Below are 55,025 nucleotides of genomic sequence, written 5' to 3'. Positions count from 1 at the left end.
CTCATACTCCACATGCGCAATCGCAATCGTCAAACCCCGCTCCTTCTCCTCCGGCGCCTTGTCAATCTGATCAAACGCCATATACTGCGCCAACCCCCGAGCCGACAACACCTTCGTAATCGCCGACGTCAACGTCGTCTTCCCATGATCCACATGCCCAATCGTCCCCACATTCACATGCGGCTTCGTCCTCTCAAACTTCGGCTTCGACATGGCTCCTCCCTCCTTGAGTTCCTCCAAAGAAGATGATCGAAAGGCCTCGCCTCGTTGGAGCCCACGACCAGGATTGAACTGGTGACCTCATCCTTACCAAGGATGCGCTCTACCGACTGAGCTACGTGGGCATGGGTGATGAGAAAAATAAATAAAAAACCTGTCAGCGAATCGAGACAGGCTTCCTCTTGAATGGAACCTCTATCACCAAGTAAGGTTGTATTCTTTGGAGCGGGAAACGGGGATCGAACCCGCGACCCTCAGCTTGGAAGGCTGATGCTCTACCAACTGAGCTACTCCCGCTTTTCCTCTCAATCGGGGTCGTTTTGTTGGACAACGGTCACTTCTCGGATCCACGGATATCGACGAAACCACACTTCAGCGGGCAAACCGCTCAAAAACCTTTTCCGCCCAGCTTCAGACCTTTTAATATCGAATTAATATCGAACTGGTGGAGAGGGGAGGATTCGAACCTCCGAAGGCATTGCCAACAGATTTACAGTCTGTCCCCTTTGGCCGCTCGGGAACCTCTCCAAGATCTTTTGAATTGCTTTTGAGCAAAATCCTCCGTGCAAACAAAAAGATTGGAAAATCAATGAGTTATATTAGAAGATCCCAGAGCAAAAAGATTTTTAACTTATTATTTTTAACCAAGTATTATTTTTTTGTCAAGTTTTAATTTGTAAATTCCGTACCTTGCCTCCCCCCTCCCTCTTCTCCTCGATGAAGCGGCTGAAATGTTGGATGGCCGGGTTGCCTCTCTCCGCCTTCAGATAGAGCAAAGAGACCTGTAACTGGAATCTTTCTTCCAGGGGGATCCGGACCACCTGTCCCCTTTTCGCCTCCTCCTCAGCGATCCGATCGACGATGACCGAAATCCCTCTTCCTTCGGAGACCCACTGTTTGATGAATTCTGAGCTGCCGGCTTCGATGAAAAGGGAGGGGTGAACTCCCAGCTCTTTGAAGGCCTCCGTCACGATTTTTCTCGTCGTCGATCCTCTGGCCCGGATGATAAAAGGGTATCCCTCCACGGCCCTGAGGGAGACGCTCCGGTGGCTGGCCAGGGGATGCTGGGGGGAGACGATCAGGACGAGTTCTTCCTTAAGAAACGGAACGCATTCGAACTTGGGGGAAATTTTGGTCACGGCGATCAAGGCCACATCGTTCTGGTAGGCCAGCAGGCTCTTCTCTATCTCCTCCGAGCTCCCGACATCGAGGGCGATCTTGATCGAAGGAAAGCGCGTCTGAAATTCCGAGAGAAGTTCGGGCATCAGGCATCGGGAATAGGATTCCGTCGTTCCAATTCTCAGAAAACCATGGTGCTCCTTCCGGAGTTTTCCAAGAAGATGCTCGACCTCCTGAAGGTGTCCTGCGATCCTCTGGGTCGATTTGAAAAGGATCTTTCCCGCTTCCGTCAGGCCGAAACCGGCCTTTCCCCTTTCGATCAAGCGCATCCCGATCTTCTGCTCGAGCCCTTTGATGTGTTTGGTCACCGCGGGCTGGGTGACGTAGAGTTCCTCGGCGGCCTTCGAAAAACTCTTCTGCTTCGCCACCTCGTGGAAAACGAAAAGGGATTGGATCGAATCATAAAGGGGGATCTGCTTGCCCATAACCAGAAGTTATTAAAACATAAAAATAAATGAATTGACAAGCCCCTCCTGTTCAAAAGATAATGAAGGCCAAATCGACTTTTAACCCACGATTGGGGAAGGAGGGTGAAGATGGACCTCAGGGAATTTATCGCTAAATGTGAAGCGGTCGGGGAATTAAAACGGATCAAGGCCGAGGTGGATTGGGACCTCGAGATCTCCCATATCGCCAAGCTCGTGGAAGAGAAAAGCGGACCGGCCCTGCTTTTTGAAAACGTCAAGGGATATACCAGCCCCGTTCTGACCGGCGCTTTCGGAACGACCAAAAGGCTCGCCATCATCCTGGGAAAGGACCCCTCCCTTTCCATGGTCCAGCTCACCAAGGAATGGGTCAATGTGGCCGTCAAGGAAGTGATTAAGGCCAAGGAGCAGAAAGATGGGCCCATCTTCGAAAACGTCCTCGAGGGAGACAAGGTGGATACCTTTGCTTTCCCCTCCCCCAGATTCTATGAGCTCGATGGGGGTCGGTATTTCGGGACCGCGGTCTTCATGGTGTTGCAGGACCCCGAGTCCGGCGATATCAATCTCGGAACCTACCGGATGGGGATCCTCGATGATAAGACGGTGGGCGTCCAGATCCTGAAGGGGAAAAAAGGGGACCGCATCTTGAAAAAGTATGCCAAGGCGGGCAAAAAGATGCCCGCTTGTGCCATCATCGGGGGAGACCCCCTCCACGTCCTGGCCGGTGCGGCCACCACGGTGAAGGCGAAGAGTGGTTACGACGTGGTGAGCTCTTTACGAGGGGAACCCGTCGAGATCGTCAAGGCCCCCCTGACGGGGCTCCCCATCCCTGCGGCCGCGGAGATCGTTCTCGAAGGGGAGATCGATCCGAAAAACCTCCGAAACGAAGGCCCCTTCGGAGAATATACCGGTTATTACACGGAGGAATTGATCAAACCCATCCCGAAGCCCGCTCTCGACGTAAAACGGATCTATCATCGAAACAACCCCATCCTCTGGGAAACGAGCGTGGGCAGGCCCGTCGGAGACCAGCATATCCTCTATGCCTTCACGAGGAACGCCAGCCTCTGGACCGAACTGGCCAAGATGGAGATCCCTGGAATCAAATCGGTCTACACCCTGCCCGAGGCCTCCGGCCGATTTATCGTGGTCGTCTCCGTGGAGCAGATGTATCCAGGTCATGCCGATCAGGTGGCAGCTGCGGTGATCGCGAGCAACACAGGAATGTACGGGGTGAAAATGGTGATCATCGTCGATCACGACATCGAGGCCGACGACCTCCCCCGGGTATGGTGGGCCCTCGGGACGCGTTATAACCCTCAGCGGGGCACCCAGATCATCCACCGCGGACGATCGACCCCCCTCGATCCTTCCCTCGGGCCGGAGGACAATAAATTTATCACCTCCCGGATCATCCTCGACGCCACCATCCCCTTTGAGTGGACGGTCAAGCCGACGGAAATCAAGCTTTCGGAAGCGATGCTGGCCAAGGTGAAGTCCCGATGGAAGGAGTACGGGTTTGAGGATTGAATCGGTTCTGAACGCAGAGAAAGGAGGAAGGGCAAGATGTGGCATTATAGAGATGTAATTTTTGGAGAACTTCCCTGCATCGTCACCTTTGTGAGCGTCGAAGCAGGGGGGAAACATAATCTCATGACGGCTTCGGGGATGTTTGTCTCGGATTCCCCTCCCCTGATCGCCATCAGCATCTCCAAGGAGAGCACCACCCATCGCCTCATCCCCAAGGCCAAGGAATTCGTCGTGAACCTCGCCTCCACCCATCAGGTCGACCTGGCCGAGAAGTTAGGGGCGATCCACGGAGAATCCATCGACAAATTGAAGACATTTAAGATCAACACCGAGCCTGCCTCTACGATCAAAGGAAGCATGATCACCGATTGTTTCGCCAATCTCGAATGTAAACTGGTGAATTCGGTGAAGGAGGGCGACTATATCCTCTACGTCGGGAAGGTCGTCGCCCACAAGATCCGACCCAAGTTGAAACCCTTGATCTGGTTCGAAAATCGCTACTACCAACTGGGGAAAAAGCTGGGCTGAGCCGGTCCCCGAAAGGCTTGAGGGAAAGGAGAAAGGCATGGGATTCGAAAAAGACCTCGCAAAGGCGAGAGAGAAGGCCAAGAGGATCAAATTGTTCGCCCACGATGTCCACGGCGTCCTCACCCCGAACACCTTCTTCTGCGATATCGAAGGCCGACGGAAGTATGCCTTCTGGCACATGGACGGGTTTGGCGATCTCTCCCTGACGGCCAATGGAATCCAGATCGCGTTTTTGGATACGACCTCCATCGATGAGGAGGGGCTCTTCCGCGCCAGGGAATTAAAACTCGATAAATTCTACTTCCGGGTGAAAGATAAAGTGGCAAAACTGGAGGAGTTAAAACGTGAGCTGAACCTCAGCGACCAAGAGGTGGGTTACATCGGTTGCGAAATCACGGACCTCCCCCTCCTGAAAAGGGTCGGATTCGCTGTGGCCACAGCCGATGCCATCGATGAAGTGAAGGAGGTCGCCGACTACATCACCACCGCACCCGGAGGTCGAGGGCCAATCCGGGAGACCTGTGAATTCATCCTCCGTTCGATGGGAAAATGGGAAGAGTGGGTCGAAAAGGTGACCCGCATGGGATACAAATGACCTTCCCCAAGCCTTGGAGAGGAGGATGAGATGACAGGCTATCTCGAAGGCTTCACCCCTTATCCCCAAGAAGATGCTGAGAAATATATTCGCCTTCGCTGGTGGTCCGGTATGACCTTGGGGGATCTCCTGGACAAGGCGGCGGATGTCTTTCCGGACAAAGAGGCCTTTGTGGACGGACAGCACCGGCTCACCTTCAAAGAGGCGAGGGAGAAAACCGACCGCCTCGCGGTGAGCCTTTTGGACCTTGGGGTCGCCCCGAGAGACCGCGTCCTGATTCAACTCCCAAACTGGGTGGAGTTCGTCTTCGCCTACTTTGCAACCCAAAAGGTCGGTGCCATCCCGGTGTTGCTCATCGACCGCTATCGACAGCACGAGATCCAGTACCTGGCCAAACTCTCGGAGGCCACCTTGTGGATCGTGCCGGAAAAATATAAGAAGACCGATTACCTTCCCATCGTCGAGGATGTGGTCAAGGAGACCCCTTTTTTGAGAAACGTCATCCTTGTCCGGAGCGAGGGTCTGGGACTCTATAAAAGCATGGAGAAATTGATGGCAGGGGTGGAGCTCAACGAAGCCAACCTCACCCGGCTTGCCTTGAGAAGACCGGATCCCATGGAGGTCGCCCACATGGGTCCCACGGGTGGGACGACGGGTCTTCCCAAACTGGTCCCCCGAACCCACAACAGCCTCATTTGCACCATGGAATTTGCCGCCTATGCCTGGGAAGTGAGTCACAGAGACACCTGCCTCCTCGCCGGACCGATCGGCCATGACCTCACCTTCACCAAAGGGCTCGGAAGCACCCTTTTTGCCTTTGGCAAGAACGTCTTTCTCGATACGACGGAGATGAAGGAGGTCTGCGAGACGATCCAGAGAGAGAGGGTGACCACGATCGTCTGGACGCCGACGCTTGCAAAAAGGCTACTCGACTACGAAGGCCGGAAAAACTATGATCTCCGTTCCCTGAGGGCAATGCATTGTGGCGGGAGCCTGAGCCTTCCTGAGCTGGTGAAGGGGGTGAGGGAAGATCTCCGCTGTCACTTCTACAATGGGTATGGAGGCACAGAGGGCCAGACCACCCTGACCCGAACCGGGGATCCTCTCGAGACGATCCTCCATACCGTGGGGAAACCCACCTGTCCTTACGACCTTTACAAGGTGGTGGGCCCGGACGGCAGAGAGCTCCCTCCCAACACGCCGGGAGAATTGGTCATCAAAGGGCCGGGAGTCTTCACCGGTTACTACAAAGCGCCCGAGGAGAATGCGAAGGTTTTCACCGAAGATGGGTTTTTCCGGACCGGGGATCTGGCCATCATCGATGAAAGGGGCGTGGTCAGGCTCACCGGCCGGGTCAAAGAGATGATCAATCGAGGAGGCGAAAGCATCAGCGCCACGGAGATCGAATCCCTGATCAGCACCCATCCCGATGTCGCCCTGGTTGCGGTCGTGCCCATGCCCGACCCGGACCTCGGAGAACGGGTCTGCGCATACATTCAACCCAGGCCGGGGGCGGATTTAAGCTTTGAAAAGATCATCGCCCACCTCAAAGAGAAGAAGGCCTCGGTCCTCCAGCTTCCGGAGAGGATCGAGTTCGTCGATCGGATGCCCTTGACCAAAGCGGAAAAGATCGACAAGAAGGCCCTCAAAGAGGATATCGAGAGAAAACTGAAAGGAGATTTCGAAAGGGGAGGTTTCCGATGAAAGACAGGGAGCAGGCCGTTGAGAAAGCCAAAAAGGTAAAGTTTGTGATCCTCGACATTCACGGGATCCTGACGGATAACACCCTATATTATACGGATGATGGGAAGAAGTCGGAATGCTTCTCCCTTCGCGACCGTCTGGGATGCCTGGCCCTCCAGGAAGGGGGGATCGGCGTGGCCTTCCTGACCAGTAAAATCACGAGGACGGATGAACAGGTGGGGAAGATCTACGGGGTCCCGCTGGAGAAATTATGGGGGACCTCGGCCAAGATCGGAAAGCTCGATGAATTTGAAAAAGACTCTGGCCTCAAGGACGAGGAGATCTGCTACGTCGGGGACGAGATGATCGACCTGGGCGTCATGAAGCGGGTCGGTTTTTCGGTCGCCCCCTCAGACGGCTCGGTCGAGGCCAAAGAGGTGGCGGATTATGTGACCCTGGCAGGGGGTGGAAGGGGGGTGGTCAGGGAGGTGGCCGAATTCATCCTCAGGGCCCAGGGGAAGTGGACCGACGTGATCGAAAAACTCTCGAAAGGGGATTAAAACCATTCCGAAAGGAGGATGTGATGGCTTATACGTTTTACAAAGATAATCGGGAATTCATCAAGGCCCTGGAGACCCATGACGACCTCGTCACCATCCACCAGGAGGTGGACTGGGACCTTGAGATGGGCGCGATCGTCCGCAGGGTCTGCGAACGGAAATCACCTGCCCCCTACTTTAAAAAGATTCGGGACTATCCGGGATTCGAAGCCTTCGGGGCCCCTTTGGCCACCTACAAACGGCTCGCCATCGCCATGGGCATGCAACCAGATGCCTCCGTGCCTGAAATCTCCGATGAGTATGTGAAGCGAACGACCGGAGAGCCGATCAAACCGGTCGTCGTCGACAAGAAAAAGGCTCCCTGTAAAGAGAACATCTGGCTGGACAAGGATGCTGACCTCTTCAAGTTGCCGGCCCCGATGGTTCACGGAGGAGATGGAGGGAGGTATCTGGCCACATGGCATTTCGTCGTCTCCAAAGATCCTGACAACGGATTCGTCAACTGGGGGATGTACCGACAGTCGGTCTTCGACGAAAAGACCATGGTCGGCCCGGTCCTTCCCTTTTCCGACATGGGAAAGATGTTTTATGGAAAATACGTCCCCAAAAACAAACCCATGCCCTTTGCTACGGTCATCGGCTGCGATCCCCTGGCTGGGGTGGCCGCCTGCGCCCCTTCCCCCATCCCCGAAGACGAGTTCACGGGCATGTTGATGGGCGCTCCCGTGGAGCTGGTCCCGTGCGAAACGAACGACCTCCTCGTCCCGGCCCATGCCGAGATCATCATCGAGGGAGACGTCATTCCCAACGTCTTGATCGAGGAGGCGCCCTTCGGAGAGTATACGGGCTATCGGACCTCCCCGAGAGAACCGAGGACCGTTTACCGGATCAAGGCCATCACCTTCCGCAACAACCCCATCTTGACGGTCTCCAATATGGGCGTCCCCACCGACGAGGGGCAATTGCTGCGATCTTTTTCATTAGGCCTTGAAATGAGAAAGCTCCTCGAAAGCCAGGGCATTCCCATCACCGGGGTCTTCATGTGGCCCGAATCGACCCACCATCTTGTCGTCGTCGGAACCAAGGTCGCCTACAGCGGGATCGCCACCCAGATTGCCAATCTCGTCTTCGGATCGAAATTGAGCCCTTGGTTCCACATGGTCGTCGTGGTCGATGATAAAACCGATATCTACAACAAGGACGAGGTGATTCACGATCTCTGCACCAAATGCCATCCCATCCGGGGCATTCGAAAATATGAACAGGCCCCCGGAACGCCGCTCTATCCCTTCGCCGACCCCGCCGATCGAAAGTGGAGCCGGGGCGCTCAGGTCCTCTTCGACTGCACCTTCCCCCTCGATTGGCCGAAGGGGATGGTTCCGATCAAGGTCAATTTCAGCAACCCCGATATCTACCCCAAGGCGATTCAGGAAAAGGTTTTGACCAACTGGAAAGCCTATGGATTCAAGGATTGAGGAGGGAGAGCATGGCCAGAAAAGAGTACGACACCTTCATTCTGACAGACCCCGACACCTTCCCAGAAGACCAGGAGATGGAGATGATCGTCCGAGACCTCACCCCTGAGGATCGCCGCTATAAATACAGAAGTACCTACGCCATTGCCATGGTCTCCAAATCGGAGACCAAATACCCAGACCTTCTGTGGGTCCGCCTGGGAAGGGGTCAACTCCAGGAGAGGCCCTGGTCGATCAAGATCCTCAAAGAGGTCAACAAATTTCAATGATCTCTTCCGGAGCCTCCTTGAGGCCAATCTCAGGGCTGGGTGACTTTCTGGACGCCTTGAGATCCCAAGGCGACCTCCTTTCCATCAAGCTTCCGCTGGACCCTCGATATGAAATCTCGGCGGTCCTGTCGGAGCTGGGGAAGCGGGACTCACCAGCGATCCTTTTTGAGCGGGTCAAAGGCCATCGGGTGCCCGTGGTCGGTAACCTTCTCGGAACGAAAAGACGCCTGGCCCTGGCCCTCCGGGCGGAGCCCGAAACGCTCTTTGAGGAATTTCTTAAGCGCCTCGGACAAGAAATCCCACCTGTCCTCGTCCGCGAGGAGACCCCCAAGGAGGTCATCAAAAGGGGAAAGGGCCTCGACCTGAGGAGGCTGTTGCCCATCCTCACCCACTATGAGGACGACTCCGGTCCTTACATCACCTCGGGGGTCTCTTCCGCCCGGGATCCCGAAACCGGCGCGATGGGACGGGGGCTTCACCGAATGGAACTCAGAGGCAAAGACCGCCTCGGGATCTCCCTGCTCAACCCTCCCCTTTCGGAAATCTACGAGAAGTACAAAAAGAGACGGAGAAAGATGGAGATCGCCACGGCCATCGGCCTGGATCCCCTGATCTTCATCGCGCCCATACTCAAAGCCCCTCCGGGAATGGACAAGCTCGCCCTGGTGGGAGGTCTCATCGGAAGGGCGATCGAGACGGTCAAGGCGGAGACCGTCGATCTCGAAATCCCCGCCCGCGCCGAGATCGTGATCGAAGGCGTGATCGATCCCATGGGTAAGGAAGAGGACGGGGTCCTCGGAGAATCGAGCGGCTATTACATGGGCTTCTCCAGGAGCCCCTCCATCGAGGTGACGGCCCTTACCCTGAAAAAGGGGGCCTTCTATCACGCCATCGTGCCCTGGAGCCTCGAGGTGGACAACCTCCTCTACCTCGTCCATGGCCTCGACTTTGTGCCAAAGATGAAAAGGGAGGTCCCCGCCATCCGGGAGATACGCTTCGTCCCCGGAACCTTCGGCTCCCATGCGGTCATAAGCATAGAGACCGATAGCCGGGCGGAGGTCCGAAGGGCCCTGGCCTTGGCCCTCTCCTTTCCCCATATCAAAAAGGCAGTGGCGGTCAATCCGGACATCGACCTTCACAGCAATCAGGAGATCGAATGGGCCCTGGCCACCCGTTTCCAGGCCGACCGAGACCTCATGGTATTGACCGAGATGAGGGGACAACCTATCGATCCTTCAGCGGGAGAGGGGTTCTTCACCGCCAAGATGGGGTTGGATGCCACGCGGCCGAGGCCCGAGGGGTTCAAAAAGGTCGATGTCCCGGAGGAGGTAAAACGAAGGCTCTCCCCTCTTCTCCACGACCTCAAGGCGAAAGGAATGAGATGAAACGGTTGATCGTGGGAATCTCGGGAGCCACCGGGGCCATCTACGGAATCCGATTGCTCGAGGTCCTCTCGAGATCCAAGGTGGAGACGCACCTGGTGATCACGGAGGCGGGCGAGAAGACCATCCGGATGGAGACCGATTGGAGGGTCGAGGAGGTCCGGGCCCTGGCCAAGGTGGTCTACGACATCAAGGATGTGGGGGCCGATATCGCCAGCGGTTCCTTCCAGACCGACGGGATGGTCGTCATGCCCTGTTCGATTAAGAGCCTTTCGGCCATCGCCAACTCTTTCAACCTCAACCTCCTGATCCGGGCCGCCGATGTCACGATCAAGGAACGACGAAAGCTGGTCCTCGTCGTCCGGGAAACCCCGCTCCACAAAGGCCATCTCAACCTGATGATGAACCTGGCCGACCTCGGGGTGATCATCCTTCCGCCTGCCCCGGCCTTCTATTTCCACCCCAAGACGATGGATGACCTCATCAACCACACCGTCGGAAAGGTCCTCGACCTCTTCCATATCGAACACAACCTCTTCGCCCGCTGGGGGAGCCAAACGGTCAAAAATCATCTGAAAAAGAGAGGGTTGAACCATTAAGATTCGAGGAAAAATTGTGGGGGGGTTGAAAGAGGCGAATCAATTTACCCAGATCCCCTGGGTGCGAAGACAGTTCATCGAGAAACTTTCCATCGATCCCTATCCCGGCACCCTCAACCTCCAGATCCACGACCTCGATTCGCTTCGGGCCTACCAAGATCTCAAAAAGAGGGAGGGGATCGAAATCGTCCCGGAAGACCCCTCCTTCTGCAGGGCTCGTTGTTACCCGGTCCTCATCCATCAGCGCCTGAGGGGGGCCATCGTTCTTCCCCTCGTGGAACATTATCCCGAAAACAAGGTGGAGCTCATCGCCTCCCAAAAGATCCAGACCTCCCTCTCTTTAAAAGAAGGCGATGAGATCGAGATCGAGGTCCTCCTCTACCCGTCTTTCTCCCAGTAAAGCAATTTCTTGATCCGCTCGATCAATGCGGAACGGACCGCCGCATTCCTGATACGGGTCACCTCTTTCCACTCTCTCCAATCCCCCAGGAGTTCATAGTAGAGGTTGGCACAGGCCTTCTGACAGAAGACCTTTCCCTCCGGATTCACCCTCTTCACGCACTCCTTCAGCTCCTTCAGAAGCCGGTCTTTCTCCCCCTCGTCCTCGGTATGGAACATCAAGACCTTGGTGGGCTTTTCCGGTTGGCTCGAGCCGAACTTCCCTCGGACCGGGCGATCCCCGAGGAACCGTTCCTCGTACTCCTTGAGGACCTCCAGGCACTCCTCTTGATCGTTCAGAACCGCCACCACCTTCCAGCAGTGGAAGGCCTCCTTCAACTCGATTTCGTCCCGGCCGGCCTGTAACTGCTCGTAGAGATGGGTGATGCAGGGGACACAGCGCCCATAAATACTCCACTTCGTCATTCGAAGGTTCGGATCGCTCTCGAAGCTCACCCAGCTCTCTTTCGACTCCTGCCAGACCCTCCGGTCCAGATAGATCCGCTTCATCTTGATCCCCTGATCAAATTATCATACCATAATTTCCATTCGAACCCAACGAAGGAAGGGGCTGAGGTGAAAAGCCGCAGGGGCAGCACCTATCAGAAGATCTTTGAGCTGGCCAGGCCCTTTCTTCAGATCCGGTGTAATCTGGTCCACACCCGGATCGCCCGCCGCTACGCCTTGAAACTCATCGAGAGGGAAGGGGGCGACGAAGAGGTCATCATCCCAGCGATCCTGCTTCACGATGTCGGGTGGATGGCCATTCCGGCATCCCTCCACCTCCAGGCCTTTGGACCCAAGGCCACCAACCCTAAATTGATGAAGATCCATGAACGGGAAGGGGCGAAGATCGCCAAGGCGATACTCGAGACGATGGGTTATCCGAAAGAGAAAACGGAGGAGATCTGTCGGATCATCCGTGGCCACGATTCGAGAAAGAGGCCCCTCTCCCTCAACGATCGGATCGTGAAAGATGCGGACAAACTCTGGCGTTACTCGGCCAGGGGGGTGGCGATCGATGCCAACCGGTTTAACCTCTCCCAGCCCGCTTGGCTCGCCTACCTCGAACAGGCCATCGGCCGATGGTTCTTGACCGATTCGGCAAAGGAGATGGCCAGACGGGAGATCGCCCGTCGGAAAAAGGGGCTCTCGGGGGCCCGTCCCAGGGCCTTGGACCGACCCTGTTTGAAGGGAGGTGACCCTCGCTGAAACGATTCCTCTTTGGGTCGTTCTTTTTGATCGCGCTGGCCGGCCTTGGTCTCTTCTCCCCGACTCCTTCTTCGATCTCCTCCGGGACTTCCCCTCATCCGAAGATCGTATTGAGGGACCACGAGGGAACTCCCCTCACGATGGGGAGCCAGTCTCCCTACAGCCCCAAAAAGACCTGCGGTGCCTGCCACGACTACGACCAGATCACAAAGGGGTACCACTTCCAACAGGGCCGCCTGGATGGGTCGGGGAAGATCGCGGTGAGCGACACCTTCGATCCCCAAACGCCCGGGAGTCTCTCCTCCGGGCTCTATGGAAAATACTCTCCCCTCTCACCCGATGCGAGCCTCCTCTCCCGAAAAACGAATCGGACCTTTTCCGAAATGGATCGATCCACCTTCTTCTACGTCCGGAATTGCGGCCCCTGCCATCCAGGAGGAGGATGGGCCGAGTTCGATCGAAGGGGAAACCCTTACTACGATCCCTCGAAACGGAAGTTTGGCTATGAATTTTTTGGCGAGCCTCCTCACCTCGACGGGGATTATACCCCTTTCAGCGGAGGCCATGAGAATTACGGCGCCCCTTGGGACCGAAGCGGGGTGAACGAAGCGGACTGTCTCATCTGCCACCTCCCGGGATATCGATGGAAAGAACGCGCGGCCTTTCTGAGGGCGGGGCTGTTTCGCTACGGACCTGCGGCAGGAGCGGGCTGGGCCACCTTCAAACCTCCTTCTCCACAAACCCCTGAGGCCCAGACCGGCTCCCCGCGGATCGATTACACCAACAAGGAGGTGGCCGATTTCGAAAACCTCCATGTTCAGATCGTCCGAAGGCCTCCTTCCGAGAATTGCTGGTCCTGCCATGCCCCCTATGGAGAAAAGAAGAGGGGATACGAGTGGAGCCCCGAGACGGATGTCCACCGGGCCAGAGGGATGGAGTGCGTCTCCTGCCATCCGGGGAACAAGGAACACCAGATCGCCAAGGGAGATTCCCTCTCGTTGACGGTCCGAGACGACCTGGACCAGACGATGCCTTCCTGCGAGGACTGCCACTACAAAAGAAGGGATCGCAAAGCGCCCCGCCCCCGCCACCCCTTCTCGCCCCGCCACCTGCGGAGGATCGCCTGCCAGACCTGCCACCTTCCTTACCGGTCCCTTTCCGCGGAGCTCGTCTATGATCACACCACCGGAGAGACACGGATCTATGAGACCTCGGACTTCATCCCCTCCGCCGGAGCGAGGTCCCCTCTCTGGTACCCTGGTCTCAGGAATTTCAAGGGAAAGATCGTACCGGTGAAGCCCGCCCTTCCGATCTACTGGGGAGATCTGGACGAAAAGAGGAATGTCGTCAGACCCATCCCGCTCTGGAAGATCCGGGAGATGAAGAAACCGCCCCTCCGAGATGACAACGGGGACGGCGTTCCAGAGGTGAACAGCCTCGAGGAGATTCGATCCTTCCTCCTCGCCCTCAAAGGAAGAGACCGCTTCGGAAATCCCATCGCCGAGCTGCCCGTCCTCCTCAAGGGAGGATTTCTCTATCGATTGGATAAAAAAGGGGCGGTGGAGAAGATTCCCCACGATAGGGCCCGACCGACGGACCTCTCCCTCAACCACAACGTCCGGCCCGGGTCCCTCGCTCTCGGGGCCAAAGGCTGCAAAGAATGTCATGTCAGGAATTCTCCTTTCTTTCTGAGGAAGATCCTTGTCGACCCTTACGACGAGAAAGGGAAAGCGGTATACGTCGAGGCGTGGGAATGGATGGGGATCGAGCGGGAGAGGCTCGGTCGCCTGCTCCTCGAGCAGTAGTCCTCAGGGCGAAGACACGGAATGACCTAAAAGGAGCCCCCGGAAAACCTCCGAGTGGTGCCGCAGCATATTTCCTGCCCGGCTTCGCCAGAACTGGTAATTATGCTGGGAAGTTCCGTTGAAAGCCTGGGCCGAGATCCGGCGGCTCGCCGCGGCCAAGGCCTTCTCGAAATTCCGGTTCCCTTCGACGATCCAAGGATATCCCTCTTGTTCTCCATAGTCGAAATAGATCCAGGGGGGCAATCGCTTGATCCCCCTTTTTGCCAGCAGGCGGAGGGGATTGTTGGAAGCGATGTAAAAAAGGTCGAGACGAGAACCCGGAGGGAGGCTCTTCGGGTCGAGGCGTCCGAAGACCTCCAAAAATTCCGGGAGGACCATCTTCAGGGTCCATCGATTCCTGAGGAGCTCGAGGTCCAGCAGCCCGCTCTGACTGCTGATGGAATGGAAGAGGTCGGGATACTTCAGCCCCAATTTCATGGCCCCGAACCCGCCCATCGACATCCCTCCGATCCCTCTGACGGGCAGAAGCCTCTCTCTGTAAGGGGATCGGGTCTCCAAATGTCTGACCAGTTCGAGGAAATAGGTCTCGTATTGCCCTAAGGCGCCCGGTTGCATCCAAAGGAAAGGGAAGAGCGAATAGTTCCAAGACTCCCTCGGGTGGAACCCATCGCAGGGCCCTCGATTTTCTGTTTCGGGAAAGAGCCTCCTTCCTTCGTTTTCATCGGTATAGAATCCGTTGTCTCCGTCCGGCAGAACGAGGACCATCTTAAGGATAGGCTGGAAGGGGTCATCCAAATTTCCCCCTGGGTGGAGATTATGGAGGACAAGGGATTGGGCAATCTCCCTCGGATGGTAGTCCTCCTTCAGGAGACCCCCGTGGATTGAAAGCTCATAAAACCGATCCTCCAGGGAACGTTGCAACTCCCGATAGGTCCGATTTTTTGAATCCATCATCGCATAGGCAATCACCGCGATGTCTTCATGGAGAAGCCAATGGTATTCCTCCTCCTTGGCTTCGCAGAGATGCTTCCGCACCTCTTCGGGAGATTTGGCTTTCCAACGCCATCCCCTCCGATGGAAATTGTACCCGTGAAGAAGATAAAGGTGGGGATACCGCATTTTGGGATTTTGGTAAAAATCGATGGGAAGGATGACGAAAAACCCCTTCTCCTTCCCCAACACCGTGGAGAAAAAGGTTTCGTACCGGACCAGGTAGGAATAGCTCTGGGTGGGTTTGGGATGGAGGAGATAAGAAAGCTCCCGATCTTCAGGACAACAGGGATGGCCTCCGCCCAGGGCCTCGGTCGTCCCGTGGATCGAGGAGAGGATGAGCAGAAGGAGCAACGCAAGGAAGGCAGGCCGATCCATCCTTCACCTTCGATAGGGATCCGAATACGCTTCCTGCCTACATTCTACAACAAAGGAGGGGCTTCCCTCCATTTCAAAAACAGTGTATATTCAAGTTTACCCAGAACCCCTTACCCTCCAGGGTCGGACGGAGAGGACCTCGGAGGGCCTTCCTCGAAAGGGGATTCAAAGGAGCGAAAGACCCGAGGGAACCGGAAAGGAAGAGCCATGAGCCAAGACCGAGAGGCACTTCACGCCATCTTCGAACCCGAGGCGGTGGCGGTTATCGGCGCCTCGGATAACCCAAACAAGCTCGGATCCCATGTGATGAGGAGCTTGACCGAGGGGAATTATCCCGGCCGGATCTATCCGGTCAACCCGGGAAAGGCCGAGATCTTCGGGATTCGGACCTCCCCTTCCCTTCTCGAGATTCCTGACAGGGTGGAACTCGCCATCATCGTTCTTCCGGCCGAACAGGTGCCCAAGACCCTTCAGGTCTGCCGCGAAAAGGGGGTGAGGGGCGTCGTCCTCATCACGGCGGGGTTCAAGGAGATCGAGGACCGAAGGGGCGAACTGTTGCAACGGGAGATCACCGAACTGGCCAACCGGTCTGGAATAAAGATCATTGGCCCCAATACCTTCGGCATCGTCAATCTCCACCTCCCCCTGAACGCCACCTTCACCCCCGAATTCTCGAGGGTCAGAAGAGGAAACATCGCCTTTGTGAGCCAGAGCGGCGGGATGTCCCACCTCTTCGGTTTCTTAACGATGCGCCACTCCGTTGGATTGAGCAAGATCGTGGGGCTTGGGAACCGTTGTAATGTCGATTTCTGGGACATGGTGGACTATCTCGATCGGGACCCCCATACCGGAGTGATGGCCCTTTATCTCGAAGGACTGGACCAGCCGAGACGATTGCTCGAGGCGGCCAAGGCAGGAGCAGCCGGAAAACCGATCGTCGCCTACAAAACAGGCCGTTCCTCGACCGGAGACAAGGCCTCCCAGTTCCATACAGGGTCCCTCGCCGGCAGGCATGAAATCTACGAGGCGGCCTTCAAGCAATCCGGTATCCTCACCGTCAACAGCTCGGAGGAACTTCTCGATGCGGCGAAGGCCCTGGCCCTCGCTCATCTCCCAAAAGGAAACCGGGTGGCGGTCCTTTCGGGACAGGCCGGGCCTGGAATGGCCGCTTGCGACGTGTGTGAGCGGGAGGGACTGCTTGTCCCCCCCTTCTCCCCCACCACCCAGGAGAAGATCAACCGCCTTCTGCCCCCTCTGGCCATACGCACCAACCCCGTAGACATGGGACCCGCCTGGTACGATTCCGAGGCCATTCGCGGAACGGTGGAGGCCGTCTTAAAGGACGAGCGAATCGACGCCCTCCTCTTCTGCATCATGTTCGCTTCGGCCAACCGCTCGGCCGTAGGGACCCTGGCCGACGCCCTGGTCCGGATGGAGATCGACAAACCGATCCTCTGCTGTATGTCGGCCCCGGAGGGGATCTGGGACGAAGAGATCGGACGCCTTGAGGCAGCGGGGATGCCCAACTATCCCACACCGGAGCGGGCGGCCAAGGCCCTTTCGAACCTTGTGAGATACCGAAGATTGAATCGTTGACCTCATGGGCTTCTTCAATGCGTTGACGGTCAGGATATCGTTGGGGATCATCGGAGGGGGGCTCTATGGCCTGCTGGCCTATGGGCTCGTCCGGCTCCTCGGGGCCCCCTCCGGGGCGGCCCTTTCCGTCGGATTCCTGACGTTTGCCTTTTATGTCGGCTCGAGGCTGCTCCTCCTCTTTTCCGGGGTGGACACGCCCTACTACTCCAAGCCAGGAAGGGATTCGGAGCCCGAAAAGACCCCCTTCCATCAGGCAGCCCAGAGGATCGGCCGTTTCTACCACTATCACGACCTCCTCCTCTTCGCCTTTTTGACCCTGGTGGCCCTCGGGTTTCTCCTCTCCCTTGCGGTAGATGGCTTCCAAGGCAAGCCCTTCGGACAGACCTTCTTCGACTTCGTACACCCATTTTTCGAGGAGTTCTAAGAGCGTCCAACCCTTCCTTGTCAAAACGGAAAGGATTTGTTAAAAAATTTTCACCCTTAGGGAAAGGGAAACTTTGAAGAGGAGGTCAAAGATGTTTAGAAAGATGCTTTTCGCTACCGTCGTCTTTGGTCTTGTCCTGTTCGGGATCGGCGAAACCGGGGCCACCATGTACAAACCGGAATACAAGTTGAGCCTCGTCATCGGACCCCAAACGCCTTGGGGCCAGGCGGCACAGAAATTCGCCGATTTGGTCAAGGAGCGTTCCGGAGGGAAAATCAATATCAAATGCTACTTCGCCGGGCAGCTCTTTGCGGGGATGCAGACCAACGAATTCCTCATCCTCCGGCAGGGAGTGGCCGATTTTGCCGTCGGCTCCACCATCAACTGGTCGCCAGCCGTCAAAGAGCTCAACCTCTTCTCCCTTCCCTTCTTCTTCCCCGACTACAAACATCTCGATGCGGTCAAGGCAGGGGAACCCGGCAAGAAACTCTTCAAGATCATCGAGGAACGGGGGGTGGTCGGCCTCGCCTGGGGAGAAAATGGGTACAGGGAGTTGACCAACTCCAAACGGCCCGTTCGTAAACCGGAAGACCTGGAAGGGCTGAAAATCCGCGTGGTGGGTTCCCCGATCTTCGTCGACACCTTCAGGGCCATGGGAGGAAATCCCGTCTCGATCAACTGGTCCGAGGCCCTGACCGCGCTCCAGCAGGGGACGGTCGATGGCCAAGAGAACCCCGTCGTCTCCATCATCATCCCGTACAAATTGTGGGAGATGAACAAACATATCACCATCTGGCACTACACGATCGACCCCCTGATCTTCGGGGTGAGCAAAGCCACCTGGGAGGGCTTCGACCCGAAGGATCGGGAGATGATCGCCAAAGCCGCCCAGGAGGCCGCCGCCTGGAATCTCAAGGAGGCGAGAAAAGGCCTGGAGGGCAGCACGGAGGCCATTGACCTTCTGAAAGGGAAAGGCATGGAGGTCGTCGTCTTCACGGCAAAGGACATGGAAGTCTTCAAGGCCAAGACCAAATCGGTCTATGATAAGTGGGTACCGGAGATCGGGGCCGATTTGGTCAGTGCGGCGGATAAGGTGATCAAAGGCGTCAAATAATCCAATCCCTTCCGGCCCCCTCTGGCCTTGGGAAAGGATTTCGTTCCGATCTCGGGTCGAGAGGGGGCAAGTCGGGGTCGAATCATGATGCTCAAAAGAGGGAAGTGGCTGGCCTCCCATCTGGAAGAAGTCCTCTGTGTCTTCCTCTTTGGCCTCATGGGCCTCATCCTGTTCGTCAACATCGTCTCTCGCTACCTGCTAAAATTTTCCCTCGCCTTCACCGAGGAGCTGGTCGTCAGCCTCTTCGTCTGGGTCACGCTCCTGGGGTCAGCCATCGCCTTCCGTCAGGGGACCCATCTCAGTTTCACCTTTCTCACGGACCGGCTTCCCCTCAAGGCCCGGAAACTCCTTCTCTGGATCAGTGCCCTTTTAGGAGCGATCCTCTTCGCCCTTCTGATTTACTTCTCGATCCTCCAGATCAAAGAAGAGGTGGCCTTGAAAATTACCTCGAGCGGCATCGGGGTCCCCCAATGGTGGTACACCATCGGGATGCCGATCTGGAGCCTCCTGGTTATCTTTCGAATCTTTCAAGGCGCCTACCTGGCCTGTCAAAGAGCTGGAAAAACCTGATGGAACCGGGAATCCTCTTCTTCGGGCTCTTCTTCCTCCTCCTTTTCCTCGGGGTTCCGATTGCCATCAGCGTCGGGATCACGGCGATCGTCTTCCTCTATCAGTACCATCTGGGCATCATGGTCATCTCGACGAACTTCTTCGCCAACATCGCCAAATTTCCGCTCCTGGCCATCCCCTTCTTCATCCTTGCCGGATTCCTCATGGACCGGGTTGGGCTCTCGAGGCGGTTGGTCAACCTTCTGAACCTTCTCATCGGCCCGATTCCGGGAGGCCTGGGGTTGGTGGCGGTGGCGGGCTGCGTCTTCTTCGGAGCCATCTCTGGGACCGGCCCTGCGGATACGGCGGCCATCGGCGCGGTCATGATCCCGGCCATGGTGAAACGGGGTTACGACAAGGGGTTTGCATCGGCCCTCGTCGCCTCCGCGGCCACGACCGACGTCCTCATCCCGCCCAGTGTCGCCTTCGTGGTCTATGGGGTGATCACGGAAACGTCCATAAGCGGCCTCTTCGCCGCAGGGGTCGTCCCTGGGCTCATCATGGGGCTGGCCCTGGTCATCCCGGTCTACCTCATCTCGAAAAGAAAGGGATGGGGCGGAGAGCGATGGGGAACCAAATCCGAAATAAGGAAGGCCTTCAAGGAGGCGATCTTCGGTCTGCTCGCTCCCGTGATCATCCTGGGGGGGATTTACGGGGGCATCTTCACGCCGACGGAGGCGGCCGTCGTCGCCGTCTTTTATGGCCTCGTGGTCGGGATCTTCATTTATCGAAATCTGAAGATGAAGATCCTTTACGAGGTGCTGAGGGATGCTGCGGTGGCCACCTCCGTGGTCATGATCGTGGTCGCCTTCGCCGGGCTCTTCGCCTGGACGGGCTCCACCCTCGGCGTCATGGATCGAGCCGCCAAGGCCCTGCTCTCCTTCTCGCAGAATCCCATCGCCCTCCTCTTGCTCTTAAACCTCCTGCTCCTGATCGCGGGGATGATCATGGATGCCATCTCCATCTTCTATGTCTTCCTCCCCATTCTCCTGCCGGTGATCAGGCATTTCGGGTGGGACCCGATGTGGTTTGGCGTGATGATGGCCGTCAACCTCTCCATCGGCACCGTGACACCGCCGGTGGCCTTAAATCTCTATGTGGCCGCCAATCTGGCCGAGATCTCGATGGAGCGCATCTCCCGGGCCGCCCTTCCCTTTGTGGCTGCCCTGATCGTTGCCCTTTTAATCATCACCTACCTCCCCGGCCTCTCCCTCTGGCTTCCTGACCTCTTTGGTCTCCATTAGTGCGAGGGGCCTTTTGCTTTCCATGGGGGTTTTCCCCTATAATGGAAGAGAAGGGCAGGCTGAAATCAGGAGGCTCTCCATGAAAGAGAAGATCAAAGCCTTCCTCTTGGGGCTGGGGGTGGACGATGTCGGCATCGCATCCGTCAGGGACTATAGGAGCCCCAGGTCTCCCGACATTCAATCGATCTTTCCAGGGGTCCGATCGATCGTGGTCCTCGCCCACAAGGCCCTCTCCAATTGTGAGAGCGGCAATATGCAGATCGCCATGGGCGGTCGGCTCGACGAGATCGAGTTTGCCCGATCCACCAATTATCGTCTGGCCCGCTTCTTAGAAAAAGAGCTGAAGGCCAAGGCCATGACCGTTCCCCCTTCTTACCCCCTCTACATGAGTGACGAAACCAAGGGAACCATCGGCGATGTCTCCCTGCGCCATGCCGCGATTGCAGCCGGATTGGGCCATCTCGGCAGGCATAACCTCGTCATCCATCCCAGGCTCGGATCCCGGGTCCTTTTCACCGCCGTTCTCACCAACCTCGATCTGCCCTCGGATCCTCCGGTCACGGAAACGCTCTGCACGGGCTGCCACCTCTGCGTCACGAGTTGTCCCGTCGGAGCCCTCGACGAAGAGGGTAAAACCGACGACATGAAGTGCCTTAAAAACAGTCAGCCCTATGGCATCGGCAGCGCCATCCGCTTCTGGACGAAATTCGCCGAAAGCCCGATCGAAGACCAGAAGAGGATGATCAAGGACGTCCACTTCTGGCGTCTCTATCAGGCCGGCTTCATCGGCTTTCAATACTTCTGTTTCAACTGCTTTAAATCGTGTCCTGTGGGGCAAAATGGTGAAACCTGACCGGATCCTTCCCCTGGCCTCTTTCCTTCTGATTTGGGGGACCTTCATGACCGCCCAACCTTTCGCCTTTTCAGCCGAGAAAGAGGGGAGGAGGGGGGAGATGAGGAGATTGCTCCCCTCCCAGCTGGAGGACTATAAGGCGGAGGGAAAGGAGGAGTTTTACGACCGCCAGACCGCCTTCAAATATATGGACGGTGCAGCCGAGCTTTACCGTGCCTACGCCTTTAGCCTCCTGATGGTCCGAAAATATGTCAAAGAGGGCCACCCCGCCATCGTGGTGGAGCTCTACGATATGGGCGCCTCCGAAGATGCCTTCGGGATCTTTTCCTACCAGACGCCGGAAGAAGAGGTGGGAATTGGTCAGGGGTCAGATTACGGAGGCGGCCTTCTCAGGTTCTGGAAAGGAAGGTATTTCGTCTCCCTCTTTGCTGAGAAGGAGACCGCCACCACCAAGGTCGAACTCCTGAAGATCGGCAGGGCCATCGCAAAAAAGATCAAGGAGGAGGGGACGCTTCCGACATTGATCCAATACCTCCCCGAAGGAGGGCTGACGAAAAATGCCATCCGTTACTTTCGCCATCCCCAGATTCTCAACCATCACTACTTCCTCGCTCACGAAAACCTTTTGGGTTTAGGAGAGAAAACCCCTGCGGTCCTGGCCCCCTATCTCCTGGGGGGCGAGAAAGACAGGGCCTTCCTTCTCCTGATCCAGTATCCCGGACGGAGGCAGGCGGAAAACGCTCTGAAGAGGTTTATGAAGGCCTATATGCCTGAGGCCCCGCCCACCCAAACCGTAAAAACGGAAAATGGAAAATGGACCTCCGCCACATTAACGGAGAGGTATCTCCTTATCGTCTTCGACGCACCTTCGCAAGAAAAGGCCGAAACCCTGATCGAATCGGCTCAGAACCGCTTGAAACGAGGTCGCCCATGACATTCCGCAAGATCATCACCCGGAGGGATTTCCTCCGAAGCACGGCCTATGCCACGTTGGGTGCGGCCATAGGTTCCTCGCTCACGGGAGGATCGGAGGGAGGGGACAGGGTCAAAGTGGTTCTCGTCCGTGACGAGAACGCCATCGACCCTCAGGGCCACCTCAACGCAAAGGTCGTGCAGAGGATGCTGGATGAAGGCGTCTGTGCCCTTTTAGAGGAGACCGATCCCGTTCAGGCCTGGAAGAGGCTGATCAAACCCCATGACATCGTGGGCGTCAAGAGCAATGTCTGGCCTTATCTTCCCACCCCTCCGGAGCTCGAAGAGGCCATCGTCAGGAGGGTGATGGATGCGGGCGTTTCGCGGAAAAATATCGCGATCGACGACCGGGGGGTTTTGAACAATCCCATTTTCAAATCCTCCACCGCCTTGATCAATGTCCGCCCCTTGAGGACCCACCATTGGTCAGGCATCGGGGGCTGTATCAAGAATTACGTGATGTTCGTCCCGACGCCATGGCTCTACCATGGAGAGGCCTGTTCCCCACTGGCCTCGATTTGGAACAAACCGATCGTCAGGGGAAAAACGAGGCTCAACATCCTCAGCCTCCTCCGAACCCAGTTCTATAATCGTGGCCCCCACCACTTTGACCCGAGATTCGTCTCCGACTACAAGGGCCTTCTCCTCGGAAAGGACCCGGTGGCCCTCGACGCCGTGGGGGCGCGATTGCTCCAGCTCCAGCGGATCGCCTACTTCAAAGAGGATAAACCCCTCGAAACACCGCCCACCCATATCTTCGCCGCCGACGAGAAGTATCGCCTCGGCGTCAGCGATCTTGGCCGCATCGACATCGTCAAATTAGGTTGGACGGAAGGGACGTTGATCTGAGGAAAAAGAGGCCCCTTCGGTGCAAAGGGATATCCCTTCCGAGACGGCTCACCTCTCGGTCTCGGAAAGATTCGACTGGGGGAGTCGGGGGATTCGGATCGGGTGATGGCAGGGGTTAACTCTTCCTCGAGGTCTTGGCCTGGAAGAGACTGATTTGCTGTTCAACCTTTTTATTGCCACATTTGGGGCATTTGGCTTTCCCCTCATCGTGATCCTTGATGCTCATCACGAGAGAGAATTTCTTCTTGCATTTCGGGCAATGATAGTCGTAGGTGGGCATCCGCTCTTCCTCCCTCCTTCTCGAGGTCGTGGACCTCTACCATTTCCCTTTGCCCCGATAATATAAAAATTCGATCCCTACCTGTCAAGGGGTTTTTGCTTCAAAGGCCAGAGAAGGAAAGGGCCGATCATCGCTCCCAATCCCAGGACCATGAAGGCCCACCCCCAGTTGGCGACATATCCCGTTCGAACCGCCGCTTCCGCGGGGTTGGTCAGATCCAGCACGAACCCAAAGGCAATCGGAGACAGGGAGGCCGCTGTCCATCCGAGGAAGGATTGTAGGGCCAGGGTTCTTCCCAACCCTCCCCGGGGGGCCAGTTCCGTGATTCCGGTGGAGAGCACCGAAGATTCTCCCGTCACCAGGAATCCATACAGGATCGAGAGGCCCACGATCCAGGGCAAAGGGGCGCCTCTCATCCATCCGATCGACAGGGAGAGGAGGCTGCTCCCCACCATCACGACGATGATCGTGGGGACCCTTCCAAAGCGATCGGAGAGGGCTCCGCCTATGGCATTGGAGAGGGCTCCTGCCAGCGTCACGAAGGAGGCGATCACCGCGCTGAGGCTCGTGGCCTTCTCGATGCCCCCCTGGTCGGTGAGGAGGCAGGCGGTCAGAAAGGCGACGATCCACCCTCTCATCCCAAACATCTCCCACATATGGGCCGCATATCCCCCGATCATGCGCAAGGCCGGCCGGTGGTTCAAAATCTCTCGAAGGGGCATCCTCCTTCCCTCCTCTCCCTTTGCTGCAGCCCCCTTGCCGAAGGTGAAGAGGGCAAGAAACCCTCCCAGCATCGGCCCAAGGGAGGTCAGGAAGAAGGCCCATCTCCAGGAGTAAAGGGAATAGAGCGTGCCGGTGACGAAGAGGGAGATGGCCGCTCCCAGGGTGAACGTCCCCACATAGATCCCGACGGCCCGGCCTCTCTCGAACGGCCCGAATCGCTCGGAGACCATCCGCAATCCGGGCATATAGGTCCCGGCAAACCCGATGCCCATGAGCGTCCTCAGGATGAGGGCGGAGTTAAACCCCTCTGCCCAGAACGCAAAGAGCATCCCGGCCCCCCCCGCCCAGAAGGAGGAGAGGATATAGATATATGGGGTCGGGACGTAATCGGTGAGCGAGGTCAGGAGGACGACGGCGAGGAGGTAACCGATCTGATAGGAGGAGTAGATCCACCCCGCCTGGCTGTTGGTCAAGGACCACTCTTTCTGAAGGATGGGGAGGAGGGCGGCGTAATTGTTGAAGACGAGCATCGTGCCGATCTCGGCAAGGGAGAGCCAGAGCAACCACCGATACCGCTCAGGGAGTCGCATTGCGGGACTTCTTCGCCAATCGGCCCTTCCTCAGGAGGAGGCTTTCGATCTCCCTCCCTTGGTGGGAAGGGGTCAGGGCCAAGGCCCGGTCCACATAGTCCATGGCCTTTTTAAAGTCCTTCAGCCGATGCTCATGAAATTTGGCCAGCTCGAGGTAGGGATGGGCATCCTTGGGGTGGGGGAAGCTCAACATCTCCTCCCAGACCGACCTCGCCTGTTCGATCCTCCCCGTCCGCTTCAATGCCATGGAAAGCCATTTCATCACCTCCCAGGCCAGTTCATCGTCACACCGTTTCAGGGCGGCCTCGAAGCAGGGGATGGCCTTCTCCCGTTCCCCATGATCCCAGAAGAGCCGACCCAGCGAGAAGTGCTCGATCCCTTTCTTCGGACGGGCGGCCTGAGGATCGTGATAGATGAGATGGATCCTCGCCGTGAGCGCCACCATCGCCAGGATGTCCATCCGGTTGTGGTAGAAGACCCGGTGGATCTTTCTCGCATCCCGGGTCTGAAGGTACTCGAAATAGAGGGAAGGAATCCATTCCGAGGGCACATCCTCCTCTCGCTCCATTCCCAGGAGCCTGGCCTCGAGCGTCACCAGCCTGCAGTTCTCATAGGCCCCTCGCCAGATCTTCCGCGATGGATAGAGGAGGTCGAAGTTGGGAATCTCCCGGATCCGGGTGCGTATCCTCGATAGGATCATCCGGGTCTCAAGAAGGGGGACGTCATAATGGCGGCCGTTGAAGGTGACGAGAAACCCGAAGGAGGTGAGCGTCTCTTCGAGAAGGGAGAGGGCGGCCCTCTCTTCAGAGAAATCTCTCACGAAGAGCTGTCGGATGATAAAACCCTCCCCGCGAAAGAATCCCAAGCCGATCAGAAAGGCCAGGGTCCCTGTCCCGCCTGAAAGGCCCGTGGTCTCGGTATCGAGGAAGAGGGTCTTTTGAAGGTCGAGCGATTTGAGGCGATCATCCCTGACCAGGAGGTGGGCCGGATAGGTGGGAATGGTATGGATCTCGGCCAGGGTCATCGCCCCATATCGAAATTGGGGAGGGTAATATGTCTCGGTCCGAAAGGTAGTGCCCTCGGGGGTGTTGACGACCTCTCCTTCGATCAGCCTCTCGATGGGGATGGGCTCTCGATGCCAAGGGGGGCGTCCTTCCGGCAATCCTTCTTCAAAAGGGCGCCTCAGGTCTCCTTCCCGCCCGCCCTCGGGAGGGAGACCGGGGGCCTTCCATAACGAGGTCAGCTGACGAAGTCGCTCTTTCAATTCCATCGATTGAAAACTTCCAAGCCCTTGGAAGGGGACTGGACCTTTTCTCGATCTTCCCTACCCCCTCTGGACTCCGAGCCTCAAAATTTCTTTCAACAAGGCCTGGGCCACCCTTTTCGACTTCTCTCCCACCTCTTTCACCGGTCCCACACAGGAGGGGCATCCGTGGGCGCAATCGCATTTGGAAATCAGCCTCTCCGCTTTCTCGAGAAGCACCGGTGTGTCGTCGAAGAGCTGTGGACTGAACCCAATCCCTCCGGGATAGTTCTCGTAGAGGAAGAGGGTGGGCTCGAAGGGGCCGAGGGTCTCCTTCGAGACCTCCTCTGGTTCGCAGAAGGAATACCACCCTTGGGCATCTCTCGAGAGCCGCAGGAACCATCGGGCTCCCCGGTCTCCCACACAGCGGTTGAGGTCATGGGGATCGCACATGAGATGGAGGGAAGCGACGGAATGGAGGGCATAACTCAGGCCCAACACCCCTTCGATCAACTCCAGTCTGGAATAGGGCAACCGATCCAGCCATTCCTTACGAAAGGTCATCCAGTAAGCGGCGGTGTGAAATTGGAGGTCCGGCAGTTCGATCTTCCCGTACCCCAAGTTCTCGAGGGTATAGAATTTGATCTTTTTGTAGCCCACCAGGCGCGTCAGGACCCTCACCTCGCCATGCTCATAGACGATCCCCTCCCCCTGTCTCGCCGCAAATCCTTCCAGGATGGCGACATCGGTATAGTCGATGGCCTCGGTGTAATAATCCCCTTCGGCCTTTTTGACATAGGCCCTCCGGTTGGGGTAATCCAGCCTCTCCACCGAATAGATCTCGGATTCACAGAGGTAGACCGCGCCCTCATAGAGGGTGGTATGGGCGGCGACGAAGTCGACCTCGGCGATGACCTCCTCCTTCTTCTTCGTCGTATCGACGACGACGAAGTTCTCCTCGGAGGAGGACCGAAGGCTCACCTTCTCCGCGGGATAGGCCTCCCGGGCCCAGTACCAGTGTCGGTTCGCCTGATGGAGGATCCCCTTCTCTTCAAGAAATTGGAGCATCTCCTTCAGGTCCTCTTTTCCGAAACGTTCCCCTTCCCGAAAGGGGAGCTCGAAGGCCGCGCACTGAAGGTGGCTGAGCAAGATGAGGAGGTTGTCGGGATTGATCAATCCATATTCCGGCGACCTTCCGAAGAAGTAGTCCGGATTTTCCACGATGAACTGGTCCAGGGGCAGGCTTCTCGCGATGAGCACCACCAGCGATCTCTCCCCCCGCCTCCCCACCCTGCCGGCCTGTTGGTAGGTGCTGGCGATGGTCCCGGGGTAGCCCACGATGAGGCAGACGTCGAGGTCGCCGATGTCGATCCCGAGTTCGAGGGCATTGGTGGAGACGACCGCCTTCACCGCTCCTTCTCGCAACCCCCTTTCGATCTCCCGCCGAACCTCCGGGAGATAACCGCCCCGATAGCCCCTCACCTTCCCCCTGTCTCCGATCTCCTTCTCAAATCGGTCCTTGAGATATTTGGTCAGCACCTCGACCTGTAGCCGGCTCGTGGCAAAAAGGATGGTCTGGATGCCCTTCTGGAGGAAAGGGGTGGCCAGTCGCCTCGCCGCATGGAGAGGGTTCCCCCGGATCCCGAGCTCCTTGTTGACGAGAGGGGGGTTGTAGAAGAGAAAGATCTTCTCGGAGGAGGGAGCGCCGTTTCGGTCAATCAAAACGGTGGGCCGTTCCAGAAGCCTCTCTGCCAAATCTTTCGGATTGGCGATCGTGGCGGAGCAACAGATGAACTGGGGCGAGGCCCCGTAAAATTCGCAGATCCGCTTCAACCGTCTCAAGACATTGGTCATATGGGAGCCGAAGACGCCTCGGTAGGTGTGGAGTTCATCGATCACCACGAACCTCAGTCCCTGGAAGAAGGACGCCCACTTGGTATGGTGGGGAAGGATGCCCGTATGGAGCATATCCGGATTGGTGATGACGACATCGCCCTGGCTTCGGATCGCCTGCCGGGCCTCGGCCGGGGTGTCCCCATCATAGGTGAACGCCCGGATGGGTCTCCCCACCCTCTCGATCAGATCCTGAAGCTCAACCCTCTGATCCTGAGACAGGGCCTTCGTAGGAAAGAGATAGAAGGCTTTGGTGGAGGGGTCGGAAAGCTTCTGATTCAAGACCGGAAGGTTGTAACAGAGGGTCTTCCCTGACGCGGTGGGGGTCACGATGACCACATCGCGGCCTTCCTGAATGGACCGCAGGGCTTCGGCCTGGTGGGAGTAGAGCGTGGCAATCCCTTTCGACTTCAGGGCCTCTCTCAAGAGGGGGTGGAGGAAGTCCGGAACGGGCCGGTATTCTCCCTCCCTCTTCTCAAACACCCGCAGGGCCGTGATACAGGAGGAGATCCCTTTCGTCCGCTTCCACGTCTGAAGGACCTCTTCGATGGACAGGCCAGAGGTCTCCCTGCCGAGGGACCTCCTTGCCCCTTCCGAACCCCCTGCGGTCAACTCAGGGTCTTCACACCTCTCCCGCCTCATAGGCTTTGATAAAGGCCTGAACCACGGCCTCGTCGAACTGGGTTCCCGAACACCTCTTCAATTCTCTGAAGGCCACCTCTTTGCTCATTCCTTTCCGATAGGGCCGATCCGTGGTCATGGCATCATAGGTATCGGCCACGGCGATGATCTTGGCCACCTCCGGGATCTCCGCTCCCCTTAAACCCTCTGGATACCCCTTGCCATCCAGCTGCTCATGATGATGTCGGATCCCCGGGACGATCCGCTTGAGCTGCTTGATGTGGTCGATGATCTCCGCCCCTAACGCGGCATGGCGCTTAATCGCTTGGTATTCTTCCGGGGCCAGTCGGTCCGGCTTCCGTAGAATCTGATCGTCGATCCCGATCTTGCCGATATCGTGGAGTGCCGCCGAGATCTTCAGCCACTTCATCTCCTCGGGTTTCCATCGAAGCTGCCTCGCAATGGCCAGGCTGTATTGGGTCACCCTCTTCGTATGCCCGCCGGTATAGGGGTCCCGCTTCTCGATCGCATCGGCAAGAGATTCGGCCGTCTCAAAAAACATCTCCTCCAATTCCTGGTAGAGTCGGGCGTTGTCCAGGGCGATGGCCACCTGGTCGGAGAGGGATTGGAGAAGAAGGAGGTCCTCCTCGTCGAAGGCCCCTCCATCCCTCTTGTTGATCGCCTCCAACACACCGATCGTCCTTCCTTTGATCTTGACGGGAACGCAGATGAGATTCCTCGTCTCAAAATCGGTCCGCTCATCCACCCCTTTATAAAAGCGCAGGTCCTGTCCGGGGGTGTTGACGATCAATGGCTCCCCCTGCTCTGCCACCCATCCCGCTATCCCCTCGCCGAGGTTAAGGGCGATCTCCTTCACCGCCTCCCCTTTCTCGCCCAAGGCGACTTCAAAATAAAGCCGATGCTTCGCCTCGTCGATGAGGAGGAGTGAGCCCACTTCGGCCTTCATGAGCTGGGTGGCCGCCTCCATCGCCCTCTTCCTGACCTCCCTGGGATCGAGGGTGGAATTCAGAATCTGTCCCAGATGAGACAGCAGACGAAGCCTCTCGGCCCTCTCTTCGATCCGTTCGAGCGTCTCCAACCCTTTCACATCCCCCTCAGGCATTGAAATCTCCTCAGCCCAGAGGCTTCTTTTCTTCCCCCCGGGAGGGCTCCTCCGCCTTTTCGCCCCTCTTAAACCACTTTCTCAATTTTCCCCTCCACTTCTCCATATGCTCATGATAATGAGGATGACGTTCTTCAAAACGTCTCACCCACCCCTTGACCCTGGTGCTATGGGTGGAAAGAATGAGAAGGCCGATCATGAGGAAGAGAATCCCTTGAAGGAAGGGGAGAAAGAGACCCAGGAGACCCAACCCGATGAAGAACCACCCGATGAGGAGGAAGAGGATGCGCTTGAGGCCTTCCATTTGCCCAGCCTGTTGGGAAGTTTTACACTAATGGGGTCCCAAAATCAAGGCAGATGAATAATTCCCATCCCCTTTCGTCTAAAGAGGTAAGGTCGATTGGATGAGAAAGAAGCCGAGCTGATTAAGCGCTGCCAACAAGGCGATCAGACCGCGATGAGGGAAATCTTTGAGCAGCACCATCGGAGGGTCTACCGGATCGCTTACGGCGTGGTTCGAAGGAGGGAGGACGCCCTCGATGTGGTGCAGGAAGTTTTTATCAAGCTTTTCCGTTCCTTAAAAGGTTTCAAAGGGAAATCGACCCTCTCGACCTACCTCTATCGTCTGACCCTGAATGCGGCGATCGATCATTGTCGGCGGTCGAAGAAGACTCCGGGGGTCAGCCTCGAAGCAACGGGAGACATCCGGGCCGTCGAGGCGGAGGAGGGACGGCCGGACCAGCTGGCGGCTCGAAAGGAACTCGAAGCCATCATGAAATGGGCGATCGATCAACTCCCCCGTGAGCAGCGATCGGCCCTCCTGCTCCGGGAGATCGAGGAACTCTCCTATGCCGAGATTGCCGAGACGATGGGCTGTTCCATCGGCACCGTGATGTCCCGTCTCCATTATGGGAGGAAGAGACTTCTGGAACTTTTGAAAGACCACCTTAAAGGGGAAGGAAACCGATGAAAGGTCCTTGCCAATCCATCACGAGACTCCTCGAGAGATATTTCGACCATCAGGCCACGGAGGAGGAGAAGGCCCTCGTCGAACATCACCTCCGCACCTGCAAACCCTGCACCGAAACCCTTCAAGGTCTCGAACGATTGAGGGCAGCCCTGAAAGCCCCTGTCGAAGAGGCCTTGAAGGACGAAACCTTCCCTTGGATATGGGAGAAAATCGAAAGGGGCCTCCGAGAACAAAAGGAGCCCTCTTGGTGGGAAGGGTTCCGCTCCTCTCTCGATCTGGCGCACCTGATGAGAAAGAAGATCTGGGTTCCTGCGGTGGTCACGGCGGCAACCCTCCTCCTGTTTGTCCTTCCTCTCCTCTTTAAGAAGACCCCTTCCGATTTGGATCGACCTGTTGTAGAATTTATCGAAAGCGGGGTTTATAATGTCATGGTCTACGAATCCGAAAAGGAGAAGGTGACCGTCATATGGCTATTCGAGGGCAACGCCAATGGATTTCCGTTATCGTGATCCCTATCCTCTCCCTCCTGGGGATGGGGATTCTTTTCGGTTCCCTTCCCAACCCCGTCGGGGCTCAGGTCCAAACCCGATTGAGGGTGATCGAAGCCTCCAACGTGGGAAGCACCATCGATCCCGCTTTGAAGGACCTCCATGGTCAATTGGGCTCCCTCTTTCGCTATACCTCCTATCGGCTCCTAAGGGATGAGCGGTTGAACCTCGTACCGAACCAGCCCACGTCCATTCCGATGCAAGAGGGCCGAACCATCGAATTGACCCAATTGGGATCTCAACCCCACATAGCCGAATTACGGGTGAGGATCAAGAAGGACGGGACCGACCTCCTCAATACCCAAGTAAGGCTCTCCCCGAACAGGACGGTTCTCATCGGAGGTCCGACGCTGGGCCAAGGCGTGGCCATCTTGGCCCTCTCGGCCAATTTTTAATGAGGGACCTATGAAACGCCCCTCCCTCCCATCCCCGCCAATTCCCTTAGGCCCCATTGAATAAACCCCATTCCTCGGCCGTCTAAAGAGTCAAAAACGAAGACAGAGGGTTTGAAAGGAGGGAGGTTTATGGGAAAGAAATTTCTGAGATCGGTCCTGATCCTCTTCTTTATCACCCTACTTACCATCCCATCTGCCGAGGCGGGCTCAAAGGCAAGATATCGCTGGCAAGGGGCAGCCATGGCCCTTGGAGCTGTGGCCTTAGGAGGCTTGATTGCCCACCAGATTCACGCCCATGTGCCACCTCCTCCTGCTCCGGTGGTCCTGGTTCCCCCTCGAGAGCCCTCCTATTGCCCCCCTCGGACCGAATATGTCCCAGGCCGCTGGGAAGTGGTTCGGGAATGGGTCCCTGGTACCTGTGAAAGGGTTTGGGTCCCGGGCCACTACGATCGGTGTGGAAACTGGGTACCGGGCCATTATGAATACCGAGAGACCCCTGGCTATTATGTGGAGAGAAGGGTCTGGGTCGAAGGGCATTGGCGCCACTATTGAGAGGTGAGGCACTGGCCTACGGGTGTGGAAGAAACTTCTGATAGATGCCTCTATCCGGTAGAACCGGAACAAAGAGGGTAGGAAAGGTAAGGGGCAGGGATTCCTCCTTTCCGATCACCAGATACCCTTCCTCGCTGAGACTGGAGGCGATCTTTTTTAAAACGGCCACTTGGAGGGGTTTGATAAAATAGGTGAAGGCCACATTCCGGCAGAAGACCAGGTGCATCCCGGAATAGGGATCACGTTGAAGGATATTTTCCCGCCGGAACGTGACGGATTCCCTGAGGCTTCGATCGAGCAGGTAAGAGCCGTTGATATCCGTAAAATAGGATGTCAAAAAAGGGCTGGGAATTTCCTTGAGGCTGCTCTTCTTGTAGATCCCCGCCGTTGCTCTCTCAAGCAGGGATTCGCGGATGTCTGTGGCCAAGACGGTGAGGCGAACCTCCGGATAATGCTTCTCAAACCTCTCTCTCCATAAAATCGAAAGGCTATAGGGCTCTTCGCCGGATGCACACCCGATGGACCAGACCTTCATTTCCCTCCGTTCCTTATTCTTCAGGATCGATGGAAGCACCGTCTTTTCGAGGGCTTCAAAGACCTCCCGGTCCCTGAAAAATCTCGAAATGGTGACGGTGAGGATTTGGGAGAGACGATCCCTCTCTTCGGGATCGTTTCGGACCTTGAAGAGATAATCCCCCAAATGGGTCAAACCAAGTTCGAGGAGCCTCCGCTCGACTTTTCGTTTGACCCCTCTCCTCTGGAAAGGTCGCCATTGAAGTCCGAGAAGCGGTCCGACCTCTTTGAGAAACTCTTCAAAGGACATGGGCCTTTTCGAATTCTAACAGTTTCCTTTTGACCTCCAGGCCGTGGCCGAAACCGCCCAAACCGCCGTCGCTTTCGATGACCCGATGGCAGGGGATGATCAGGGGGACGGGGTTCTGGCCGTTGGCGTTCCCTACCGCCCGGAAGGCCCTGGGATGGCCAATCCTCTGGGCGATCTCCCGATAGGATCGGGTCTGTCCATAGGGGATCTTCCTCAGGGCGGTCCAGACCTTCATTTGAAAAGGTGTGCCTCTCAGATCCAACGGACAATGGAACCGTCTCCGTGTCCCTTCTAAATATTGTTTCAATTGCAGGAGGACGTCTCTGTTTCTCCTTTCATCCTTGATCGCCCCGCCGGGAAAGCGATCCTTAAGTCTTCTTAAAAACATCCTCTCCGAGGTCAAAAAATCGACCCTGCAGACCCCTCTCTCAGTAGAGGCCACAAACACCTCTCCCAACCATGAGGTGTCAAAGGAGGCGTAAAAGACCTTCTCCTTTTTGGGCCCTTCCGTTTCTAATCCTCCTTAATCCCGTTCGGAGAGGAAAATAGGAACGAATCCTCTCTTCAATGAATGCCGAATCGATTTTGGGCGGCTTTGATCAGGCCCAGGGGGCCGGTCATCATGGTATTGCCGCCTGGGGCGGCAAAGGTATAGCGAAAGGAGGTCTCTTTGAAAAGATTTCGGTTGGGACCGGTCACCCAGATGCGAACCTCTTCATGATGAGGCGTTAGGGTGATCACCCCATGGCCCTCGTCTTCGAAGACTTCCTGTTGGGTCAACTCTCCTCGAAGGAAGCGGCGAAGATGATCTTCCAATTTCTTGGGGGTCAACCGGTGCGTGTGGTGCTCATATAGGCCCTCAATCTTTCCTTCGATCAACAGGGCGGCCATCGTATGGCCATTTCCGACGTTCACCACGAGACAGGGGTCTTCGGCCTCATTCAAACAGCCTAAGATGGCAGAAAAGGCGGTGTCCATGACGATCACGGGAGAGGGGGAAGCCCTCTTGACCGCCTTGGCGGCCGATCTCATCCGGAGGTATTGGGAGGGGATGGAATCCTCCGTGAAGTGGATGGATTCGGGCCGATTATCCTCCCTTAGCCTCGCCTCCATCTGTTCAAACCGGAAGGCCCGGTCAGAAACCCCTTTAGGGGCGACCCCGTGGTCTTGGACAGCCACGGCAATTACATCGAAGTCAAAATCCTCTCCGAATTGGGTGAGAAATCGTTGAAGGAGGGGGAGGTCAATCTCTTTGATCTCCAGTTCCTGAAACTTCCCGGGTGACGGGTTCTCCCCAACTTCGATCCCCATGGACCTGACCTCTTCGAGGTCGTTGCGGATCGAGTAGGCGGCAGATTCTGACATCACCACCCGATATCCCTTTTTCAGGTGGCCCTGGACCGCCCGTCCGATCGATCCACCGCCGATCGTATCCCCATAAATGTAGAGATCACCCGCCATCTTTCTCACCCTCGCGGCGAAGACCCTGGAGGGGGTCGGCAGGACGAGGGTGGAGCAATTCTCGATCGTCCTGTCGGAATCGAAAAGCAGGATGTCCTGGGTCCCTGCCCCGATATCGATGGCAAGGATCTTCACCCCTTGATCACTCCCATGGGAACCAGCTTGACCACCTTGAGGCTGATCCCGGCCTGGTGGACGACGTTGACCACGTTGCTCACGTCTTTGTAGGCCTCGGGGATCTCTTCCTCGATCGTCCCTTTGCTCGCCCCTTTGACGATGATCCCCCGATCCTCCAACTCCCTCACAAGGGCCCTACCCTTGGCCGCCTTGATCGCCTGATGGCGGCTCAACACCCGGCCTGCCCCGTGACAGGTCGAGCCGAAGGTCTCCTTCATCGCCCTCTCCGTTCCCACCAGGACGTAGGAACATCGGCCCATGTCGCCCGGGATGAGGACGGGCTGACCCACGGACTGGTAATCCCCTGGGATCTCCGGATGGCCCGGCGGAAAGGCCCGGGTGGCCCCTTTTCGATGGACGCAGACCTTCTTCTTCTCTCCGTGGACGGTATGGGTCTCGATCTTTGCGATATTGTGGCACACATCATAGACCAGACCGAGCTGGAGATCCCTCGGGCTTCTTCGGAAGACCTGCTCAAACGTCTCCCTCACCCAGTGGGTGATGATCTGTCGGTTGGCAAAGGCGTAATTGGCCGCGCAGGCCATGGCCCTGAGATAATCCTCTCCCTCCGGGGAAGAGACCGGGGCGCAGCAGAGCTGGGGATCGGGAAGTTCGATCCCATACTTTTTGGCGGCATTCATCATCACCCGGATGAAATCATCGCAGACCTGGTGGCCCAACCCCCTCGAGCCGGTGTGGACGAGGATCGTCACCTGATCTTTCCACAGGCCGAAGGACCGGGCGACCTCCTCATCGAAGACCTCAGCGACATAGCCCACCTCGGCGAAATGATTACCCGAGCCAAGGGTCCCCAGCTGAGCCCTCCCCCTCTCCATCGCCTTTTCGGAGACCAGATCCGGATCCGCCCCGCCGATGCAACCCTGGGCTTCGATGTGTTCGAGATCCTCCGAGGTGCCAAAGCCCTTTTCGATCGCCCACCGTGCCCCTTTTAAAAAGACCTGCTTCTGCTCCTCTTTGCTGAGCTTCAAATCCTTCCGATGGGAACCCACCCCCGAGGGAATGTTCATGAAAAGGGCCCCTACCAGCTCCTTCATCCGGCCTTCGATCTCGTTGCGGCTCAGACCTGAGCGCATCAGCCGGACCCCTCAGTTGATGTCATAACCGACCCCCCCGGGCGACACGATGCCATCGTTCAGATCGAAGGCGGCCACCCCACCGATGGGAAAGCCGTAACCCCAGTGGATGTCCGGCATGGCCAGAGAGGAACCGACGATCCCCGGAAGCCAGGCCACATTGGCCACCTGAGAAAGGCTCTGGTCTTTCCGGATGTCCTCCAGCATCGCCTCGTCGGCATAGATGATCCCGTCGGTTCTCATCTTCCCTTCCCTCGGGATCCTCCAACGATAATCGTCTACTTTCTGGATTTTGATCTTCTCATCCCCCATCGTTTCCTGATCCCTCCTTCGGTTAGAGGTCCAAGATGACTTTTGCCCTCCACCCTCCGTTTTCTCTCTTCACTTCGATCTGATGATAGGTGACGGCCTTCACAGCGGCCTTGATCTCGTGGATGCCCTCCTGAAAGGGTTCGCCTTGGACGGTCGCTTTGAGGCCCTCTGGGCCGACCGATTCGATGAGAAATCGGTTGAAGAGAAGGCCCTCGACCTCGTGAAGATAGAGAAGCTCGTGTAACCAGTCGACCATCAATCGTTCGAGGGGCTCGGCCGAAAGTTCGATGCGCCGGGCCTCCCTAGGTCGAACCCTCGCCACATCGGTGATCAACTCGAAGAAGGCCTCCCCTGCATGCTGAAAAAGGGCCTTGAGATCCTTCCCGTAGATGACCAGTCCGATATCGGCGGTATGATCGAGAATTTCATATCGCCCCGGGCTCCCTAACATGCCGACCCTCAACCCGTGGAAGCGCCCCTCGGGGACCTGGCTCGCTTCTGGTCCACCTTTTGACCGAAAGAATCTTTGGAGACCAAAACCCTTTCATGTTCTCCTTCGGCCACCTTCTCCTCCTCATCATAGGCCTCTACCTGGAAAAGGAGCCGATTCTTCTGGATCTCTTTGAGAAGGGCATAACTGACCACCCTCATCCCGAGAGGGGTGGGGGCCAGATGCCTCATCCGGATCTGGGTTCCGAGGCTGATCCGGTCCGGAGGCAGGTTCGCCTCAATGGCCTGAATCGCCGCCTCCTCCATGAGCTGAATCAACCGCGGTGTGGAGAGGACATGGATCTGAAACGGCCCGATATGGCTGACCAAATCCTCCTCTTGGACGACCATCTCGGCCTTTCCGGTCAATCCCGGAAGCATGAGGACCTCCTCGGCTTCTCCTTCCGATCAGAATTCGGTCAGGATTTCGCTGTCGTAGATCTTTTCGAGTCTCTCCTTATGCATCGATTCTTCGTGGGCCAGGAGCAACAACAACTTCTTCAGGTCAGCGTCCGCGACCAGTTGGGCGGTGGACTCGTAAAGCCGCTGGGACCGCTCCTCATTCTTGATCGCCGCCCGGAGGAGTTCTCCATAGGTCAATTCTGGACCGAAGGGGATATCCTCGATGGTTTCGCTGAGCCCCAGGCCCTTCCTCTCCTTCACTTCCACCTGGCCGATCTGCTTCAGATCGAACCCTTCGAGCCTCCGGCGGTGGCCCAACTCTTCTTCAGCCAGTTCTTCGAAGAACTTTTTGACCCCGGGCCGCGCCCGGTCCGCTGCGATCCGATAGGTGGTGGCTGCATCGGCCTCTTTCCGAATGGCAAACCGCAAGATCTCCTCGACACTATCCAGTCTCATCGTCTCCCTCCTTCTGAAAAGATCGTTTCACCTCCACAACCACTTTTTCTGCCTCTTCGGACCATGCCTCCGGGACCAACACCCTCGCCCATCCTTTCTGGGGGACATAGAGGCCGTCATAAGCGGTGTCGAGACAGGACCTGAGGACATGGGGGATCGCCGCGTCCTTTAAAGCTTGAACGAGCCGGTCCCCTTCAAAACGGTGATCGATGACGCCGACCTCTTTCCACCGCATTCTCTCAACTCCTTTTCTTATATTATAATGGACGAAGAGGCAATAGAAAAATCTCCGGGCTTGTGAGCAAACAAGGGGACCTTCTCTGCCCCTTTCCAAACAGCTTTCGATGGGCGCTCCGTAACCCCATGGGGATCTGGCTGTTTTTAATGTCCTAAAATGGGAAAGCGCCTTTCTCCCTCCCTTTCCCCCTTGTTCGGGAAAGAGGCCGAAGGAGGATCGGTTTTTCGACCTTTTGAAAGGAGGCTAATCCTCAAGGTCTTCGGATTTCGAAGCCCTCTCTTCTTCCATCGCCTCTTCGACCAGCTGGTCGACATCCTCTCCCATCTCATCGCCCAGCTCTTTCCCCATCTTCTTCATCCACCGGGCCATGCTCGTCGGGTCCTTTTCATCGAGGTCGCCCCATTTCGCGGGGTCGGCCAGGCTCTCCAGCCGGCTCTCCTCCGAACGGATCACCCTCACCCTGGAGAGGACCCTCTTCATCCTTTGGCTCTTGCATTTTTTGCATTGGGGGACGAAAGGCTCCCCCGGACGGAGGACGAGAAATTCCGAGATCTTTTTACAGTCTTCACAACGGTACTCGTAGATAGGCATCGTTCAACCTCCCCTCGCTTTCACAAATGAGTAAAAATAGAAAAGGTCGATAAGCCCTACCAACGCCAGACATAGAAACATGACCGTGAAGTTGGTCGCTTGGAGGACGATCCCCATGACCAAGGAGCCGACGCCTATTCCGGAATCGGAGAGGGTCATATAGGTTCCGATGGCTGGCCCCCGCGAGGAGCCTGCGAGGTCGATGGAGTAGGCCACCAGCGTGGGATAATAAAAGGCGTTGCCCACGCCCCAGATTACGGCCACCAGAAGGAAGAGCGGAAGAGAGGATGAAAACGCTAAAACGGCCATTCCCACAATCTGAGCGAGGATGCAGGGGAGGATGACCTTCTCTCTCGAATAGAGATCGAGGATCTTTCCGCCCAGGCTCCTGGCAAGCATGAGGGTGATGGCCAGGGCGGCGAAAAAGATCCCTGGATTGGTCACCCCATGTTGGAGGGCATAGAGGGAAAAGAAGGCCGTCACCGCGCCCCAGATGAAACTCCCCATGAAGGCCATGATCCCGGCGGGAAGGGCTTCTCGACTGAGGAGGGGTTGTTTGCGAAGGGACATCTCTGAGGGACCTGATCCCGACCTCTTCAATTGGCCAGAGATGACCAGGGCTATCATCGAGAGCCCTGCGCAGGCTAAAAAGAGGATCGAAAAACTGAAGTGGTTGACGAGGTCCATTCCCAGGGAGGGGGCGAGGGCGAAGGCCACGTTGATGGCCAGGTAGAAGAAGCTGAGACCTTGGCCTCGCTTCGATTTCGGCGTGATCCGGACCACCAGGGTGAAAGAGGCCGTCGCAAAGAGGGCCAGTCCGATGCCGTGGATGACTCGGACGATCAAAAAGGGCCAGAAGGGTTTGGCAAAGAGATAGGCGGTCGAAGAGAGAACGAAAAGGGCTGCTCCGGCGATCATGAAGGCCCTCTCCTCGACTTTGAGCAGGGCCCTTCCCACAAAGGGTCTGAGAACGAGGGAAGAAAGGCTGAAGGCGCCGATGAGGAGGCCGATCTCCGCCTCGGTCATGTTCGATGTCGAGAGGTAGATGGGCAGGGTCGGGATGAGAGAAAAGAAGGCAGAGGAAAAGGCGATCTGGGCCAAGAAACTGAGAAGAAAATCACGGGACCATATCTTTTGGGCGGACATACCGACTCATGCGAGAACGACCTGAAGCCAAGGACCCTTTGGTTTATAATGAAAAATCGGCAGGGATGCAAGCACCGGTTGGCCTCGAGGAAGGAAAGGGGGGAGCCATCCGAGGGTCCATCACCAGGCCGGGGGCTCATCCCAACCTATTGACAGGGGCTGGGTTTCTATTGATAATCGATGGAGCCGGTCTCGAGGAAAGGAGGGTTCGCCATGGCCAACCCTGAGAAGGTGGTCGTCAAAATCATCTCGGTCAAGGGGACCTGTGCCGCTGGACATCGGGTGGGGCAGGAATTCGATTTGAGCCAGGATTTCACGCTGGGCCTGTCCGGACGGGAACAGACGTTGTGCCCATCGGCCTTTTACGCCCTCTTCCCGTCCTGGCGGGTGTTGCGCCACGGAGGGACCTATCCTTGGGAGGAGGACCCCGACAGGGCCACGGTCGCCTGTCCCGATCCGGTCAATCCCGTCGTGATGGAACTCCGAAGGGTGAAGACCTAAGGAGTGGGGATCTCACTTTTTTGAAGGACGAGGAGGGTCTTTCGAGATGACCTATACGACCTTACTGTTCGACGTCAAAGATCATGTGGCCCATATCACTTTGAACCGACCGGAGGCGCTCAACGCGATCAACCTCGAATGGTCCAGGGACCTGATGCACGCCATCCTCCGCTGCGACGAGGACCCGGAAATCAAGGCCGTCCTCATCAGCGCCGCGGGCAGCCATTTTTGCGCCGGAGGCGATCTCAAGGCCTTCCTCGCCCATATTGACCATTTGCCTTCCCACATCAAAGAGGTGACGACCTACTTCCATGCGGCCATCTCCCGGATGGTGCGCATGGACCCCCCGGTGATCGCGGCAGTCCACGGTTACGCCGTGGGCGCGGGCATGAGCCTCGCCCTCGCCTGCGATATCCTCCTGGCCGCCCCCTCCGCCCGGTTCAGCGTGGCCTATACCCGCGTGGGTCTGACTCCGGACGGGAGCATGTCCTACTTTCTCCCCCGAACGGTCGGCCTCAAGAGGGCCCTCGAACTCACCCTGACGAACCGGATGCTCACCGCGGAGGAGGCCTCCGCCCTGGGCATCGTCACCCGTGTGATTCCTGAAGAGGAGCTTCTGGCCAAGGCCAGAGAGCTGGCCCTTCAGCTCGCCCAAGGTCCTCTGAAGTCCTTTGGGGCGGCCAAGAGGCTGATGCGAACCGGTGGGAACGAGACCCTCGAAACGCAGATGGAGGAAGAGAGCCAGACCATCGCGGCCATCACCCGCACCCGCGATACCCGGGAAGGCATCGCGGCCTTCGTCGAAAAGCGGAAGCCATCTTACCGGGGCGAGTGACCCTTCCCTTGAACTCTCCAGGGAGAAGTTTTAGAATGACGCCTATCGAATCCCCGAGTGAGGTCCCGAGATGCAAAAAGAGGTGATCAAGGCCAACATCGTCGTCTTCATCGCCAGCTTCTGCACGCTGGTGATCGAGCTGGTGGCAGGAAGGATCATGGCCCCCTACGTGGGCGTTTCCCTCTACACCTGGACGAGCATCATCGGTGTGGTCCTGGCAGGCATCAGCATCGGTGCCTACCTGGGCGGCCTGATCGCGGATCGTTTTCCCCGCACCTCGACCCTCGGCTGGCTCCTCATCCTCTCCGGCGTCGGCGCCTTCTCGATTGCACCCTTGACGAACTTGGTGGGCGGGGCCCACTTCCAAACGAGCCTCATGGTTCGGATCCTCCTCATCACCACCATCATCTTCTTCGGCCCAGCCTGCGTGCTCGGGATGATCTCGCCGGTCGTCGTCAAACTCACGTTGAATAACCTCGCCAAAACAGGGAATGTCGTTGGCAAAATCTACGCCTTCTCGACCCTCGGCTCCATCCTCGGGACCTTCGCCACCGGTTTCTTCCTCGTCTCCTGGATGGGGACTCGGAACATCCTTCTCACGATGGGGATCATCCTCATCCTCTCGGGGCTGATCTTCGGAGGATTTCTGGAAAGGAAGAGGAAGGTCGTCTTCTTCTCCCTGCTTCTCGTCCTCCTCTTCCTCGTCTTGCCCCTGGCGGTCTTTTATGGATATGCGGCCCTCCGGCCAGAGGAGGTGCCCCTCTGGACTCCCCCGGCCGAGGCCCTCCAGAAGGCCTATGGCTATGCCTTCAAACCGCCCCTGGACGAGGACACCTACTTTTTCAAGGAGAGCGACTACTACACCATCAAACTGAAACGGAGCACCCGGGGGAACCACGGCAACCCCCTCGAGTCCCTGGTCCTCGATCACCTGGTCCACTCCTACACGGACCTGAAGGACCCCTTCTATCTCGAATACGAATACATTCGGGTCTACGAGGAGTTCGTCCGGTGGCAGGCCAAGAAACGAAAAGCCTTCAAGGCCCTCTTCATCGGCGGAGGAGGCTATACCATTCCCCGCTATATCGAGGCGAAGTATCCGACGGCCGAGATGGACGTGGTCGAGATCGACCCGGAGGTCACCCGGGTGGTCCACCAGTATTTGGGGGTCTCGGAAAAGACGAGGATTCGCTCCCATAACATGGACGGCCGCTGGTTTGTGATGAACTGCAAGGAGAAAGGCCGTTACGATTTCATCTTCGGCGATGCCTTCAATGACCTCTCCATCCCCTACCACCTGACGACCAAAGAGTTCGCCGCCCAATTGAAGGCCCTCCTCAAACCGGACGGATTGTTATTGGCCAACGTGATCGATAATATGCGAAAAGGGAGGTTTATGCCCTCCTATATCCGAACGCTGGAGGAGGTCTTCGGAAAGGGTCATGTCCACCTCGTCACCCTCAGTCCCGACTTTGACAGCATCGGCATCAGCACCCACGTGGTCGTCGCCAGTCCTTCCAAGCTCGACCTCGAGGATTTCGTTAAAGTCGTGAAGAAGGAGAAGGGTGAGGAGATGGTCTCCTATGTGATGCCTCAGGAGATGTTACAGAATTATCTGAACCAACGGAAGTGGATCATCCTCACCGACGACTATGTGCCTGTGGACAACCTGATCGCCCCCATCTTCGAGGAGCGCTTCGGGTACCAACGATGAGGGGGATCTGAACGGTTCCATGGAGGAGAGGAAAGATTTCGTCCTGGTCACCGTCTCCGGGCCGGATCGACCGGGCATCACCGCGGCCTTCAGCCAGATCCTGGTGGAGAATCAGGTGGAGATCGTCGACATCGAACAGGCCTCGCTCCAGGACTTTCTGGGGCTCTCCTTCCTCCTCGACACGAGCGGTGCCAAACAGTCCAAAGACGGGGTGTTGAAAGACCTGCTCTTCGAGGCGAGCCGCCTCGGCCTGACGCTCAATTTCCGCCTCTACTCGGAAAGCGAGGTGAGGGCCCGAAATAGCAAGAACCTCTTCGTCCTCACCTATTTCGGCGACACCCGGGCCCTCGCGGAGATCTCCCGGATCCTCGCCGAGGAAAACGCCAACATCGAGACGATCGCCAACCTGACCCGACACTGTGCCAGTTGTGTGGAGCTGACGGTCAACGTGAATGGCGTGCCGAACCTCTCCCGCCTCAAAGAGAGGGTGATCGCCAAGAGCCATGAGCTCGATATCGATCTGGCCCTCCAGAAGATGGAGGCCTATCGAAAGAATAAGCGGATCGTCTTCTTCGATATGGACAGCACCTTGATCGACATGGAGCTCATCGATGTGATGGCGGAGCGGGCCGGGGTCTTCAAGGAGGTCTCCAGGATCACGGAGAAGGTGCGAAGAGGAGACCTCGACTTCGAAGAGGCTCTCGCCCAACGGGTGGGCCTTCTCAAGGGATTAAAGGTCAAAGAACTCGAAAAGATCAAGACGGAGATCCGCCTCTCGGAAGGGGCGGAGGAGCTCGTCTCCATTCTCAAACGGTACGGATTTAAATTGGGCGTGGTCAGCGGAGGGTTCCGCTACTTCGCCGACCACCTGAAGGAGAGATTGGGACTCGATTTCGCCTACGCCAACGAGCTCGAGATCAAGCAGGGAAAATTGACCGGTAGGGTGATCGGCCGGATCGTCGATAACGCCTACAAGGCAAAGATCGTCCATCAGGTCTCCGAGGCCGAGGGAATCCACCTCGATCAAACTGTCGCCGTGGGCGATGGGGCCAATGATGTCCTCATGCTGGGCCAGGCGGGCCTGGGAATCGCCTACAATGCCATGGGGAAACTCGATCGGGCCGCCAGCATGAGCCTTGGAAAGGCCCGCCTCAGGAACATCCTCTACCTCCTCGGAATCTCCGAGGCCGAGATGGGTCCTTGGAACGCCTGCAAAACGTGAGGGAGGGTCGCCCGGCCAGAAAAGGAAAGCCAGATGGTCGCAGAAAAAAAACCGAAAACCGCCCGAACGAAAAAAATGGCAGAGGGGCCTCGATGCGGACTATGCGGCAAGAGGAAGAAATTGAAAAAGACGGAATGCTGTGGCAACTGGATCTGCGACGATGCGGACCGATATGTCCCCTTCTCTTATGCCCGAAATAGCTGTGCCAGGAACCACGACCGATACACCCTCTGCGGATACCATTATCATGAGGGACACGAAGGATCTTGGAAGGATTGCGAGCTCTGCCGAAACGCCTTCGTCACGGAGATGTACGTCTATTACGGAACCAACGAATATAATTTTGAGAAACTCGAAAATCCCCCCGCCTATCTGCCCACCCGTTGTGCCATCTGCGGGGTCATCATCCTTCTGGGCTATGAGACCTATTCCACCCGAGGCGATCAATATTACTGCGAGAAATGCGCCCTCAAAGACTTTGAAAGGCGATATCCTCGAAAAAAAGATTGAACGGGGTCTTTCCCGGCGGCCGCGGTCAAGGGGGATGGCGGTCGGCCGGCCCTCCATCGAATCCCTTTTTTACTGCCCGAGGGAGACCTCTTTTCCTCCTTCGGTCCCCTTTCAAAGGCCCCAGAGTCTCGATTGACAAACCCAAACAGAGCGGATAACTTCTCGTCCATGACGAAGCAGATCGTCGAAGTGGCGGTCGGGCTCCCCGTGTTCAAGACCTTTCATTACCTCATCCCGGAAAGGATGAGGGGATTCCTCCAGGTCGGGATGCGGGTCCTGGTGCCTTTCAAGGGACGAAGGGTGACCGGATTCTGCCTCGACCTCCTCGATCGACCGCCCGAAGGGATCGAGGAGAAGCTCCGGGAGGTGGAGGAGCTCCTCGACACCGCCCCCTTGATCGATCCCTCGATGCTCCGCCTTCACCGGTGGATCTCCGAGTACTACCTCTATCCTCTTGGAGAAGTGATCAAGACCGGACTCCCGCCCGGACTCCACCTGAAGAGCGAATGGGTCCTCCGTCTCACCGAGGAGGGAAGAAGGGCCTTGAGGATGGGCACCTTGGAGGAGGACGACGAGAGAATCCTCCGCGAATTAGAAAGAAGAGGGAGGGCCTCCCTAAAAAGTATCCTCAAGGCTCACTTTGGAGAGGAGGGGAGGTCCAGGATCCTCCTGTTGAAAAAGAAAGGACTGGTTTTAATCGAGACGGGATGGGAAGGCAAGCCCGTCAAACCCAAGCTCGAAAGGATCGTTCGGGTTGCGGGGGAACCCATCAAAATCCACCTGACCCCGAAGGAGAAGGCGATTCTGGCATGGCTCAACGAAAGGGGAGAGGCGTCCTCGTCGGAGTTGAAAAGCCAATTCCCGTCCTCTTCTCGAACGGTGCGGTCCCTCCAGAAGAAAGGGGCCATCTCCATTGCCCTTCGGGAGGTTTTTCGACAGCCCGCCCCGGCATGGGGGTTTCGCCCCTATCCCAAACTCCGGCTTACGCCCGCCCAGGAGGCTGCCTTTGCCGAGATCAAGCAGGGGATCGAAGCGATGCAGTTCAGCCCCTTTCTCCTCTACGGGGTGACCGGGAGTGGAAAGACGGAGATCTACCTCCAGGCCATCGCAGCCACCCTTCAACAGGGGAGAGAGGCCATCGTCCTCGTCCCGGAGATCTCCCTGACCCCGCAGCTCCTCTCCCGATTCAAAGATCGTTTCGGTGGAAGTTTTGCCCTCCTCCACAGCGGGTTGGGAAGAGGGGAACGATACGACGAGTGGCGGAGGATTTGGAAGGGAGAGGTCAAGATCGCCCTGGGCGCCCGTTCGGCCATCTTCGCCCCTTTCAAAAGACTCGGCCTGATCATCGTCGACGAGGAGCACGACCCCTCCTACAAGCAGGAGGAGAAGTTGAAATATCACGCGAGGGATATCGCCATCGTCCGGGCCAGGCAGTCCGGGGCCACGCTCGTTTTGGGCTCGGCCACCCCCTCCCTCGAATCCTTCTATCACGCGGAAAAGGGCAGGTTCCGTCTCCTCACCCTTCGGGAGAGGGTCGAGCAGAAACCCCTCCCCAGCGTGGACGTGGTCGATATGAGAAAGGAGAGAGGGCTCCTCTCGGAAAGATTGAAATCGGCCCTCCAGAAAACGATCGAGGAGGGGGGACAGAGCCTTCTCTTTCTCAATCGGAGGGGCTTTGCGAACTTCGTCCTCTGTCCGGAATGCGGTTTTACGTTCAAATGTCCCAATTGTAGCGTCACCCTCACCTTCCACCTGAGGGATCGGTCCCTCCGGTGCCATTACTGCGATTACCAAACGAAATCACCCGGAGATTGTCCTCACTGTGGAGGACACCGGATGAGGGGGATGGGCATCGGGACCGAACGTCTGGAGCAGGAGATCAAAGCCCTCTTCCCGAATCAGAAGGTTCAGAGAATGGATCGGGATACGACGGCTCGGAAATATGCCCATCACCAAATCCTAAGGGAGGTGGAATCTGGCGAGACGGACATCCTGGTGGGGACCCAAATGATCGTCAAAGGCCACGATTTTCCCAAGGTGACCCTGGTGGGCGTCATCTCGGCCGATACCTCCCTCCACTTCCCCGACTTCCGATCGAGCGAACGAACCTTCCAGCTCCTCACTCAAGTGGCGGGGAGGGCAGGAAGGGGGGACCTGCCCGGAGAAGTGGTGATCCAGACCTTCAATCCAGATCATTTCGCCATCCGGTGGGCGAGGGATCACGATTTCGACAGGTTTTATCGGGAGGAACTCGAATGCCGAAGGGCCCTGGGCTACCCTCCCTTCTCAAGGCTGATCAACTTCAGGCTGACCGGGAATCACGAGGCCAGGACCCAGGCCATGGCCGAAGAGATGGGAAGGGAGGGAAGGGCCCTCTTGAAAAGGGGATTTGAAAAGGGGATCGAACTGCTGGGTCCCTGCCCGGCACCTTTTACGAGATTGAGGGGAAAATTCCGATATCAGATGTTGGCCAAGGGGACCAATGTCCGGCTCCTCCACCAATTTGCCCGACAACTCCTCCCACGGATTGAGGGGAGGCTCAAGGGAAGGGGGGTGCAGCTGGAGGTTGATGTAGATCCGGTCTTTATCCTATAATGGACACGCAGGGAGGGCTCCGGGGCAGAGATGGGATCCAACCCAGAGGGCAGTCATGTCCCTTGAAAGGGGGGCGAGATGGTCGACCGAAGACACGGCTTTTTTCTCCAAGAGATGGAAACGATGACCAAAGAAGAGCGGGAGGCCTACCAGCGGACCAAGCTCTCTGAAATCCTCAACCACGGCTATCTCCACTCCAAGGCGATCCGTACGGGTTTCGAAAAGGTCGGCCTCACCCCCGGCGAGATAAGGGAGGTGAAAGACCTGGAAAAGCTCCCCGTCACCAAGAAGTCCGACCTGGTCAACGCCCAGAAGGAGGCCCCACCTTTCGGAGGCTTCGTCGTCCCATCGGAAAAGGCCCTGAGGAGGATCTACATCTCACCCGGCCCGGTTTACGAACCCGGCGAATGGGATTATGAAGACCGGCGCTGGGCCCAGGCGCTCTATGCGGGCGGGATCCGCCGGGGAGATATCGTCCTCAACACCTTTAATTACCACCTCACCCCTCTGGCCTTCATGTTGGACGAATCGCTCCATATGCTCCAAGCCACGGTTGTGCCCGTCGGCCCCGGCAATATCTCCATGCAGATCAACCTGATGAGACAGTTGAAGGTCACCGGATACATCGGCACGCCGAGCTTCCTCATGGCGATCTTGGAGGCCGCCGAGGGCATGCACCTCGATCTCAAAAGGGATATCCACCTGGAGGCGGTCTTCGTGGGGGCCGAGATGTTGCCCGAATCCCTCCGCCACAAGTTAGAGACGAAGCTCGACCTCATGGTCCGGCAGGGCTATGGCACGGTCGATGTGGGCTGTCTCGGCTACGAGTGCCCTGAAAGAAAGGGAATGCACATCCCTGAAGACGTGATCGTCGAGATCGTCGATACGGAGACGGGCAAGCAGATGGAGGCCGGGGCGACCGGGGAGATCGTCGCCACCAACTTCAGCAAGGTCTTTCCCATGCTCCGTTTCGCCACCGGAGACCTCTCCTACCTGATCGACGAGCCCTGTCCCTGTGGAAGAACGTCGGTGCGCCTTGGGAAGATCATGGGCCGGACCGACCAGGTGACCAAGGTCTGGGGGATCTTCATCCATCCCTGGCAGGTCGACGAGCTGATGGCCAAGTTTCCCATCGTGGCCAATTATCAGGTGGTCGTGACGAGAAAGGACTACCGCGATGAAATGATCCTCTACGTGGAGTTGAAGGAGGAGATCTCCGACAAGATGGGGTTGAAGAAGAGGCTGGAGCGGGAAATCCTGGAGACCCTCAAGGTCCCCTCGGAGGTGGTCCTGACGGAGAGAGGTGGGATTCCGGACCGGGCCAAGAAGATCGACGACCGGAGGATCTGGGAGTAGATCGGGATGGGAATCGAAGGAAAGGTGAAGGTGGGCGGGATCATGGCCGCAAGCGGTCTGGCCACCGTGAGCATCCTCTCCCTCCCTGACCGACCCGATGTCCCCGGAACGATCCTCCATGCCTTGGGAAATCGAAACATCAACATCGAATTTGTCGTCCATAACCTCGACATCGAGGGAAACGGCAATATGACCTTCTGCATCGATCAAAAGAACCTCGAGGCGGCCCTGGCGGTCCTCGAAAACGTCAAATCCCTGATCGAAGCCCGGGGCATCTCCTACCATCCCGACGTGGCCACCATCAGCGTCTTCGGGCCCCATTTCAGGGAGAGGCCGATGATCTCGGGTCTGATGTTCAATGCCCTGGGAACGGCCGGGATCAACGTGATGGCGATCAGCACCTCGATCTCCAGTTGCTCCTGTGTGATCGAGGCCAGCCAGGTCGAAGAGGCGATGAGGGCCCTGCACGACACCTTCGAGGCGCCCCATCAGATCACGAAGTTCGCACCCTAAAAAAGAAGGGCGGGAATGTGAATGGAAAAGGCACTGGAGCGATTGGCGGAGCAGATCCTCGCCTTTGATGAGGCCTCCTTGGTCGGGCTGAGGGAGAAATACCGTTCCCGGATTGACCATTTCGACGGGACCCGGGAATGGGAGAAAGCGGTCATCATCTACTCCATCATCAACGCCGTCAGCCTCAAGAATAACCTCTTCAACGAGAACGTCTTGAAGCGGAAAAAGGAAACGGAAAAGCCAACGCCTCCAAGGCCGCCCTTAAAAAGGATTAAGTAGCCACTCTCTTCCCCCTCCGTCTCTTTGTGCGGAACGGCCCTGGATAAATCGAGCCCGATGGGATAGAATTTCTCAAGAGGGACGGATGAAAAAAGAGACAGCCCTTTTAGCCATTTTCATCGCCTTCCTGGTCGGGTTTATCACGGGCGCGGTGGCGGCCATCCTCAGAGGGACGAAGGGGCTGGAAAAGTTGGCCGCTCCCCCATCCCCCCAACAGTCCCTACCGGCCTCGCCCGAACCGGACCTTACGGCGATGAATCTCAGGATCAAGGCCCTCCAAAACCTCCTGGAGAAAGACCCCAAAAATTTAGAGGCCCTCGAAGAGCTGGGCAACCTCTACTTCGATACTGGGCAACCCAGAGAGGCCATCGACGCCTACAGCCGGTATCTGGCCATCCAACCGGATAATCCCAACGTCCGGACGGACATGGGGATTATGTACCGGGCCTTGGGGGACTTCGACCGGGCCATCTCGGAATTTAGACGGGCTGCGCAATCCGACCCCAAACACCTCAACAGCCGATACAATATTGGGATCGTCCTCCTCCACGACAAGAATGACGTTTCGGGAGCGATCCGCGCCTGGGAGGAGTATCTCAAGGTCGATCCGAACAGCGAAAGGGCGAACCGCCTGAAAGCCCAGATTGAAAAAATGAAGCGGATGGGAAAAGACGTTCCTAAGGTTTCCAAGTAAACCCCAGGGATCGATGGGTTGAGGCCACCAAGGCCCCTTTCCGAGATGATCAATGAAAAGAGAGGAGAAGGACCCGGAACTGGAAGAGGCCAAGGAACTTTTTAAAGAAGGCCTGAAGAAACTCTTTGAGGCCACCAAAAAGGTTTCAGAGAAGGTCGTCGAGGGCTTCCGGGAAGGCTACGCCGAGGACGTCACCAAAAAAGAAGGGTGAGCCCAAGAGGGGCATCCCTCCCGATTCCCCTTTATTTCATCACCCCCACCTGGACATTCCTGAACCGAGCCGGTGAGGCCCCGTGGCCCACATGGGCCACCTGCCCAGGCTCTCCCTTTCCGCAGTTGGGGGTCCCCCACATCTGCCAGTGATCCCGGTTGGCAATGGCATCGCAGGAGCCCCAGAACTTTGGGGTGATGCCAGTATAGGTCGGATTTTTGATCATCTCCCCCAGCTTCCCGCCCTTGATCTCCCAGCCGATCTCCGTCCCGAACTGAAAGTTGATCCTCTTGTCGTCGATCGACCAGCTCCGGTTGGTGGAGAGAAACACTCCCTCTTCGGTATCGGCGATCATCCCCTCCAAGGTCCACTCCCCTGGCTCGAGGTTGATGTTGGTCATCCGGATCAAGGGGATGCGATTCCAGCCGTCTGCCCTCATCGTGCCGTTGCTCTCCTTGCCCAGCACAGGGGAGGTCTCCCTGGAGGTGAGGAGGTTGACCAGAATGCCTTGGGAGATGATCGGAACCCTCTGGGCCGGGATCCCTTCGTCGTCGTAACCGAAAGTGCCCAGGCCCCCGGGATAGGTGGCATCGGCAACGACATGGACGATCTCCGACCCATATCGAAAAGATCCCACCATCTGGGGCGAAATAAAACTGGTCCCCGCATAACTCGCCTCGGTCCCTAACACCCGATCCAACTCGATCGGATGGCCGATCGATTCGTGAATCTGAAGGGCGAGCTGGGATCCGTCGAGGATCAGGGTTGTGACCTTCGAAGGGCAGGGTTTGGCCGAGAGAAGCCGAACCGCCTCCTCGGCGATCCTTTCCGCGTGAGCCTGCAGGGCCAGCGATTCGACCCATTCGAACCCCCGGGTGGCGAAGTTTCCCCTGAAGGAGTTGGGATAGGACCTCACCTGGACCTCTCCGCCCTCGATCGCCGTGGCCGAGATTCCAGCGCCACACTCGATGATCTCCTGTTCAATATAGGAGCCTTCGGTGGAGGCGAAAATCTTCTCGGTCCGGTAGGCTCCCATAAAGGCCTCCGAGATCTTCACCCCTGGATTTCTCCTTAAAATTCCATCGCTGGAGAAGAGGAGGCTCAACTTCTCTTCGAGGGGAACTTCGAAGGGATCTTTTGAAATGGGCGTCCGATACCGGTCCACCCGGCCGGGCAAGGAGGGGTAAAACACCTCACCCCCCCCGGCCTTCGAGCTGGCCTTGGCAATCTTTAAGGCTTTCGTCAAGGCCTTCTCCATCTCGACCTTCGTCATTTTGGAGCTGCAGGCGAAACCCCATGCCCCCCGGTAAAGGACCCGGATGCCGAATCCCGAATCCTCGTCGTAGGAATAGGCTTCAATCCGACCGTTCTTGACGCCGATCTCCTCGGTCCATCGGTGCACCACGCGAAGGTCGGCGTAATCCACCTTTTTGAGGTCGGCGAGGTCAAGAACGCTTGCGATAAGCTCCTTCATCAAAATCCTCTCCCCTTCGAAAGGACCTACAGGGTGGAGACTCCTGAAAAATAAAACCCGTCCACCTTGATCGCAGGGGCCACCACGCCGGTGACGAAGCGCCGAGAATAGACCGTCCCCTCCGAGCAGACCCTCCGCTCTTTTGAAACGGCGCTCACCCTCGAGAGGGCTCGGAGGATCGATTCGGTGAACCGGAGGTTCTTCAGGGGGGCCTTGATCTCGCCCTCCTCGATCAGAAAGGTGCCATCCCGGGTCATGCCCGTCACCACAGCCCTCATCGGCTCCACCACGTTGGTGTAGTGAAACCGGGTCACGTAGATCCCCTTTCGGACCGACCGAATCATCTCCTCCAGAGAGGAGGTCCCTTCCTTCATCAACAAGTTAATGGGGATCGGGCCTTCGGGGTTGGGGGCCACGAGGGCATGGCCCGTCGACTTCTTCCCCTCCCGGTTGGCGGTGAAAGAGTCGTAAGTCACCGCCTTGGCGACCCCCTCCTCGAAAAAGACCACCCTCTGTTTGGGAACGCCCTCGAAATCGAAGGGGACCTGCAGTCCCAGGGGATCAAGGCCGTCATCATAGATCGTCACTTTCTCGTCCACCATCTTCTGCCCCAACTGGTTGCAAAAGAAGCTTCGTCCCTCCTGAAAAGCCAGGGCGTGGAACCCGAGATATCCGAGAAAGGAGAGAAGCTCGCTCACCGCATAGGGCTCCAGGACCACTTCATATTCCCCCGGTTCAATCGGAAGGGGCGGCCTCCCGTGGATCTTTCGGACCGCCTCTTGGACGAGGGAGGGGAGATCGAGCTCGTCGGGATCCCTCGAGACGAAACTGGCGTAACCCGATCCCTCCTGGTTCTGGACGATGAGATGGACGAAGAGATCCGAGTACTTCTGGTAGGCCTCCACCCCGAGGGAGTTGACGATGGCGACCTCGACCTTCCCGTTGGAAAAGGCCCCGGAGACCTCAAGCCCCCTCTCCTTGATGCTTTTGAAGACCTCCTGGATCAGGGCCGCCTTCCTGTTCGGGGTGAGCCGCTCGATCTCATGGCAAAACGTCTCGATCTCCGGGATCGTCTGCGGCGTGGGAAGAGAGACGAACTCCTCGTTGGGGGGCTGGGCCTCGGCGACGCCGATGGCCCTCTGAAGGAGGTCTTTTAAAGAGGAACGGCCGAGGCGGTTGGTGGTCAAAACGGCGATCCTTTTTCCTTGGATGACCCGGAGGATCAACGTGGCATTCCTCTCGGCGACGTGCTGATGGATGCGGTTGCGGGCAAATCGTGTTAGAGAGGAGTCCTCCGTGAGGAGCACGGCTTCGGTCTGGTCCGCCGGAGAACGCTGAACCAGATCGTTTAATAACCGGAGGCTTGCTTCTTTTCCGACCATGGATTCAGTTCCCGGCCCTTCTTTTTCGGTAATCCTCCACCGCTGCCCGAATCGCCATCTCCGCGAGGACGGAGCAGTGGATCTTGGACTCGGGAAGGCCTCCAAGGGCCTTGACGATATCCTCGTCCTTGATCTGCAGGGCCTCCTCGATCGTCTTTCCCTTGATCATCTCGGTGGCAAGGCTGGAAGAGGCGATCGCCGCCCCGCAGCCGAAGGTGAGGAATTTGACATCGACGATCCGGCCCGACTCCACCTTAAGGTAGAGCCTCATCGAATCTCCGCAGACAGGATTCTTCGCCTCTCCCACTCCATCCGGATTCTCCATCTCGCCCATATTCCTCGGATGGGTGAAATGGTCGATCACCACCGGACCATAGACTGGATGTTCCATCAGGCACCCCCCACGTGGCTGAAAGGGACATGGGCTGATCGGCCCCGTCTCACGAGCTTAACCTCTTCGCGAATTCCTTCCCAAATTCGATGGCCCTCTTGATCTCGTCGGGATCGGGGATGTACTGGGCAGCCAGCTCCTTCTCCCAGACCTCGAACCTCTCCTCTTCGAGGCTCTTGCGCATCTCCTTGATCGCCCCCCCGCCCCAGCCATAGGAGCCGAAGAGGCCGAATCGTTTCCCCGTCGGCTTCAATCCTTTCATGTAGGTGAGGAAATCGCCCATGGTGGGAAACATCCCGTTATTCAGCGTAGGAGACCCTAACAGGACGCCCTTGGCTTCGAGCATCTCCTCGATGATATCGCTTCGATGATTCGACCGGAGGTGGAGGAGTTTGGCATCGACCCCCTCCTCGACCAACCCCTTTAAGATCGCCTTGGCCAGCAATTCCGTGCTTCCCCACATCGTGTCATAGACGACGAGGACCTTCTGGGAAGTCTTCCCCTGGCTCCAGTCGACATAGGCCTGAAGGATTCGCTGGGGGTCTTTCCTCCAGATGAGGCCATGGCTTGGGGCGATCACATCAATGGGAATCCCCATCTTCACCACCTCGTCGATCTTTTTGAGAATCAAGGGCGCCAGGGGCCAGAGGATGTTCGCAAAATACTTGGCGGCGTGTTTCATCACGTCCGTGCAGACCTCGTCCTCGAATCTCTGGCAGGTGGCGATGTGCTGACCGAAGGCGTCGTTCGGAAACAAAACCCGCTCTTCCGGGATATAGGTGAACATGCTGTCCGGCCAGTGAAGCATGGGGGCCTCGACGAACGTGAGGGTCCTTCGGCCGATGGGAAAGGTCTCGCCTGTCTTCACCACCTTGAAATTCATCGACCTCTGGTAATGCTTCGCCAGTCCCTTCTGGCCTCTCTCGGAGGTCAGGATCAAAGGATTCCCGATCCGCTCAACCAGTTGAGGGAGGGAGCTTGAGTGATCCATCTCCACATGGTTGGAGACGATGACGTCGATCTTGGAGGGATCCAGAATTTCTGAAATCCGGCCCACCATCTCGAGGTAAAAAGGCGTTTTGACGACGTCGATGAGGACATTCTTCTCATCTAAGACGAGATAGGCATTGTAAGTCGTCCCCGTAGGGGTCGAATAGCCGTGAAAATCCCTTACATTCCAGTCGATCGCCCCGACCCAGTAAATCCCCTTTTTCAGTTCCACAATCTCCATGGTGTCCCCCTTTTGATTCGAAATTCCCTCGATGCTCGGAACAAAAAACCTAAATAAACTTAATCAATCTCCCGACAAAATTCAACCGGAGAGAGTCTGGCTCCCTCATGGCCGGAGCCACCCCAGGAAAACAAAAAGCCCATCAACCCTTCGGATTGATGGGCTGGGAGAATCCCGAAGCCAAAGCCCCCCGGTAGGGAAACCCTCCTATTTCCCGATCTCAACCGGTTTACACAAGTCCTCCTGAAAGACGGCCACACGGCCACAGGCCTCGCAAACGTAGTTCAACTTGGCGGCCTTGGGTTTGCAAACATGCCGGGGGTTGGATACCGTAACCCCGCAATATTCGCAGGTATAAGCCTTTTTAATCTCCTGGGGATCACAGAGATGTCCCTTCTCCGTCGTCACCATCCCGCAGGTTTTACATTTGTAAACCTTCCCTTCTCCTTTTTCGGCCATTTGAATTCTCCTTTCTTCCTATTTTTTATCCGGAAAGACCTCAAAGGACTCTAAGATCGCTTTTAAATCCTCCCGGTCCTTGCTCCCCTCCTTCTCAACGATCATGAAGAGGATGAAGATCTGGTAGGGCTCGGCAAACCCATAAATCCAACCTTGTTCTCTTTTGATCCCCTTGACGTGGTAGGTCGCCGACTTTTTGGCGGCATATTGAACCCCTTTGAGGCGGACGGGCTCGGTCGGGCCGAAGGAGACCTCGATCCCCTTCCCATGTTCTCCCTCCAATTCTTTCTTAAAACCACCGGCGGCTGCTGTAACCAGATTTTCCATCTTCTCCTGACTGAATCTCGAATAACGACCGGCAGGTGTGAAGTCGAACTGGATATTCGATTGGGTTAAGGGATTATAGATAAAGACTTCGGATTCCTCTAAGCCTTCCTTCTCATAACCCAATTCCAACATGAAGGGGGGGAACTGGGTGGCAATCTTCCAGCCGGTAGGGGCAGTGACATTGAAAGGAAACCGGATGCCTGTAAAACGATCATTTTCGACCTTTCCCACGGGCAGGCTCAGGTCCTCCTTGATGGGCTCGCGAACAGGAACCCC

The 55,025-nt window shown here is 57.1% G+C and carries 59 protein-coding genes, 3 tRNA genes and 3 pseudogenes; 35 read left to right on the top strand and 30 right to left on the bottom strand.

Annotated elements, in window-relative coordinates; all coding sequences use genetic code 11:
* The 5 genes from N3G78_12155 to N3G78_12135 form a co-directional block, all read right to left on the bottom strand.
* Positions 1-213, bottom strand: a 213-nt coding sequence (locus N3G78_12155) for a GTP-binding protein (GenBank protein ID MCX8118669.1), incomplete at its 3' end; no start/stop codon positions are given.
* A 55-nt stretch (positions 214-268) separates the two neighbouring features.
* Positions 269-344 (bottom strand) — tRNA-Thr (locus N3G78_12150).
* Positions 345-440: 96 nt separating this feature from the next.
* Positions 441-516 (bottom strand) — tRNA-Gly (locus tag N3G78_12145).
* A 146-nt stretch (positions 517-662) separates the two neighbouring features.
* A tRNA-Tyr gene (locus N3G78_12140) sits at positions 663-747 on the bottom strand.
* A gap of 134 nt (positions 748-881) precedes the next feature.
* On the bottom strand, positions 882-1,823 hold the full coding sequence (locus N3G78_12135; GenBank protein MCX8118668.1) for a LysR family transcriptional regulator: 942 nt from the start codon (positions 1,821-1,823) through the stop codon (positions 882-884).
* Positions 1,824-1,934: 111 nt separating this feature from the next.
* Here N3G78_12135 and ppcB point away from each other — a divergent pair, with 111 nt between their 5' ends.
* The 10 genes from ppcB to N3G78_12085 are packed head-to-tail and all read left to right on the top strand — an operon-like array spanning position 1,935 to position 10,844.
* A complete protein-coding gene (gene ppcB / locus N3G78_12130) occupies positions 1,935-3,353 on the top strand; it encodes a phenylphosphate carboxylase subunit beta (GenBank protein ID MCX8118667.1) in 1,419 nt (472 codons plus the stop codon).
* 36 nt (positions 3,354-3,389) lie between these two features.
* Entirely contained in the window at positions 3,390-3,881 is a 492-nt protein-coding gene (locus N3G78_12125) for a flavin reductase family protein (GenBank protein ID MCX8118666.1), read from the top strand.
* 37 nt (positions 3,882-3,918) lie between these two features.
* The gene (locus N3G78_12120; GenBank protein ID MCX8118665.1) at positions 3,919-4,476 is read left to right on the top strand and encodes an HAD hydrolase family protein; all 558 of its coding nucleotides are present in this window, start codon (positions 3,919-3,921) and stop codon (positions 4,474-4,476) included.
* A gap of 30 nt (positions 4,477-4,506) precedes the next feature.
* Entirely contained in the window at positions 4,507-6,180 is a 1,674-nt protein-coding gene (locus tag N3G78_12115) for an AMP-binding protein (GenBank protein MCX8118664.1), read from the top strand.
* Complete coding sequence (locus N3G78_12110) at positions 6,177-6,719, top strand: HAD hydrolase family protein (GenBank protein MCX8118663.1); 543 nt, start codon at positions 6,177-6,179, stop codon at positions 6,717-6,719. Before N3G78_12115 ends, N3G78_12110 begins: the two co-directional genes overlap by 4 nt.
* A gap of 23 nt (positions 6,720-6,742) precedes the next feature.
* Positions 6,743-8,194, top strand: a complete 1,452-nt coding sequence (gene ppcA, locus N3G78_12105) for a phenylphosphate carboxylase subunit alpha (protein ID MCX8118662.1) — start codon at positions 6,743-6,745, stop codon at positions 8,192-8,194.
* An 11-nt stretch (positions 8,195-8,205) separates the two neighbouring features.
* The gene (locus N3G78_12100) at positions 8,206-8,463 is read left to right on the top strand and encodes a phenylphosphate carboxylase subunit gamma (GenBank protein ID MCX8118661.1); all 258 of its coding nucleotides are present in this window, start codon (positions 8,206-8,208) and stop codon (positions 8,461-8,463) included.
* A complete protein-coding gene (locus tag N3G78_12095) occupies positions 8,460-9,848 on the top strand; it encodes a UbiD family decarboxylase (protein ID MCX8118660.1) in 1,389 nt (462 codons plus the stop codon). The genes N3G78_12100 and N3G78_12095 overlap by 4 nt, the downstream gene beginning before the upstream one ends.
* Positions 9,845-10,444: a UbiX family flavin prenyltransferase gene (locus N3G78_12090; GenBank protein MCX8118659.1), complete on the top strand. Its 600-nt coding sequence runs from the start codon at positions 9,845-9,847 to the stop codon at positions 10,442-10,444. The genes N3G78_12095 and N3G78_12090 overlap by 4 nt, the downstream gene beginning before the upstream one ends.
* A 16-nt stretch (positions 10,445-10,460) precedes the next feature.
* Positions 10,461-10,844: a CTP-dependent riboflavin kinase gene (locus N3G78_12085; GenBank protein ID MCX8118658.1), complete on the top strand. Its 384-nt coding sequence runs from the start codon at positions 10,461-10,463 to the stop codon at positions 10,842-10,844.
* Here the strand turns inward: N3G78_12085 and N3G78_12080 are convergent.
* Complete coding sequence (locus N3G78_12080) at positions 10,823-11,392, bottom strand: hypothetical protein (GenBank protein MCX8118657.1); 570 nt, start codon at positions 11,390-11,392, stop codon at positions 10,823-10,825. The two genes, N3G78_12085 and N3G78_12080, sit on opposite strands and share 22 nt — an antisense overlap.
* Positions 11,393-11,458: 66 nt before the next feature.
* Here N3G78_12080 and N3G78_12075 point away from each other — a divergent pair, with 66 nt between their 5' ends.
* Positions 11,459-12,094, top strand: coding sequence for an HD domain-containing protein (locus tag N3G78_12075; GenBank protein MCX8118656.1), 636 nt, complete (start codon positions 11,459-11,461; stop codon positions 12,092-12,094).
* A gap of 140 nt (positions 12,095-12,234) precedes the next feature.
* Positions 12,235-13,899: a hypothetical protein gene (locus N3G78_12070; protein MCX8118655.1), complete on the top strand. Its 1,665-nt coding sequence runs from the start codon at positions 12,235-12,237 to the stop codon at positions 13,897-13,899.
* A gap of 3 nt (positions 13,900-13,902) precedes the next feature.
* On the opposite strand, the gene N3G78_12065 is transcribed toward N3G78_12070, so the two are convergent.
* On the bottom strand, positions 13,903-15,267 hold the full coding sequence (locus N3G78_12065) for an alpha/beta hydrolase-fold protein (protein MCX8118654.1): 1,365 nt from the start codon (positions 15,265-15,267) through the stop codon (positions 13,903-13,905).
* Positions 15,268-15,474: 207 nt separating this feature from the next.
* On the opposite strand from N3G78_12065, the gene N3G78_12060 reads away from it, so the two are divergent.
* The 8 genes from N3G78_12060 to N3G78_12025 all read left to right on the top strand — a co-directional run bounded on the left by N3G78_12060 (position 15,475) and on the right by N3G78_12025 (position 22,928).
* The gene (locus tag N3G78_12060) at positions 15,475-16,863 is read left to right on the top strand and encodes a CoA-binding protein (GenBank protein ID MCX8118653.1); all 1,389 of its coding nucleotides are present in this window, start codon (positions 15,475-15,477) and stop codon (positions 16,861-16,863) included.
* 4 nt (positions 16,864-16,867) lie between these two features.
* A complete protein-coding gene (locus N3G78_12055; GenBank protein MCX8118652.1) occupies positions 16,868-17,287 on the top strand; it encodes a hypothetical protein in 420 nt (139 codons plus the stop codon).
* Between the two features lie 91 nt (positions 17,288-17,378).
* The gene (locus N3G78_12050; GenBank protein MCX8118651.1) at positions 17,379-18,401 is read left to right on the top strand and encodes a DctP family TRAP transporter solute-binding subunit; all 1,023 of its coding nucleotides are present in this window, start codon (positions 17,379-17,381) and stop codon (positions 18,399-18,401) included.
* 87 nt (positions 18,402-18,488) lie between these two features.
* The gene (locus N3G78_12045; GenBank protein MCX8118650.1) at positions 18,489-18,971 is read left to right on the top strand and encodes a TRAP transporter small permease; all 483 of its coding nucleotides are present in this window, start codon (positions 18,489-18,491) and stop codon (positions 18,969-18,971) included.
* Complete coding sequence (locus tag N3G78_12040) at positions 18,971-20,254, top strand: TRAP transporter large permease (protein MCX8118649.1); 1,284 nt, start codon at positions 18,971-18,973, stop codon at positions 20,252-20,254. The genes N3G78_12045 and N3G78_12040 overlap by 1 nt, the downstream gene beginning before the upstream one ends.
* A 79-nt stretch (positions 20,255-20,333) precedes the next feature.
* The gene (locus N3G78_12035) at positions 20,334-21,107 is read left to right on the top strand and encodes a 4Fe-4S binding protein (protein ID MCX8118648.1); all 774 of its coding nucleotides are present in this window, start codon (positions 20,334-20,336) and stop codon (positions 21,105-21,107) included.
* 100 nt (positions 21,108-21,207) lie between these two features.
* Positions 21,208-22,041 carry a hypothetical protein gene (locus N3G78_12030; protein ID MCX8118647.1) on the top strand — a complete coding sequence of 278 codons (834 nt, stop codon included), beginning with the start codon at positions 21,208-21,210 and terminating at the stop codon, positions 22,039-22,041.
* Positions 22,038-22,928 carry a DUF362 domain-containing protein gene (locus N3G78_12025; protein MCX8118646.1) on the top strand — a complete coding sequence of 297 codons (891 nt, stop codon included), beginning with the start codon at positions 22,038-22,040 and terminating at the stop codon, positions 22,926-22,928. Before N3G78_12030 ends, N3G78_12025 begins: the two co-directional genes overlap by 4 nt.
* A gap of 115 nt (positions 22,929-23,043) precedes the next feature.
* Here the strand turns inward: N3G78_12025 and N3G78_12020 are convergent, their stop codons facing one another.
* The 6 genes from N3G78_12020 to N3G78_11995 all read right to left on the bottom strand — a co-directional run bounded on the left by N3G78_12020 (position 23,044) and on the right by N3G78_11995 (position 29,705).
* Positions 23,044-23,208 (bottom strand): zinc ribbon domain-containing protein, encoded by a 165-nt coding sequence (locus tag N3G78_12020; GenBank protein ID MCX8118645.1) that lies wholly within the window; start codon positions 23,206-23,208, stop codon positions 23,044-23,046.
* 77 nt (positions 23,209-23,285) lie between these two features.
* Positions 23,286-24,521, bottom strand: coding sequence for an MFS transporter (locus N3G78_12015; GenBank protein MCX8118644.1), 1,236 nt, complete (start codon positions 24,519-24,521; stop codon positions 23,286-23,288).
* Positions 24,508-25,683 carry a ribonuclease H-like domain-containing protein gene (locus N3G78_12010; GenBank protein MCX8118643.1) on the bottom strand — a complete coding sequence of 392 codons (1,176 nt, stop codon included), beginning with the start codon at positions 25,681-25,683 and terminating at the stop codon, positions 24,508-24,510. Before N3G78_12010 ends, N3G78_12015 begins: the two co-directional genes overlap by 14 nt.
* Positions 25,684-25,845: 162 nt before the next feature.
* Positions 25,846-28,299 (bottom strand): DEAD/DEAH box helicase, encoded by a 2,454-nt coding sequence (locus N3G78_12005; GenBank protein MCX8118642.1) that lies wholly within the window; start codon positions 28,297-28,299, stop codon positions 25,846-25,848.
* Entirely contained in the window at positions 28,280-29,401 is a 1,122-nt protein-coding gene (locus N3G78_12000) for a GAF domain-containing protein (protein MCX8118641.1), read from the bottom strand. The genes N3G78_12005 and N3G78_12000 overlap by 20 nt, the downstream gene beginning before the upstream one ends.
* A gap of 10 nt (positions 29,402-29,411) precedes the next feature.
* Positions 29,412-29,705: a DUF454 family protein gene (locus N3G78_11995; protein ID MCX8118640.1), complete on the bottom strand. Its 294-nt coding sequence runs from the start codon at positions 29,703-29,705 to the stop codon at positions 29,412-29,414.
* A gap of 96 nt (positions 29,706-29,801) precedes the next feature.
* Here N3G78_11995 and N3G78_11990 point away from each other — a divergent pair, with 96 nt between their 5' ends.
* The 4 genes from N3G78_11990 (at position 29,802) to N3G78_11975 (ending at position 31,866) form a co-directional block, all read left to right on the top strand.
* The gene (locus tag N3G78_11990) at positions 29,802-30,371 is read left to right on the top strand and encodes a sigma-70 family RNA polymerase sigma factor (GenBank protein MCX8118639.1); all 570 of its coding nucleotides are present in this window, start codon (positions 29,802-29,804) and stop codon (positions 30,369-30,371) included.
* Complete coding sequence (locus N3G78_11985; GenBank protein MCX8118638.1) at positions 30,368-30,880, top strand: zf-HC2 domain-containing protein; 513 nt, start codon at positions 30,368-30,370, stop codon at positions 30,878-30,880. The genes N3G78_11990 and N3G78_11985 overlap by 4 nt, the downstream gene beginning before the upstream one ends.
* Positions 30,877-31,314: a hypothetical protein gene (locus N3G78_11980; protein MCX8118637.1), complete on the top strand. Its 438-nt coding sequence runs from the start codon at positions 30,877-30,879 to the stop codon at positions 31,312-31,314. Before N3G78_11985 ends, N3G78_11980 begins: the two co-directional genes overlap by 4 nt.
* Positions 31,315-31,443: 129 nt before the next feature.
* A complete protein-coding gene (locus N3G78_11975; GenBank protein MCX8118636.1) occupies positions 31,444-31,866 on the top strand; it encodes a hypothetical protein in 423 nt (140 codons plus the stop codon).
* Between the two features lie 16 nt (positions 31,867-31,882).
* On the opposite strand, the gene N3G78_11970 is transcribed toward N3G78_11975, so the two are convergent.
* The 11 genes and pseudogenes from N3G78_11970 to N3G78_11920 form a co-directional block, all read right to left on the bottom strand.
* Positions 31,883-32,689, bottom strand: a complete 807-nt coding sequence (locus N3G78_11970) for a protein-glutamate O-methyltransferase CheR (protein MCX8118635.1) — start codon at positions 32,687-32,689, stop codon at positions 31,883-31,885.
* A pseudogene (locus N3G78_11965) lies at positions 32,679-32,951 on the bottom strand (methylated-DNA--[protein]-cysteine S-methyltransferase). Before N3G78_11965 ends, N3G78_11970 begins: the two are co-directional and overlap by 11 nt.
* A gap of 3 nt (positions 32,952-32,954) precedes the next feature.
* A pseudogene (locus tag N3G78_11960) lies at positions 32,955-33,164 on the bottom strand (hypothetical protein).
* An 89-nt stretch (positions 33,165-33,253) separates the two neighbouring features.
* On the bottom strand, positions 33,254-34,285 hold the full coding sequence (locus tag N3G78_11955) for a DUF1786 domain-containing protein (protein MCX8118634.1): 1,032 nt from the start codon (positions 34,283-34,285) through the stop codon (positions 33,254-33,256).
* Positions 34,282-35,718 (bottom strand): annotated as a pseudogene (locus N3G78_11950) (RtcB family protein). The gene N3G78_11955 and the pseudogene N3G78_11950 overlap by 4 nt, the downstream one beginning before the upstream one ends.
* 37 nt (positions 35,719-35,755) lie before the next feature.
* Positions 35,756-36,184, bottom strand: a complete 429-nt coding sequence (locus tag N3G78_11945; protein MCX8118633.1) for an archease — start codon at positions 36,182-36,184, stop codon at positions 35,756-35,758.
* Between the two features lie 8 nt (positions 36,185-36,192).
* On the bottom strand, positions 36,193-36,603 hold the full coding sequence (locus tag N3G78_11940) for a hypothetical protein (GenBank protein MCX8118632.1): 411 nt from the start codon (positions 36,601-36,603) through the stop codon (positions 36,193-36,195).
* A gap of 27 nt (positions 36,604-36,630) precedes the next feature.
* The gene (locus N3G78_11935; protein ID MCX8118631.1) at positions 36,631-37,080 is read right to left on the bottom strand and encodes a hypothetical protein; all 450 of its coding nucleotides are present in this window, start codon (positions 37,078-37,080) and stop codon (positions 36,631-36,633) included.
* Positions 37,067-37,315, bottom strand: coding sequence for a hypothetical protein (locus N3G78_11930; GenBank protein MCX8118630.1), 249 nt, complete (start codon positions 37,313-37,315; stop codon positions 37,067-37,069). The genes N3G78_11935 and N3G78_11930 overlap by 14 nt, the downstream gene beginning before the upstream one ends.
* 246 nt (positions 37,316-37,561) lie before the next feature.
* Positions 37,562-37,909: a zinc ribbon domain-containing protein gene (locus N3G78_11925; GenBank protein ID MCX8118629.1), complete on the bottom strand. Its 348-nt coding sequence runs from the start codon at positions 37,907-37,909 to the stop codon at positions 37,562-37,564.
* Positions 37,910-37,912: 3 nt separating this feature from the next.
* The gene (locus tag N3G78_11920; protein MCX8118628.1) at positions 37,913-39,010 is read right to left on the bottom strand and encodes an MFS transporter; all 1,098 of its coding nucleotides are present in this window, start codon (positions 39,008-39,010) and stop codon (positions 37,913-37,915) included.
* 258 nt (positions 39,011-39,268) lie between these two features.
* Here N3G78_11920 and N3G78_11915 point away from each other — a divergent pair, with 258 nt between their 5' ends.
* The 11 genes from N3G78_11915 to N3G78_11865 all read left to right on the top strand — a co-directional run bounded on the left by N3G78_11915 (position 39,269) and on the right by N3G78_11865 (position 49,485).
* Positions 39,269-39,556 carry a TIGR04076 family protein gene (locus tag N3G78_11915; protein ID MCX8118627.1) on the top strand — a complete coding sequence of 96 codons (288 nt, stop codon included), beginning with the start codon at positions 39,269-39,271 and terminating at the stop codon, positions 39,554-39,556.
* A 46-nt stretch (positions 39,557-39,602) separates the two neighbouring features.
* Positions 39,603-40,391, top strand: a complete 789-nt coding sequence (locus tag N3G78_11910) for an enoyl-CoA hydratase-related protein (GenBank protein MCX8118626.1) — start codon at positions 39,603-39,605, stop codon at positions 40,389-40,391.
* Positions 40,392-40,461: 70 nt separating this feature from the next.
* On the top strand, positions 40,462-42,105 hold the full coding sequence (locus tag N3G78_11905) for a fused MFS/spermidine synthase (protein ID MCX8118625.1): 1,644 nt from the start codon (positions 40,462-40,464) through the stop codon (positions 42,103-42,105).
* 19 nt (positions 42,106-42,124) lie between these two features.
* Positions 42,125-43,327 (top strand): phosphoserine phosphatase SerB, encoded by a 1,203-nt coding sequence (gene serB / locus N3G78_11900; GenBank protein ID MCX8118624.1) that lies wholly within the window; start codon positions 42,125-42,127, stop codon positions 43,325-43,327.
* 75 nt (positions 43,328-43,402) lie between these two features.
* Positions 43,403-43,837 (top strand): hypothetical protein, encoded by a 435-nt coding sequence (locus N3G78_11895; protein ID MCX8118623.1) that lies wholly within the window; start codon positions 43,403-43,405, stop codon positions 43,835-43,837.
* Between the two features lie 168 nt (positions 43,838-44,005).
* On the top strand, positions 44,006-46,432 hold the full coding sequence (gene priA / locus N3G78_11890; GenBank protein ID MCX8118622.1) for a primosomal protein N': 2,427 nt from the start codon (positions 44,006-44,008) through the stop codon (positions 46,430-46,432).
* 78 nt (positions 46,433-46,510) lie between these two features.
* Positions 46,511-47,788, top strand: a complete 1,278-nt coding sequence (locus N3G78_11885; GenBank protein MCX8118621.1) for an AMP-binding protein — start codon at positions 46,511-46,513, stop codon at positions 47,786-47,788.
* A 6-nt stretch (positions 47,789-47,794) separates the two neighbouring features.
* On the top strand, positions 47,795-48,301 hold the full coding sequence (locus N3G78_11880; protein ID MCX8118620.1) for a hypothetical protein: 507 nt from the start codon (positions 47,795-47,797) through the stop codon (positions 48,299-48,301).
* A 21-nt stretch (positions 48,302-48,322) separates the two neighbouring features.
* Complete coding sequence (locus N3G78_11875; protein MCX8118619.1) at positions 48,323-48,580, top strand: hypothetical protein; 258 nt, start codon at positions 48,323-48,325, stop codon at positions 48,578-48,580.
* Between the two features lie 85 nt (positions 48,581-48,665).
* Positions 48,666-49,274, top strand: a complete 609-nt coding sequence (locus N3G78_11870) for a tetratricopeptide repeat protein (GenBank protein ID MCX8118618.1) — start codon at positions 48,666-48,668, stop codon at positions 49,272-49,274.
* Between the two features lie 52 nt (positions 49,275-49,326).
* Positions 49,327-49,485, top strand: a complete 159-nt coding sequence (locus N3G78_11865) for a hypothetical protein (protein MCX8118617.1) — start codon at positions 49,327-49,329, stop codon at positions 49,483-49,485.
* 31 nt (positions 49,486-49,516) lie between these two features.
* Here the strand turns inward: N3G78_11865 and N3G78_11860 are convergent, their stop codons facing one another.
* The 6 genes from N3G78_11860 to N3G78_11835 form a co-directional block, all read right to left on the bottom strand.
* Positions 49,517-50,959 (bottom strand): TldD/PmbA family protein, encoded by a 1,443-nt coding sequence (locus N3G78_11860; protein MCX8118616.1) that lies wholly within the window; start codon positions 50,957-50,959, stop codon positions 49,517-49,519.
* 26 nt (positions 50,960-50,985) lie between these two features.
* On the bottom strand, positions 50,986-52,341 hold the full coding sequence (locus tag N3G78_11855; protein MCX8118615.1) for a TldD/PmbA family protein: 1,356 nt from the start codon (positions 52,339-52,341) through the stop codon (positions 50,986-50,988).
* A gap of 4 nt (positions 52,342-52,345) precedes the next feature.
* Positions 52,346-52,732 carry an iron-sulfur cluster assembly scaffold protein gene (locus N3G78_11850; protein MCX8118614.1) on the bottom strand — a complete coding sequence of 129 codons (387 nt, stop codon included), beginning with the start codon at positions 52,730-52,732 and terminating at the stop codon, positions 52,346-52,348.
* Positions 52,733-52,781: 49 nt separating this feature from the next.
* Positions 52,782-53,963 carry an FprA family A-type flavoprotein gene (locus tag N3G78_11845; protein ID MCX8118613.1) on the bottom strand — a complete coding sequence of 394 codons (1,182 nt, stop codon included), beginning with the start codon at positions 53,961-53,963 and terminating at the stop codon, positions 52,782-52,784.
* 207 nt (positions 53,964-54,170) lie between these two features.
* Positions 54,171-54,422 carry a hypothetical protein gene (locus N3G78_11840; GenBank protein ID MCX8118612.1) on the bottom strand — a complete coding sequence of 84 codons (252 nt, stop codon included), beginning with the start codon at positions 54,420-54,422 and terminating at the stop codon, positions 54,171-54,173.
* Between the two features lie 18 nt (positions 54,423-54,440).
* On the bottom strand, positions 54,441-55,025 hold a 585-nt coding region (locus tag N3G78_11835), incomplete at its 5' end, for a hypothetical protein (GenBank protein MCX8118611.1).

The organism is Thermodesulfobacteriota bacterium (assembly GCA_026415035.1).
Lineage (GTDB): Bacteria > Desulfobacterota > BSN033 > BSN033 > UBA1163 > RBG-16-49-23.
This window is presented reverse-complemented; position numbering and strand designations above follow the sequence as displayed.

Excerpts from the sequence above, each read along its gene's own strand:
- N3G78_11860 (MCX8118616.1), bottom strand. The coding sequence starts at position 50,959 with ATGAAGGAGCTTATCGCAAGCGTTCTTGACCTCGCCGACCTCAAAAAG.
- N3G78_12110 (MCX8118663.1), top strand. The coding sequence starts at position 6,177 with ATGAAAGACAGGGAGCAGGCCGTTGAGAAAGCCAAAAAGGTAAAGTTT.
- N3G78_12125 (MCX8118666.1), top strand. The coding sequence starts at position 3,390 with ATGTGGCATTATAGAGATGTAATTTTTGGAGAACTTCCCTGCATCGTC.
- N3G78_12060 (MCX8118653.1), top strand. The coding sequence starts at position 15,475 with ATGAGCCAAGACCGAGAGGCACTTCACGCCATCTTCGAACCCGAGGCG.
- N3G78_12035 (MCX8118648.1), top strand. The coding sequence starts at position 20,334 with ATGAAAGAGAAGATCAAAGCCTTCCTCTTGGGGCTGGGGGTGGACGAT.
- N3G78_12020 (MCX8118645.1), bottom strand. The coding sequence starts at position 23,208 with ATGCCCACCTACGACTATCATTGCCCGAAATGCAAGAAGAAATTCTCT.
- N3G78_11845 (MCX8118613.1), bottom strand. The coding sequence starts at position 53,963 with ATGGAGATTGTGGAACTGAAAAAGGGGATTTACTGGGTCGGGGCGATC.
- N3G78_12055 (MCX8118652.1), top strand. The coding sequence starts at position 16,868 with ATGGGCTTCTTCAATGCGTTGACGGTCAGGATATCGTTGGGGATCATC.
- N3G78_11910 (MCX8118626.1), top strand. The coding sequence starts at position 39,603 with ATGACCTATACGACCTTACTGTTCGACGTCAAAGATCATGTGGCCCAT.
- N3G78_12000 (MCX8118641.1), bottom strand. The coding sequence starts at position 29,401 with ATGCCTGAGGGGGATGTGAAAGGGTTGGAGACGCTCGAACGGATCGAA.
- N3G78_11945 (MCX8118633.1), bottom strand. The coding sequence starts at position 36,184 with ATGTTAGGGAGCCCGGGGCGATATGAAATTCTCGATCATACCGCCGAT.
- N3G78_11930 (MCX8118630.1), bottom strand. The coding sequence starts at position 37,315 with ATGCGGTGGAAAGAGGTCGGCGTCATCGATCACCGTTTTGAAGGGGAC.
- N3G78_12005 (MCX8118642.1), bottom strand. The coding sequence starts at position 28,299 with ATGAGGCGGGAGAGGTGTGAAGACCCTGAGTTGACCGCAGGGGGTTCG.
- N3G78_11850 (MCX8118614.1), bottom strand. The coding sequence starts at position 52,732 with ATGGAACATCCAGTCTATGGTCCGGTGGTGATCGACCATTTCACCCAT.
- N3G78_12015 (MCX8118644.1), bottom strand. The coding sequence starts at position 24,521 with ATGCGACTCCCTGAGCGGTATCGGTGGTTGCTCTGGCTCTCCCTTGCC.
- N3G78_11925 (MCX8118629.1), bottom strand. The coding sequence starts at position 37,909 with ATGCCTATCTACGAGTACCGTTGTGAAGACTGTAAAAAGATCTCGGAA.
- N3G78_11905 (MCX8118625.1), top strand. The coding sequence starts at position 40,462 with ATGCAAAAAGAGGTGATCAAGGCCAACATCGTCGTCTTCATCGCCAGC.
- serB (MCX8118624.1), top strand. The coding sequence starts at position 42,125 with ATGGAGGAGAGGAAAGATTTCGTCCTGGTCACCGTCTCCGGGCCGGAT.
- N3G78_11940 (MCX8118632.1), bottom strand. The coding sequence starts at position 36,603 with ATGCTTCCGGGATTGACCGGAAAGGCCGAGATGGTCGTCCAAGAGGAG.
- N3G78_12135 (MCX8118668.1), bottom strand. The coding sequence starts at position 1,823 with ATGGGCAAGCAGATCCCCCTTTATGATTCGATCCAATCCCTTTTCGTT.
- N3G78_11975 (MCX8118636.1), top strand. The coding sequence starts at position 31,444 with ATGGGAAAGAAATTTCTGAGATCGGTCCTGATCCTCTTCTTTATCACC.
- N3G78_11840 (MCX8118612.1), bottom strand. The coding sequence starts at position 54,422 with ATGGCCGAAAAAGGAGAAGGGAAGGTTTACAAATGTAAAACCTGCGGG.
- priA (MCX8118622.1), top strand. The coding sequence starts at position 44,006 with ATGACGAAGCAGATCGTCGAAGTGGCGGTCGGGCTCCCCGTGTTCAAG.
- N3G78_11855 (MCX8118615.1), bottom strand. The coding sequence starts at position 52,341 with ATGGTCGGAAAAGAAGCAAGCCTCCGGTTATTAAACGATCTGGTTCAG.
- N3G78_11865 (MCX8118617.1), top strand. The coding sequence starts at position 49,327 with ATGAAAAGAGAGGAGAAGGACCCGGAACTGGAAGAGGCCAAGGAACTT.
- N3G78_11885 (MCX8118621.1), top strand. The coding sequence starts at position 46,511 with ATGGTCGACCGAAGACACGGCTTTTTTCTCCAAGAGATGGAAACGATG.
- N3G78_12030 (MCX8118647.1), top strand. The coding sequence starts at position 21,208 with ATGAGGAGATTGCTCCCCTCCCAGCTGGAGGACTATAAGGCGGAGGGA.
- N3G78_12100 (MCX8118661.1), top strand. The coding sequence starts at position 8,206 with ATGGCCAGAAAAGAGTACGACACCTTCATTCTGACAGACCCCGACACC.
- N3G78_11970 (MCX8118635.1), bottom strand. The coding sequence starts at position 32,689 with ATGTCCTTTGAAGAGTTTCTCAAAGAGGTCGGACCGCTTCTCGGACTT.
- N3G78_12065 (MCX8118654.1), bottom strand. The coding sequence starts at position 15,267 with ATGGATCGGCCTGCCTTCCTTGCGTTGCTCCTTCTGCTCATCCTCTCC.
- N3G78_12070 (MCX8118655.1), top strand. The coding sequence starts at position 12,235 with ATGGGGAGCCAGTCTCCCTACAGCCCCAAAAAGACCTGCGGTGCCTGC.
- N3G78_12045 (MCX8118650.1), top strand. The coding sequence starts at position 18,489 with ATGCTCAAAAGAGGGAAGTGGCTGGCCTCCCATCTGGAAGAAGTCCTC.
- N3G78_12090 (MCX8118659.1), top strand. The coding sequence starts at position 9,845 with ATGAAACGGTTGATCGTGGGAATCTCGGGAGCCACCGGGGCCATCTAC.
- N3G78_11895 (MCX8118623.1), top strand. The coding sequence starts at position 43,403 with ATGGCAGAGGGGCCTCGATGCGGACTATGCGGCAAGAGGAAGAAATTG.
- N3G78_11870 (MCX8118618.1), top strand. The coding sequence starts at position 48,666 with ATGAAAAAAGAGACAGCCCTTTTAGCCATTTTCATCGCCTTCCTGGTC.
- ppcA (MCX8118662.1), top strand. The coding sequence starts at position 6,743 with ATGGCTTATACGTTTTACAAAGATAATCGGGAATTCATCAAGGCCCTG.
- N3G78_11875 (MCX8118619.1), top strand. The coding sequence starts at position 48,323 with ATGGAAAAGGCACTGGAGCGATTGGCGGAGCAGATCCTCGCCTTTGAT.
- N3G78_12040 (MCX8118649.1), top strand. The coding sequence starts at position 18,971 with ATGGAACCGGGAATCCTCTTCTTCGGGCTCTTCTTCCTCCTCCTTTTC.
- N3G78_12025 (MCX8118646.1), top strand. The coding sequence starts at position 22,038 with ATGACATTCCGCAAGATCATCACCCGGAGGGATTTCCTCCGAAGCACG.
- N3G78_11880 (MCX8118620.1), top strand. The coding sequence starts at position 47,795 with ATGGGAATCGAAGGAAAGGTGAAGGTGGGCGGGATCATGGCCGCAAGC.
- ppcB (MCX8118667.1), top strand. The coding sequence starts at position 1,935 with ATGGACCTCAGGGAATTTATCGCTAAATGTGAAGCGGTCGGGGAATTA.
- N3G78_11915 (MCX8118627.1), top strand. The coding sequence starts at position 39,269 with ATGGCCAACCCTGAGAAGGTGGTCGTCAAAATCATCTCGGTCAAGGGG.
- N3G78_11985 (MCX8118638.1), top strand. The coding sequence starts at position 30,368 with ATGAAAGGTCCTTGCCAATCCATCACGAGACTCCTCGAGAGATATTTC.
- N3G78_12115 (MCX8118664.1), top strand. The coding sequence starts at position 4,507 with ATGACAGGCTATCTCGAAGGCTTCACCCCTTATCCCCAAGAAGATGCT.
- N3G78_12050 (MCX8118651.1), top strand. The coding sequence starts at position 17,379 with ATGTTTAGAAAGATGCTTTTCGCTACCGTCGTCTTTGGTCTTGTCCTG.
- N3G78_12095 (MCX8118660.1), top strand. The coding sequence starts at position 8,460 with ATGATCTCTTCCGGAGCCTCCTTGAGGCCAATCTCAGGGCTGGGTGAC.
- N3G78_11995 (MCX8118640.1), bottom strand. The coding sequence starts at position 29,705 with ATGGAAGGCCTCAAGCGCATCCTCTTCCTCCTCATCGGGTGGTTCTTC.
- N3G78_12080 (MCX8118657.1), bottom strand. The coding sequence starts at position 11,392 with ATGAAGCGGATCTATCTGGACCGGAGGGTCTGGCAGGAGTCGAAAGAG.
- N3G78_12120 (MCX8118665.1), top strand. The coding sequence starts at position 3,919 with ATGGGATTCGAAAAAGACCTCGCAAAGGCGAGAGAGAAGGCCAAGAGG.
- N3G78_11935 (MCX8118631.1), bottom strand. The coding sequence starts at position 37,080 with ATGAGACTGGATAGTGTCGAGGAGATCTTGCGGTTTGCCATTCGGAAA.